Below are 44,475 nucleotides of genomic sequence, written 5' to 3' on the forward strand. Positions count from 1 at the left end.
AAAGACGCCAGGCGGTACCGGAGACATAGGTCGATGCTGCAAATTATTGCAAGATCAATGATGGTTGCGGTCCGCCGGGATCCTGGGCGGACCGGCGTGGTGAAATTGGATCAAACGCCCAAGCGGGCGAATTCTCACGGTTCGCGGGTCTGCAAACCACCGCTCGCAGCCCTCGCCTACGGGAAGGGGCTGAGAAGCGCGGTTCCGTGACCTCGTCAGCAGTGAGACAGACGGCAGTATTTCGAACGCTTCAAGATTGATGGACCTGACCGCTCAATGCGGTTCATGAGCCAGGATTCACGACTTCCTGGTCCGGATGACCTGTCCGCTTTTGCGATCTGGTATGCCGATTACCGCCCTTCCAAGCCAGGCAGAAACTTTCATTGGTGCGGCGATCGTCAGGACAAGACCCTATCGTCGGACTCCCATATTTGTGTCGCTGAACCGAGGGGGCAGGGCCGCATCTGGAATACCCGTTCAACAGGCTGAGCCGTTCATTTAGCGCTATCCAACTGATTGCGATCGATGTCCTCCATGATGCCCCATTGATGCCACGCCTTTGTCACGCATCTCCGCAATACTCAGGATTGTTCTTTTTTTCGCCTCTCCCAAAAATTGCACTTGCATTGAGATATTCGCAATGCAATCATTGATACTTATTACATCGTATCAACTACTATAAGTTGTATGAATGTGAGCCTTGCTGAACATGGAGGTTTTCAGACCTGTGCCGTCGACCACGGCGGCAGATGCACGCCGCATCCGAGTTGGCCACACCAAAACCTTCAGTGTTCATCACCCCGACGTTTGTCACATAGGGAGACCTCAAGATGTCGACTTCAATCCAGTCCGGCGACCAATGGTGGATCAACGACCAGACCCCGGATAACCCGTTTGGCAAAAGCGAAGACTATGAAGCCTATCTCGATTATCTGGGAGCGCTGAACCGGAGCCTGACGGCCGAGATTGCTGCGCAGCCGCTGGTGATCAATGTCCAGGAGCTCAATGATCATCCCGACTACAAGGCAGCAGCAATTGGCGCATCGCAGATGTGGTCCGCCGTCACGCCTCTCCAGTTCGAGATCGTCGACGACGAACCCTATGATGCCGAAACGCAGTGGATGGAAGTCGTCAGCCCGGAGCTCGGTGAACAAAGCGACGGCAGCGCCTTTTCAAGCGACCGATATGTCAGCATCGGTCAACGCTTTCATGACACGGAACCCAACAAGACCGATATCGGTGGTTATGTATTTGACAGTTTCATTCATGAATTCGGCCATGAGTTCGGCCTGAATCATCCAGGCCTTTACAATTACAGCGGTCCCGGTGGTGTCCAGATCAACTATCTGAACAATGCGACCTGGACCTATGATCGCCAGCAATACAGCGTCATGTCCTATTTCGATGGGATCGATGTTGGCGAAACCACGCGCTGGTCGGCATCAACACCGCTCATGGCCGATATTGAAGCCGTGATCCGCCGGTATTTTTCCACCGTCGACGAGGACGGAAACCGGACCTATCAGCAGATTGACCTCAACACGGGAGACAATGTCTACGGCTTCAACAGCACTGAATATGGCTACCAGCTGACGTCCGAGGGAATGCAACACGATATCGGCTTCGTGATCCACGATACCGGTGGGGACGACACGATCGATTTTTCCGGGTCGACGGCTGGCACGATCCTGGATTTGCGCGCCGGTCAGTTTTCCAGCGTCAACGGCCATAACAACAATGTCTCGATCTTTGCCGGGCACAACGACGATCAGACCGAGTACTACATTGAAAACGGCATCGGCAGCCGGTTTGACGACATTCTGATCGGCAATGACGGGAACAACATCCTGGACGGCCGCGGTGGTGGCGACCGGATGGCGGGTTACGGCGGCGACGATGTCTACTTCGTCGACTCGCTCGACGACATCGTTCACGAGGAAGCGGACGGCGGCAACGACACCGTGATCGTGCTGTCCCGGGATATTGATGTCGGCGAAATCGCGAATGTCGAGAACATCATCTATGTCGACGGCACTGTCACCCAGCCGGCTGATGAGCCCGTCGAACCCGAGCCTGAAATTGGCGGGTCTCTGACCAGCATTATCTTCGGCGACGAGGGAAACAATACGCTAGATGGCGGCGCGGGTGGAGACACGATTTTTGGACTTGGGGGTGATGACCTCATCATCGGTGGCCGGGATTCTCTGGCAAGCCGGGATATTAACAACACGATCGCGGTTGAAGACCTGGACGACCAGACCGAGAGCGATGATGGCAATGATGCGCTCTACGGCGGCGCCGGAAATGACACCATTATCGGTGGCGCTGGCGATGATTTGCTCGATGGTGGCGATGGCGACGATGTGCTGAGAGGTCAGGACGGCGCCGATATCTTCAGAGGTGGCGCCGGTGTCGATACGGTCGACTACAGCACGGAAAGCCCGTTTCAGCTGCTGGTCAATCTGGAAACGAATGTCGCCAGTGGCGGCACGGCTTCCGGTGACACATTCTACAGCATCGAAAACCTGATCGGCTCCGATGACCGTATCGACCGTTTCGTCGGCACGTCTGCGGCAAACCATTTCTGGGGCCGGGGCGGCGGTGATTATTTCAATGGCGGCGACGGCGATGACATTCTGGACGGCGGCAACGATGGCGACATTCTGTATGGCGACGGCGGCAACGACACGATCATCGGAGGAGCCGGACAGGACTATCTGAATGGCGGCGAGGGAATAGACACGGTTGTGTATGCGGGAAGCTCCAGCGGTGTCACGGTCGATCTCGCCAATGGAACGGCCAGCGGCGGCGACGCCGATGGTCCGGTTCAGATTGTCGGACGCGGCACGGCTATCCGGCATGACATCATCGTTGACGTTGAAAACGCGGTTGGGTCGTTTTTCGACGATCATCTCATAGGTAATGCCCAGGCGAACGAACTCTCCGGCGGTTCTGGCGACGACACATTGACGGGGGGCGAGGGCGCCGACCTGTTGAACGGTGGTGCCGGCAGTGACACGGCGGATTATTCCGACGCGACCAGCGGTGTCAGGCTTAATCTGGCGCGCGGCAGATCTGAAGGCGATACCTATGTCTCGATCGAAAATCTTGCCGGTTCAGGGTTTGACGACCGACTGCGCGGAGATCGTGCCGCCAATACGCTGACCGGCCAGGGAGGGGACGACACGTTGCGCGGCGGTGGTGGTGACGACACTCTTTTCGGCGACTTTTCCGATCAGGCCGATGCCATACCGCGCCCTGGCATGGGGACGGGATATGCGACACTCGGCGCGGATGCGACGAACAATTCGATCGCAACCGCATTCGACATCTCGAACAACTTCTCTCTGACGGAAGACCCGGACATCTTCGATTCCACAACTGTCCTGCATACGACTGTCAACGCCACCGGCAATGGCAAGGGCGGATACTACAGCATTGACCTGGCTGCAGGGACGATCCTGACCATCGATATCGACGGAATTGCCGATCCCAACGTCCATGACAGTTGGGTCAGACTGCTGGACAGCAATGGCGACATCGTTACCCAGAACGACGACGGTGGCGGGGATCCGGGCTCGACAAGCAATCGCGATTCCAGCACGGTCTTCGTCGTCCAGGAAACCGGAACTTACTATATTCTGGAAGGCAGCTGGACAAGCACCGCCCCGGATGGTGGCTGGACCGAGGCAGTGCCGGAAGGCTCGACCTACAAGCTGAATGTGTCGGTCGAATTTCCGCCCGAACCGGTTCAGCCGGGCGTTGCGGGTGACGACAGGCTCTTCGGCGGTCGCGGCAACGACATGCTGGATGGCGGGCTTGGAGCAGATATCCTGACCGGCGGTGCCGGAGAGGACTCCTTCCGCTTCTCGACGGAACTCGGAAACGACAATGTCGATCGGATCCGGGACTTCGATGTCGACGACGACATGATCCTTCTGGACAACAGCATCTTTACGGAAATTGGAAACGTCGGCCTCCTTGCGGTTGGATCGTTTCAGGCAAATGCAGCCGGTGCCAGTTATGATGCAGACGACCGCATCATCTATGACACCGACGACGGCACTTTGTCTTATGACGCTGATGGATCGGGAGAAATTGCCGCGATTGAATTCGCGCAATTAAGATCAGGTCTGGACCTTTCTGCGCAGGACTTCGTCATAATCTAATGGCACAAATAGGGGGCGCTTCCGGGCGCCCCCTTTCATCCCGCGTTGGTCATCCTGTGCGCCGGAGCCATCACGGGTATTGCAAGTACAAGAGGTGAGAAATGAAGCGTGTGACCGCTCGCGGTACAAGGTTGCTGGTCGCCGCAATACTGGCGATGTTCACGACTGCACAGACGACCGTAGCGCAAACGCCATTTGTAAGCGGCACTGTCAGGTTTCACGGTGAAAAGGCGATACCAAAAGGCCAGATTGAAATTTTTCTTAAAGATCTTGAGATGGATGGAGCGAATGTCGTCAAGACGCAACTCAAGAGCGACGGTGGATCAAGGGAGATAGCGTTCTCCCTGGAATTGCCCGTCAACTTGAAGTCTTCACCGTCTCAACAGATCGTTGCGCGCCTGGAGCGAGCGGACGGTTGGCTGCTCGCGCGGGGCAGCGCAAAGTTCAAGATCGACACACCAGTCGAGATTATACTCAACACTGTTTTATATTGACGGTTCCAAGACCACGGAAGCGTAAGACGTCAGGCATACGGCGTCAGGTCAGAATTGTCGTATTGAGGTCTCCGGCCTTTTTTGAATCGATCAGAAACGTTCTGACCGCCGGATCGATGTGTCTGCTGTTCGCGGGAAACGCACCGCATGCCTGCAGCGCTTCGCGGGGACTGAACCTGTCCTCGACCCGTTTCCAGATCGACCGCGATGCATAAGGCATTATGTGGGGTTGCCAGGCGACGCCCATCGTCGTGCCGCGCAGATATTTGACCTCTTGCCGGTAGGAAGGCGTAAGAATGGTTTCAACTATGCTGCCTTCCCGCATCATTTCATGCTCGACGACATAAATTCGGTTGCCACGCCGGGTGGCCAGTCCCTCGTAGCGGGATTTTTGTGAGAGATTGCCTTCCGGCGACTTGATCCGCTCCAGTGACCTGGTCGTGACAAAGCCGTCCTTCTCACGGAGCCAGACGAGGCCCTTAAGTATCATTCCCTCCCATGTCGGTGTCCAGAAATGGGTATGATAGAAGCCGAGATAGGGCCGCAGCGCGGTTGCCTGATCCCTGAACGCAGCGGTCATCTGGTCCGCCGGGCCGGAGCTTCGTCTCGGCTGACCGATCAGACAGCGAAGGTTGAATTCTTCATGACCTGAAAAGAGATCGGCTTCCGTCAGATTGAAATGCCGGGCGATGCGGCGCAGGTTGTGGGCCGACGGCAGACCTGTACCGCTCAAATACCGGTTGAACTGCTGTCGGTTGATACCGATTTCACGGCAAATTCGGGCGATCGAGCCATATTCGGCACATATGCTGCGCAAATTTCTCGAAAAATCGTCCGACATTTCATTCAATCCTTTCGCATTCAGACGCGAATATGATGCTAGTTGCGTACAAAAGCATACTTTCGCGAAGTTTTCATTTTCAAACTTGTGACGGAAGCTCCCGGTCGAATTGGATGCTGACTGGATGATCCGCGGGAGGATTGAGACATGAATTCAAGAGACCAGCACGCGAAGTGGCTTCTGGGCGAATTGGAGAAGGGCCGGATGTCGCGGCGAGAGTTTCTCGGACGCAGCGCGGCTCTCGGTGCCGCGTTGAGCCTCGGGACAAGTTTGTCGGGAGGGGCGATGGCTGCAACTCCGAAAAAAGGCGGTCACATGCGACTGGCCATGGGGCACGGCGCTACGTCCGACTCGCTTGATCCGGCGACACTTACGAACGGCCTTCAATGGGTCGTCGCATATGGTGTCGCCAACACGCTGACCGAGCTGGACGCACAGGGAAAACTCATCGGTTCTCTGGCCACGGAATGGAGCCCATCGCCTGATGCAACCGTCTGGACTTTCAAACTGAGAGACGGGGTCGAGTTTCACAACGGCAAGACCATGACCGCCGAAGACGTGGTGGCTTCGTTGAACTATCACCGTGGCGAGGATTCAAAGTCGATCGGGAAGCCGGTGATGGCTTCGGTCACCGACATCAGAGCGGACGGCAATACGATTATCGTGACGCTGTCTTCCGGCAACGCTGATTTCCCCTATAATTTCAACGAAGCGATCTTCGGAATTTACCCGGCTAAGGATGGCGGCATCGACTGGAAGGCCGGAGGCTCCGGAGGGTATGTCCTGAAATCAGAGCAACCCGGTCGAACCTACAAGTTCGAACGCAATCCGAACTACTGGAAGGAAGGGGCGGCGCATGCGGATTCGATCGAAGTTCATTCCATCACTGATCCGGTCGCCCGTCAGAACGCCCTGATCACCGGTGAAGTGGACAGTATCGACCGGGTGGAATTCAAGACGCTGGCATTGATGGCCCGCAAACCGGGCATCATTGTCGAGGAAGGTACCGGTCCGTTGCATTACACTTTCCCGATGCTGACCGGGCGCGCACCTTTCGACAATCTGGAACTGCGCAAGGCTCTCAAATACGCAATCAACCGGCAGGAAATAGTTGAAAAAATCCTGTTCGGCCATGGCGTTGTCGGCAATGACCACCCGATTGGTCCATCTTACCGTTTCCACGCTTCGGATATCGAACAGATCAGCTACGATCCCGATCGTGCAAAACATCACATGGAAAAGTCAGGGCTGGGCAACATCACAATCGATCTGAGCGCTTCGGACGCGGCCTATAGCGGAGCCCTCGACGCGGCCGTACTGTTCCAGTCCTCGGCCAAATCGGCAGGCATCAACATCAATGTCGTGCGTGAGCCGAATGATGGATACTGGTCGGATGTATGGATGAAGAAACCCTGGTGCGCCAGCTATTGGGGCGGTTACTCCACCGAGGATACGATGCTCACAACCGGGTTTGCTCCCGGTGCTGCCTGGAACGACACCCAATGGGACCATGCGCGTTTCAACGAGCTGCTGGTGCAGGCGAGAGCAGAACTGAATGATGATCTGCGCGCCGACATGTACCGCGAAATGCAGATCATCCTGCGGGACGAAGGTGGCAACGTCGTGCCGATGTTTGCCAACGAAGTTCATGCCCGGACAGAGAAGATCGCCCATGGTGATCTCTCCTGGTCGCGCGGTTTCGATGGCCGCCGCATTATGGAGCGCTGGTGGATGACGTGACGGCTGCTGTTCGGCGCGCCCTTGACTGTCGTGACAGGGAAGGTGAGCCGATCAAGCCGGTCGGTGGAGACAAGACAACTCTCCGCAGTCCGCCACGAGCGAGCTGTTGCGCCGGAGTTGCGATTTCATAAGACGTCGTCCCAAAGGCAAAAACTGCCACGAGGTTCGAGAAGTCCGACTTGTGGCAGAAGCGTCTCCTTCCCGAAGCAAGAATGAATGACGGATTCATGCATGAGCGGTTCCCAATCCCTGTTTTTCAACGGCACCGTCCTGACGATGGACGATGACCGGCCGGTGGCATCGGCGGTCGTCATCGACGGTGAGCGCATCCTGGCCGTTGGAGACGAAGAGGACATGCGTGCACTGCTTCAACCGGATGCCGGAGAGGTGAACCTGCAGGGCCGGACCATGATCCCGGCCTTTATCGATCCTCACGGGCATTTTCCTGATCCGGGCTTTATCGAGCTGTTCAGGGTAGATCTGGCCCCGCCACCGCGGGGGGACTGTATCGACATGAACACCGCGCTTGAAAGGCTCGCCGACCGGGTGGCGGTCACGCCAAAGGGCGAGTGGGTCATGGGTGTGCTTTTCGACAACACGGCCATCGCCGAAAACAGGATGCCAACGCGGGCAGAACTGGATCGGGTTTCAACCGAACACCCGATATGGGTCATTCATGCATCAGGGCACAACGGTGTGGCCAATACCCGTGTTCTGGACATGCTGGGCATCACCAGCGAGACGCCCGATCCGGCGGGAGGCAGGTTTGGACGGGATCCGAAATCCGGTGAATTGACGGGATTGATCGAAGGTCTATCCGCCATGGGAAACATGGGGGATACGGATTTTCTGATCGACCGCGAACGGTTCTGGCTTGGGTTTAGAGCGTGCCGCGACGAATATCTCTCGCAAGGTGTTACCTATGCGCAAAATGCCTGGGCGACGCGCGAAATGCTGGAGCATTTCAACAGTCTTCCGGACGGAGAAGATCCCGGCATCGATGTAATGCTCTTGCCGATAGGTGAGCTCGAACCCGGTCTTTCGGCAGGACCGGAAGCATTGGAGTGGCAAGGCAACCGGTATTTCTCGCTCGGGCCGCGCAAACTTTTCACCGACGGTGCCTTTCAGCTGCAGACCGCATATCTCAGCGAGCCTTACTTCAAACCGGCCGATCCGGATGCGCCGCACGGAATGACCTATACGGATCGCAAGGAACTGTTTGTCCAGGTGCGCAAGCTGCACAGGATGGGGTTCCAGATCCACTGCCACTGCAACGGCGACGCCGGAACCGACAATCTTCTGGACGCGATCGAGGCGGCTTTGGAAGAGTTTCCCAGGAGTGACCATCGTCATACGGTCATCCACGGTCAGGTTTTGCGGGACGATCAACTGGAGCGTATGGCGCGGCTGGGGGTGACGGTCAGTTTCTTCACCGCTCACATTCACTACTGGGGCGACAGGCACTACGACACGTTTCTAGGGCCGGAACGCGCGGAAGGTATTTCACCAACCGCTTCCGCTGAACGCCATGGTGTCCACTTCACGATCCACAACGATGCATCTGTTACACCAACCCGGCCAATTCACCTCATGCAGTGCGCTGTCAACCGCCGAACGGCTTCAGGTCGCCTTCTGGGGGAGAAGGAAAGGATCCCGATTCATTCGGCGCTCAAGGCACATACGATTGAAGCCGCCTGGCAGGTTTTTCAGGAGCATGAACGCGGTTCCATCACTCCCGGCAAGATTGCGGATTTCGCTGTTTTGAGCACCAATCCGACCAGTCACTCAGAGGCGTTCGAAAACTGCGTTGTTCTCCAAACAATCCGGCGAGGAGAATGTGTTTTTGCGAAGTCCTGTTGACCGAACTGTTTCGTGAGCAGATTGACCTGATTGATCGAACTTTCCACATTTCAATGCCCGAAACGTTTCGTCAGCTGGTCTTTCAAATGGGACTTGAAGTCCGTGGTCAGGGTGGTTTCGGTACGTTCTGCCAGGGTAATCGCGCTGACAACCTGGTCTTGGTTGGACAGCGTGATGTTGGCAATCGCCAATCCGTCTGAGCCGTCGGGTTTGACGGCGTATTTCGGTAGGACTGTCAGAAAATCTGTTTCCCGAAGTAGTTCCAGAACCGCTTCGGCAGAGCCGCTCTGAAATGCGATAGCGGGATTTGTAATCCCCATCAGCTTCAAGGCATCTTCCATGTCGGACCTCAGGAGACTGCGGTCCGAATGCCCGACCCAGATCACTTGTTTGTAGTCGTCGGCCGAAGGCGTTGGGGTATCGATAAGTGGATGTCCCTTCCTGCCGACAATCACATTGGTATCGCTGAACAGGGGTTCCAGGATCAGGTCGGTATTGCCCTGCTCGACGAATTTAGCGGGTCCGATCACAACATCCACCTGATTGAGATAGATGCGCTCCATGAGACCGGCGTGATAGTCCGGGATCAGGTCGATCCTGATGTTGGGACGTGCCGACAGAAAACGCGCGACGACCTCCGAGATCAGGTTTTTGCACATGAACGGCGGTGCTCCGAGCTTCAGGACACCAAAGTAACCGCGTGCACCAAGATCAAGCATTTCCGTTGCCCGCAGGCGGGCGGTGCGGATCGAGCGACCTTGATGCGCCAGCTCGAACCCGATCGATGTGGGTGTCAGCGGCCGGGTGTTTCTTTCAAACAGGGGCATGCCGATCCGTGCCTCAAGATTGCTGATCATGCGGCTCAAGGCAGGTTGTGACGTCCCGATGCTGGTTGCGGCCTGTTGAAGGGTACCGGCTTCGACGATGACGGCAAGCTGTTCCAGGTGACGTGGATCGATTAACATATCAAAATCGCATAATAGGTTATCCAGAGATTATTGGACTGTTATATTATTTGGCGCGATTATTTCGTCAAGGACGGAAGAGAACCGTCTGGTCACCTTGGGAGGATACGGTGAACATCAAAGCTATGACCCTTGGCGCTGCCATTACGGTGGCGCTTTCGACTATTCCGCTTGAGGCGCAGGCGAAAACACGGCTGCTGGTCAACTGCTTCTGGCCGGCCAAACACTTCGTTTGCAGTGAAGTTCTGCCTAACTGGATTTCGGAAATCGAGCGCGTGACCGAGGGGCGTGTGACCGGCAACATACCGCCCAAATCCGTCGCCCCGCCACCCGAGCAACTGGTGTCCGTCGAAAGAGGGCTGGTCGATGTGGCCGTGCAGTTCAACGGTCTCATACAGAACCGTGTCAAAGGTCCCTTGGTCGCCATGCAGCCCTTTACCGGGATCAATGATGCAGAGAAGATGAGCCGCGCCCTTTGGGCCACCAACCGCGAGTTCTTTGCCGACGAATTCGACACGGTTCACCTGCTGTCGCAATTCGTTATCTCGCCCGGCGAGCTGTACAGCCAGACCGATACACCTATCAATTCGATTGACGAGCTGGCAAAGCGCAAGATCTGGGCGCTGCCCGGACCTCTTGCCGCGATTACCAAGAAACTGGACGCAGGTGTGGTGTCGACCCCAGCGGTCAAGTCCAATGAGATCATTTCGCGTGGAATCGTCGATGGAAACCTCGGTCTGGACCCGCAGGCGCTTCGGGCTTTCCAGCTGATGCCGTATATCAAGTCGAACACCAGGTTCAGCAAGGCGGTGTATTCGACGTCCTTTTCCGTATTCGTCAACCAGGACAAATGGGCCGAGATCTCGCCGGAAGATCAGGCGGCGATCATGTCCGTTTCCGGTGATGTGCTGGGTGCTGCATTCGGGGCGCGTTGGAACGCTGCAGCGGCTGCCGCCGAAGCTGCCTATGGAGACGCAGGGATCGAGATTATCACCGCCGATCCGGATTTCGAGACGTCGCTGATCGAAGCTTCGTCCTTTGTCACCGAAGGCTGGTTGAAAGCTGCTGGCGAGGCAGGCATCGACGGTGCCGGCGCGTTGGAGTTTTACAAGGCACAGCTGGCCGAGTAGCGGCGACGATCGGAGGAACAGTGCGCCATGGCCTCAAGTGTCCTGAAACGCATCGTCCAGATTCTGGAGATCCTGTGCAGCATCGTCCTGATGGCAATGATGCTTCTGACCTTCATTGATGTGGTCGGTCGCTACATCCTTGGCGCGCCGGTCTTCGGAGCGTCCGAAATGATCAGTACGATGCTGGCGCTGACGATCTTTCTGGGGCTCGGCCTTGCCAATGCACGCGACCGCCATATCGTGGTCGAGCTGTTTGACCAGCAGGTCCGCACACTGGCTCCGCGCGCCTATGACGTCATCGTGCAGGGCTTTTCGATCTTCGCAATGTGTCTGATCGTTTACGTCCTCGCCCAGCAGGCGCTCGAAGCGGCGCACACCGGGTCGACGACCATCGTGCTGGAATGGCCCCTGGTCTGGATTACCGGCACGACGGCTGTTCTCGCCGCGCTGAGCGTTGTCAGCCAGGTACTGGGTTTGATCGTCGGCAGGGCGGACAAAGAAGAACCCCATATGGAGGACGTGTGATGGCGTCCGCGCTGATAGGGTTCGCCGCGCTTTTGGCACTGTGTTTCATGGGGTTTCGCGTAGGGTTCGCGACACTGGTCGTGGGCTTTGTCGGCTTTGCGATGCAGCGAGGTTGGGGAGCTTCCCTGGCCATGGTCGGCCAGCAGGTATTCCACGACAGCATGAATTACAATCTTAGCGTCATTCCGCTGTTCATCCTTATGGGAGTGCTGATTGTCCATGCCCGCATCAGCCAGGATCTTTATGATGCGGCCTATTCGGCGTTAGGCAAATTCCGTGGTGGACTGGCACTGGCGACCGTGCTCGCCGCAGGCGGTTTTTCAGCCGTCTGCGGTTCAACCCTGGCAACCGCGGCAACCATGGCGAAAGTCGCCATGCCGCCGATGCGCAACTACAAATACTCCAATCGCCTGGCAACCGGAACCATCGCGGCTGGCGGGACATTGGGGATCATGATCCCGCCCTCGGTTCCGCTTGTGATCTACGGCATCATCGCCGAGCAGGACATCGGGTTGCTGTTCATCGCCGGTGTTCTGCCCGGCCTGCTGCTGGTGACGCTTTTTCTGATGGTCGTCGGGGTTGTTGTACGTATCGACCCGAAAGCTGCCCCCTCGGCTCCGCCACTCGATCCGGAGCGCCGGAAGGAGGCCATTCGCGGCACCATGCCGGTGCTCGGCCTTTTCGTGTTGGTGCTGGGCGGCATCTATACCGGCGCCTTCACGGCAACCGAGGCGGCCGGCATCGGGTCGTTCGGCGCGGCGGTGATCGCCATTGCGCGCGGCCACATGCGCAGCTTGAGCGAATGGCGCCTGTGCCTTGTGGATGCGACGACGACCACGGCAACGATCTTCATGGTGTTGCTCGGAGCCATTGTTTTCTCGCAATTCATCAATCTGAGCGGCATGCCCTACGATCTGCTCGATTACGTCGATGAATGGCAATTGTCGCCCACGGGACTGGTGCTGTTCGTCTGTGCCATTGCCATCGTCATGGGCATGGTGTTCGAGGCCATCGGCATTCTGGTGCTGCTGGTGCCGGTCTTTCTGCCTGCGCTATCCATCAGCGGTGTCGACATGGTCTGGTTCGGCATTCTGGTTGTGCTCGTTTCAGAAATCGGTCTGATCACCCCGCCCATCGGCATGAATGTCTTCGTGGTGAAATCGGTTCTGCCGGAAGTTCCGCTTGGCAAGATCTTCCGCGGTGTCGCGCCCTATATCGTCGCGCTTGTCACAGGGCTGATTCTCGTCCTGGCCGAATATCGACCGGTTGGCCGGCAAGGGCGTGCGGTTCGACCGGGCCTATGTTCAGTCTCCGGTGTGCGGTCCCTCCAGGGCCTCATGCTACACCGGTCGGACCGTGTTCAGTCACGGCGCAACCTGGAACCGGGTGCCTTTGCCGATCGGTGAGCTGACCCTGGGCGATTATCTGGGCCCGCTGGGTATCCGCACGGCGGTCGTCGGCAAGACTCACATGGTTCCTGATCGGGAGGGCATGGCACGCCTTGGCCTGAACGACAGCACCGAGATCGGCATCAGGGTTGGTCAGGCGGGTTTTGATGCTTACGAACGCGACGACGGGCTGCACCCGAACGGCCTTCTGGTGAAGAAGGGCGGCAAGCTCGCCTATAACGACTGGCTGCGCTCAAAGGGTTATGACGGCGACAACCCGTGGAACGATTGGGCGAATGCGGCCGAAGGTCCGGACGGTGAACTGTTGTCAGGCTGGCACCTGAAAAACTCGAACTTGCCCGCGCGCGTAAGGGAGGAGCATTCCGAAACCGCCTATATGACCAAGCGCGCACAGGAATTCATTGAAGAGATGGGAGACGTGCCGTGGCTTTGCCATCTCAGCTATATCAAGCCGCATTGGCCCTATATGGCTCCAGCCCCCTATCACGACATGTATGGTCCCGAGACCTTCACACCGATAGTCCGCAGCGATGAAGAGCGCCAGGATCCGAACCCGGTGTTCAAGGCTTTCATGGGGATGGAGGTCAGCGAGACCTTCTCAAGACAGGGCGTGCGCGAAACGGTTCTGCCTGCCTATATGGGCCTGATCAAGCAGATCGACGACCATCTTGGCCACCTGTTCGCATGGCTTGAAGAGACCGGCAGGGACAGGGAAACGATGATCGTCTTTACTTCTGATCATGGTGATTACATGGGCGATCACTGGATGGGGGAAAAAGAACTGTTTCACGAAGTTTCCGTGCGCGTGCCCCTGATCATCTACGACCCGCGGGGTGAAGCGGATACGACAAGGGGCAGTTCCTGCGATGCGCTGGTCGAGGCGATCGACCTTGTTCCGACATTCCTGGATGCCACCGGAGCACCATCCGCCGGGCACAGGCTGGAAGGTCGCTCGCTGCAGCCCATCCTTTTTGGGGAAACGCCGGAGAACTGGCGCGATGCCGTGTTTTCCGAGATCGACTATGCCTTTTATGCGGCCCGGGCGACACTCGATGTCGGCGTTTCCGATGCGCGCGGTTACATGCTGCGCACGGAGCGATGGAAATATGTCCACTTCAAGGGCTTTCCGCCGCAGCTTTTTGATCTCGAAAACGATCCGGACGAGTTTGAAGACCTTGGTCGCCACGCTGACTACAAGGAGATCCGGCAGGAGATGCATACAAAGCTTCTGGAGCGGCTCACCGACCGCAAGAACCGGGTGACGATGACCGATGAAGGCGTTCATGCCCTCCGGCGGGATGAAGACGAGACCGGCATTCTGATTGGCAAATGGGAAAGCTGACAGGAAGTCAGTGATTGCGACCATGCGATTTTCGACAAACCTGATCGGGTTTGAGTGGCTCTCTGCGCTCTCTCCAGCCTCTTTGAAAGCGGACGCCTTTGCCGGATTAACCGGAGCGGCGATTGTATTGCCGCAGGCCGTCGCCTTTGCCGCCATCGCCGGTCTGCCACCGGAATACGGTCTCTATACGGCCATGGTTCCAGCGGTGGTTGCCGGATTGTTCGGCTCCTGCATGGTGATGGTGTCCGGGCCGACCACGGCCATCTCGGCGGTTGTCTTCAGTGCCTTGGCCGGTATTGCCGAACCAGGTTCGCCCGAGTTTGTTCAGCGCGCCATCCTGCTGGCCCTGCTGGTCGGTGTCATCCAGCTGGGATTTGCTCTGGTGCGTGCAGGGCGTCTTGCCGGGTTCGTTTCTCATTCCGTCATGGTGGGGTTCACAGCTGCTGCGGCCCTTTTGATCGGGGTCAGCCAGCTCGGCCCGGCCATGGGCCTGCCACCGGTTCAGGTTCACGGTATCGTGGATCGCGCGCTTGCGGTGGCCGGGCGGGTACATCTGCTTGAACCTGCCGCTGCCATCGCTGCTGGTGTCACACTCTGTTCGGTCATTCTGCTGCGCATCTACCTGCCGCGCTGGCCAGGTTTTCTGATTGCCATCGTCCTTGGAACCCTTTCAACACTGGCGATGGGTGACATGGCGGAAAACCTCTCTTACGTCGGCACGCTGCCCTCCGCCTATCCGGCCTTCGGTCTGCCCAAGCTTGGTGGTGCAGATTTGACCGGGATGATGGAAGCAGCATTTGCCATTGCGCTGATCGGCTTGCTTGAAGCTATCGCTATCGGGCGCAGCCTGTCCCACCGTACGAAGCAGGATTTTTCCGCCAACCGGGAGGTTCTCGGACAGGGTCTTTCCAACGTGGCTGGTGGGTTGTTTCACTGTTACCCGTCTTCTGGTTCATTCACCCGTAGCGGCGTAAATCTGGAAGCGGGTGCCTCGACACCGTTCTCGTCCATTTTCGCAACGGTTTTCCTGGTGGCCATGGTCGCGCTGTTCCGACCTTTCGTCGCCATGGTTCCGGTCGCGGCCATTGCCGGACTGATCCTCTATGTTGCCTTCTACCTGCCGGATTACGGCGTAATCTGGCACATCATCCGCTCCAGCCGCACAGAAACGAGCATCGCCGCGATCACCTTTCTGGTCGGCCTCACCGTTAACCTGGAATTTGCCATCTATATCGGCACGTTCAGTTCACTGGCCGTTTTTCTAGGGCGAAGTGCCAACCCGGAACTTGCCGTTGGTGCACCCGATCCGAATGCCGAACATCGCAAGATCCGCAACGCCAGACTGTTCCACCTGCCCGAATGCCCGGCAACGCTGATTGTCCGCCTCGATGGACCATTGTTCTTTGGCTCGGTCGACGCTCTGAATGCAAAATTCCGTCGGCTCGCCCGCGAGCATCCCGATCAGGTGAACCTTATCCTGATCCTGCAGGGAGTTGGCGAGGTCGATCTTCCGGGCGTCGAATTGATCGAAACCGAAGTCGAACGCCGTCGCAGCAAAGGGGGCGATGTCTTCGTTGTCGTGCACTATCCACCGCTCGTCAAAAAACTTCGCCGCTTCGGTCTGATAAAGATCTGCGGCGAGAACCGTGTTTTTGACAATAAAGGCGCCGCAATCGCAGCGGCGGTTGCGCATGTGCCCGATAACCGCTGTGCAGAATGCCGGGCGCGGGTGTTTGCCGAGTGCGCAATGCGGGTGAAACCAGGCGGAGTGTAATAAGACCGCTTTTGATGTTCGGCGCATCCCCTTAAGGTGCTCTCAGCACAAGAGATAGGAACAGTAAGATGCTGTCAGGAGTATGTGTTGGCACCAATGATATCGAAGCCGGCGCTGCCTTTTACGATGAGGTTCTAGCAAGCATCGGTATGCGTTGCGTCTTTGCCAAGCCACATGAGAGGGGCTATGCGGGTGCGGATGGCAGAATATCGCTTTTTGTCGTTGTTCCGTTCAACGAGCAGCCTGCGACGTATGGAAACGGCACGCAGGTCATGTTCTATGCACCGGACAAGGCCGGCGTCGATGCGTTCCACGCCGCTGCCCTGCGGTGCGGAGGGACAGATGAAGGAGCACCGGGCCCACGCCACTATCATCCGGATTACTATGGTGCCTATGTGCGCGACCTGGATGGAAACAAGCTGAACGTTTCCGTTAGCCTGGAAGAGAATAGGGACCGCTGATCGCCTGACAATTTCCGGAAAGCTGGCGTTGTCTCAATCTTTATACTACAAACATAGTAAGTAATCTGGCGGAGCATTTGCTGCCCGAAAAACGCAACTGAAGCCGGACAATGAAAACGAGCACTCTTTCCAAATCCGAGATCGAAGTCATGGCGGCGCTTTGGCGGCTGGGTTCGGGAACCGTCGCCACCGTGCAAAAGGATCTTCAGGATAGCGATCCGGAACAACGGAAGATTGCCTACACAACCGTCGCAACGCATTTGACCCGGATGGTTGAAAAAGGCGCCGTTCGTGCCCGGAAAGAGGGTCGGTCCTACCTGTATGAGCCAACCGAAAAACGAGCCGATTACCAGCTGTTGAGACTGGGCGATATGGTGAGGCAGTTTTTCGACGGTCGGCCGTCTTCGCTGGCATCAAGGTTTATCGAAAGCAATTCGTTTTCGAGTGAAGAGCTGGAAGAACTGCGGCACCTGATCGACAAGAAGAAGCCGAAATGATCGCGCTTGCCTATTTCATTGAGGCAAACCTTGCGCTGCTGGTGTCGGTCTTGGTCATGGCGATGCTGCGCTTGCTCGCCACGACGGTCGCACCGGTTTCCGCCCGAACCGATGTTCTGGTTCTGCGCGGGATCCTCACCCTCTCCTGCACCATACCGCTGCTGGCTCTTGTCTATGAAAATGTCTCCGGTACCGATGCCGTTCTGCTTGGTGTTACTGCCGAATTCGACACGTTCTGGGGGACGTTGCTGTATTGGCTGAAGGACGCGCAGAGGCCTGATGTGTTTTTCTCGGCCTTGATGTTCGGGTCCGCGACGACCGGCATGTTTGCGCTCGGGCTGGATCTAATGGGTCTCAGGCGGTTGAAATCCGGTTCGCGGGTCATACGCCGGATCGGCCGGACGGTTCTTCGTGAAGGCAGGCCCGGAGTTCATCCCTGTTCGTTTCTGGAAATGCGCACCGTCTCCATTCTGGTTCCTGAAGGCATTAGCATTAGCGATCGCAGAACGATCCTCTTTCATGAAGTGACGCATATTCGCCACCGCGACGTAAGGTGGAATTGGATTTTTTCATTGTCGGCCTGTCTCTATGCATGGAACCCGGCGTTTTGGATATTGCGGAATTTCCATCAGCATCAATGCGAAGTTGCCTGTGACCAACGCGTGATTTCACATCGGCCGGTGTCCCTTCAGGACTATGTGAAAACCCTGTTGGATGTCGCGGGGGTGTCTTCCGGCACCTCAGAACCGGTCTCGGCCGGATCCGGGTTTCTAGGCGGGAAGTACTTGCAAAAGACAGCGCTAAAGCGGCGTATCCTTTGCCTGTTGAGCTCGTACGAGAAAGGCTCTGACCGGTCGCTGCTTCCTGTGTTTCTCACGCTTGCACTGCTGACAAACGTGTTCCTGGCAACTCTCAAGGTCGATATTCAGCCTTGGTCCGTCGCGGCTTTGGCCAGCGCAACAAATTCCAATCTTGAACGAATAGCGCTCAACAAACCTGCACGCTCCTTCGGATTGGTACTTGCCTACTAACTACTACGTATGTAGTAATTAGTAGATCAAGGGGCGGACGCGTATGCGCACAAACAGCACGGCATGGCTTTTTCTAACACCGGCTGCGGCACTTCTCGTGGTGATCGGCTTTGCGCCGCTCATGACCATGGTGAATTACTCGGTTCAGGACAGTTTCGCGGGAGACCGGTTTTTCTGGGTTGGTTCTGAGTGGTATGAAGAGGCGTTTCGATCACCGGCGTTTTGGGGTGCGTTGGGGCGCACGGTGTTGTTTGCCATTATCAGCCTTTCCATTCAATTCGGGCTTGGCATCTACATTGCTCGCAAGCTTTTTCATGTCCAAAAGCACGGCGCCGCTTTTCTTGGAATTCTGGCCCTGCCGCTGCTGACGCCGTGGATCGTGGTCGGCTTCGTCTGGCGCCATGCCATGGACGCCGAAGCCGGTATTCTCGGTGCACTGGGAAGTGTCGTTGCAATAGTGCCGGACTTGAATTCGGTGACCTGGGTCTGGGCAACCATCATCATCATGGATGTCTGGCACTGGACGTCGTTTACGGTGATCCTGTGCTATGCGGGCTATGTCTCGATACCTGGGCCGTTCTTTCAAGCCGCTCAGATAGATGGTGCCAGCACATGGGCGGTCTTTCGTTTCATCGAACTTCCCAAACTCAAGAGGGTGCTGACCGTCGCTTTGCTTCTGCGCATTGCTGACAGTCTGATGATCAACACCGAACCGCAAATGATCAGCCGGGGTGGCCCGCACGTATCGTCGACCTTCTTTTCACAGGAACTGATCAAGACCGCGATGCAGGAATTCAATCTCGGCGAAGCCGGCGCTCTTTCTGTCATTTACCTGCTGCTAGTGGTCCCGATTTCCTGGGGCCTTTATCGGCTTATGCGAGGGTCCAATGGTGTATGAAACCCGGAAACGGTGGTCCAAATCCGTTGTACTCTATACTGTCTTCATGTTGGTTCCACTCCTCTGGCTGGCCGTTCTCAGCCTGCAGCCCAACTCTGTCAGTGTCAGAACCGCAAACGTTTTTCCGTCTCCCGTCAGCCTGGAAAACTACCGGTACATTTTCGCGCATGAGAACTGGGTTCAAGGTTATGCCAACGCGGTGATCTATGTCGCGATCAACCTGGTACTGACCCTTGCGGTGTCCTTGCCGGCGGCCTTTGCCTTCTCGCGCTATCGGTTTGCCGGGCGCGATCAGGCCTTTTTCTTTGCCTTTGTCCTGCGGTTGATCCCGCCTGCGATCATGATCGTGCCATTGGTACAGATGTTCTCGGCTGTTGATCTGGTCGACACGCATCTTGCCGTGGCTCTGACGCATTGCCTCTTCACCGTGCCGATTTCCATCTGGATCCTGGAGGGCTTCATGTCATCCATCCCGATTGAAGTGGATGAGATCGCGGCCGTGGACGGCTACGCCCGCAGCAGTTTTTTCCTGCGAATTCTGTTGCCGCAAATTCGCACCGGCATTGGCGTTGCTGCCTTTTTCAGTTTCATGTTTTCCTGGGTCGAGTTGACCATCGCCAACGCGCTCACGACAGTGGATGCCAAACCCATTGGAGTCGTCATGCGCCTTGTGGCCGAACCGCATGGCGGCGTTCACATCGGAATATCCGCCGCAGCCAGCATTCTGATGCTGATACCCGGTATCCTGCTGGTCTGGCTGTTGCGCCGTCATCTTGCGCGCGGGTTTTCAATGGGACGGGTCGGATGATGAAGCACGTTGTGAAAGCCATGGTCCTGGCGGTCACGATGTTCGGGGCTTCGGCTGCGTGCGCACAGGAAAACATAACCCTGTCGATCAGGGGCGTGATCGAGCGGCAAGCGCATTTGTATGAGGCATCGGGCGGCACCGGCGCCGTCCTGGCACATCAATCCGGGTATGATGCTGCAAGCTGGAGGGATTTTGCCAACCGGCTTCAGAAAGCCGGTGTAACTGCGCTCGCGCTTGAATCCGTGTCCGGGGAAGACGTCGGATCTGGCATCGATTTTCTGCGGCAGCTCGGGAAACGACGGATCGTGCTGATCGGAGCAAGTATCGGCGGTGCCGCCGTACAAAGTGCTGCCTGGGATAAAGGCGAGGCTCAAGCCGACCTGGTGATCCTTCTTGGAACCGCTGAGGGCAACATGGCGGATGCTGTCGATGTCGATAAACTGTTCGTCGTCAGCGAAGGCGATTTTTTCCGGGCCCGGACGCACTCAAGTTTCCAAAAGGCATCCGAACCGAAGGAACTGATGGTCTATCCTGGTTCCGCGCATGGTCAGGACCTGTTCAACGACGTTTTCGGTGAAAAGCTGGCTAAGTTGTTGCTGAGCAAGATAGCCGCAGTTGACAGCGCGAAACCCGTTCCTGATCGGGAGAAAGCTCCCAAACCCTAGCAGTTGCTTCATCAGACGCCGTCAAAAAACACTGGGCATCTCATAGTCCAACTCCAGGTCTCGGCACCCTCGAGAATGGCGACGCAGACAAATCGGCAACCGCGGCGCATGCACCAGACCCCGGCGTACTCAGCGCTGAGGCAAGGGAAACCGAAAGGGAAGGAAGACGGACCAGCGTTGGCAATTGGCTGATATCAATTGCGCGGTGGGCCAACGACGACATTGTGTCTTCATTTCGGACTTTCAATGGTGCCCAATCGGACCCCTCAGCTGTTGGCATTCAATGTCAGCGGAGTGTTCCACAACGGGTGCGTAACCGGCTCTTTGTCCACTGATTGCGGGAACTCCCAGCACCTTTGGCGGATGTCGAAGCTTCCTATGTCGACTTTTCTTGTGTCTGACAATCTTCCAATTTCCGAAAGAATTCAGTTCGTTACGTGATCGTATTTGTACTCTGTCGCGCCGCACAATCAAAATTGATTGCAGCAAACAATTAATTGCAGTACGCATATAAATGACAGGCTGGGACTTCCGCTGTCACACTGGACATCGCGCATCACTCTCCAGGGAGGAGAAAATGACAAAGACGATTTTGAGGACTTTGCTTGCGACCGCTGCCGTATTGCCGCTCGCAGGAGGAGCCTGGGCGCAAGAAGCTGCTCGGACAGATCTTGTAATTGCCGATCTTGGACAACCCGAAACAAACCCGTGGGTGATCAACCGCCATCGCTTCGAACGCTGCGTAGCCGAAGCCCTTGGTGTTGAATTGAAGGAATTCGATGATCAGAACTCGGAGGAGCAGCACGTCGCACAAGCAGAGTCTATTATTGCAGGCGGGCCCGACGGTTTGATTTTTAATCCGTTGACATCGCCGGCAGGCATTCAGGTCGCCCGTCTTCTGGAAGCCAACGATATTCCTGGTGTGGCGGTCGGACGGCTCGTTGTTTCAAACTACGATTCTGACTATGAGGGCGAAGACTTCATCGCGCAGGTCACTCAGAACAACGACACCTGGGGTCAGGCGATCGGCAAGGCCACCGCGGATCTCGGCCACAAGAAAGTCGCGATGATCTGGAACCAGAAAGGTGTGACCTCCGCCGAGGAGATCTGGGCCGGTGTCCAATCCGAGCTCGACAAGGCAGGCGTTGAAGTAATTGCTGAAGCCTGGGACCGCCTCAACCGGGAGAACGGTCAAAAGTACGCGGAGCAGTATATCGCCCGTTTTGCACCGGGTGAGATTGACGCAATCATCGTGCTCGGCGCTGTTGCAGGGCTCGGCAGCCAGTTTGCGACGGACCAGGCCGAGAGAGACGACATCGCGATCATCACCACAGATATCGATGAGCAGGTTGCCCAGTTCATCGAGGAAGGCAAGCTCGACTTTTCGATTGGCGGGCACTGGATGGTTGGCGGCTTCGGCCTGATCCAACTTTACGACTATCTGCATGGTCACCCGATCGAGAACACGCAGCCCCGCGTCGGCCTCATTCCTGTCACGGCCGAGAATGTGGACACCTATGCAAGCAGTCTTCTGAACGGCTGCATCCTGTCCCCCGATACCATCCGGAGCTTGAGCAAGGTTCACAACCCTGACGCCGATCTGCCCGGCTTCATCGATGCCTGGCAGGCAAACTGGCAGAACCACGTGCAATAGCCTCCCATGCACGCGGTTATCCCCCGGCCCGATGGGCCGGGGGCCTAAATTTTGCAAAGACTTTTTCGAGGTCCTCAAATGAGACTTTTCGGATACGCTCCGGAACGCGGTGCCGCCGCCGGAGATACGATGCCGTTCTATCATGATGGCAAATGGCACCTGTTTTTTTCCCAGCCGCCCGTTGGTGCCTGGGAATATGTCGAACGGGCGCGGGTTTCGACTGCATATCTGAGATCCGACGATCTTGTGACCTGGGAGGTGATGCCTGACGCTTTCGGCCCCGGTGCCCACGGCGACTGCGACGGTGACGGCATTTGGACCGGCTCCGTTGTTGAGCATAAAGGTGTCTTTCACTTTTTCTATACAGGTTACAATCGTCAATCTTCCTCACCGCAAACCATCTGCAAGGTGACTTCAACCGATCTGGGAATCTGGGAAAAATCTGGCAAAAACCCGCTGATTTCACCTGATCCACGTTGGTATGAAACAGTCGACTGGCGCGATCCGTTCGTCTATCGGGACGATGAGGCCGGATGTTTCAAGATGCTGATCTCAGCGCGCCTGAAAGAGGGGCCGCAGTTTCGCCGAGGCTGTATTGCCGTGGCGACCTCCGATGATCTGGAAACCTGGGAAGTCGGCCCGCCGTTGGCCTCCTCCATGTTGACCCACTGCCCCGAATGCCCCGAGCTCTTCAAGCTGGGCGACTGGTGGTACCTGGTCGAGAGCCGCTATTCGGAGCGGATGCAGACGGTCTATCGCGTCGCAAAGTCGCCCGATGGTCCCTGGGAAAGCCGCAAACTCGACAGTCTGGACGGGCGCCGTTTTTATGCCGCCAAGTCTGCAAGCGACGGCGAGCGCCGCATGAGTTTCGCGTGGATCCCGTTTCGCAAGCATCACGGCCCCAAGCGCAGCTGGGTCTGGGGCGGGGAGTTGGGAAGTCCACGAGAGCTCGTTTCGCTTCCCGATGGAACTCTAACCTGCCGATTGCCGCAGGATGTCGACGAGAGTTATGCAACCACGGTTCCACATGAGCTGCGCCCAATGTTGGGTGATTGGACCAAGGATCCCAGCCCGCGATGCAACGCGATAGGATCTTACGGTTACGCACTGCTCGACGGTCCGGACCGTGACGATGTCCTTCTCGATGTGGTCATCGAACCTGCCCCCAACACAGAAGCCGTTGGAATTCTTATTGAGCCACGTGGCGGAGACCATCTTGATAGCGGCTACAGCCTTGCCATCGAACCCATGAAAGAACGTGTTGTCTTCGATCGCTGGCCCGCCGCGATGGATCCGCTTTGGGACAGTCTTGTGCTCAAGGAGAGACACGGTATCGAAGTAAGCCAGGAGATCGACAGCCCCCTGGTGGAGCGCCCGCTTGCCTTCACTCCGGAAGGTGGACGCTACCGGGTACAGATCCTGCGTAACGGATCTGCAATCGAGTGTTTTGTCGCCGGGCAAGTCGTTGCTTCGTTCAGGGTTTATGACATTTCGAACACCGACGCGTGGGGCCTGTTCGTGCAAGAAGGCTCCGCGACATTCCACGGCCTGAAGTTCCGGAAGTAAAGGCGAAACCATGCCCCTGATTACCCTCCGACAGTTGCTGGACTACGCGGCCGAGCATGGTTTTGGCGTGCCCGCGTTCAACATTTCCAACATGGAACAAGGCCTTGCGATCATGAACGCCGCACAGGCTTGCGATGCGCCGGTGATTTTGCAAGCTAGCCTGAATGTCCGCCGCAAATATGCCGGCGACCGGATGATCGTTTCGATCGTCGAAGCTCTGGCAGACATGTATTCTGACAATCCGATTTGCCTGCATCAGGACCATGGCCATGACGAACAGGCCTGCGTCAGCGCCATCAGTGCGGGCTTTACCTCGGCCATGATGGACGGTTCACTGATGATGGACGGAAAGACGCCGGCGAGTTTTGCGCACAACGTCGACATTACCGCCCGTGTTGCGCAGATCGCCCATTGGACCGGTGCTTCGATCGAAGGTGAACTGGGAGTGCTCGGATCATTGGAAACTGGCGAGGCAGGTGAAGAGGATGGCTCCGGAGCGACGGGAAAACTGGACCAAGATCAACTCTTGACGGATCCGGTCCAGGCCGCTGAATTTGTCGCGGCAACCCAAGTCGATGCCCTGGCCATCGCTTGCGGTACCTCTCACGGTGCCTACAAATTCACGCGCAAGCCCGACGGCGAAATCCTGGCGATCAGCCAGATCGAGGCGATTCACAACCGCATCCCGGACACCCATCTCGTCATGCACGGATCGAGTTCGGTGCCTCAGCACTTGCAGGATCTGATCAATGCGTTTGGTGGAGACATGCCACAAACCTGGGGCGTGCCGGTTGAGGAAATCGAACGCGGCATCCGCCACGGTGTTCGCAAGGTGAACATCGATACTGATTGCAGAATGGCAATGTCCGGTGCCATGCGGCGGTTTGCCCAGGAGAACTCGAAAAACTTTGATCCCCGCGCCTTCATCCTGGCAGGAATGGCCGAGTTGGAAGTGCTTGTTCGGGATCGGTTCGAGCGGTTCGGCGCTGCCGGCCACGGACGCAAAATCCAGCCAATTTCGTTGACCGACATGGCGCGGCGCTATGCCGACGGTGCGCTTGACCCGCGAAGGGCGGCCGCATGAGCCAGGCACTCTTTATAGGACGCTCTGTGCTGGACGTTACAGCCCTGGTACAGGATTTTCCTGCCCCGGACGGCAAGGTCAAGGCATTGGCAAATGACGTGATGCCAGGCGGGTCGGCGCTGAATGCAGCGGTCACGTTCTCGCATATGGGTGGCAAGGCAGCGCTCGCCACATCGCTGGGAGCCCCAAATCTCATGAGAGACTTTCTGACATCGGATCTGATCCGACGAAACGTCACAGTGCACGATGTCTGCGACGACCCGGAATATAGCATTCCCTTCTCTACAGTTATTTCCACACGCAGCCTGGGCGCCAGGATGATCGTCAATGGAGCTGGTGACGAATGCGAAAAAATTCATCAGCGAAACGATCTGATCTCTGCAGATGCTCAACTGATCCAGATCGACCAGTATGAACGACATTTTGTAGCGAAACACTTTGATGCATTGCAGGCCTTTGAAGGACCGATCGTTCTGGATGGTGGCAGCTGGAAGGAATGGTCGCCCGATTTTCTGCGCCTGGCGGACATTCCAATTGTCAGCGAGGTTTTCTGCCCGGACGGTCAACGCACCTTTGCCGCAATGTGCGCCGAATTGAAAATTCCCCGCTGGGCGATCACAAGGGGCCATGGAGGCGTTGTCTGGCACGATCAGGGCAACGAAGGCCAGATACCCGCTCTGTCTGTTGAGGTTGTCGACACATTGGGGGCTGGAGATATTTTCCATGGCGCTTTCTGCCACGCTTACCTCGAGTGCGGATCCTTTGTTGATGCGTTGAGCAAAGCCAACCGGATCGCCGGCGCATCCTGCACCCATGCCGGCACACGGAGTTGGATGGATGCCTGAACACCTCACCGATTACTCCGATCTTCTCGACGCTGTGAAAGCACGACTTCATTCAGCTCATTCACCGCTTATCGTGGCAATCGCAGGGCCACCTGCGACAGGAAAGTCAACTTTGGCAGAAAGTCTGGTCAAGGATCTAAGAGCATCAGGACAGATTGCCGCCTTTTGCCCAATGGACGGATTTCACAAATCAAACGCACAACTCGACACTGAACAGTCGCGAGACTTGAAAGGCCGCATTGACACATTCGATGCCGCGGCTTTCGAACGGGCCGTTACGCGGCTCACCATGCGTGATACTTTCTGGTGGCCGCTGTACTCGCGGCAACGGCATGATCCAGTTCCAGAAGGAACGAGGATCGAAGGCAATGAAGACGTCTATGTCGTTGAGGGCAACTACATCCTGACGAATGCTGACCCCTGGCGTTCGGCCGCAGCACATTTTGACCTAAGCATATTTATGGATGCTCCGGATCACATCCTTATGGAACGCCTGAAGCAACGCCACAAACGTGGCGGGAAAGGTGACGTTGAAACGAGCGACAAGATCGCACGAATTGATATGCCAAATGCTGAGTTTGTCCGAAATGGAGCGGTTGAGGCTGACATCCTGTTTCAGGAGACAGTCAATGTTTGAAAAAAGACAATTCATTGCAGCACGCAAGAAATACTCGCTATGTTCGGACCAAACAGGCAAATGAGGTCCAGGCATGAACGAAGTACAAAAAGGATTGTCGATCGGCGGCATACAGGGCCACAACAGGCGTGCCATTCTGGCGGCGCTCCAGGATATGGGAGCGTGTTCGCGCAAGGAACTCAGTGTAGCCACGGGTTTGGATCAGGCAACTATTACGCGCGCAATTGGACCGCTGGTGGACGATGGTGTCGTCGAAGAGGTTGGGCTTGTGCGCGGGGGGCGCGGCCGGCGGTCGATCAGTCTGAGCTTCTCCGGCTCCGGGCGCTACGTGCTTTGTCTGAGATTGCAGAGACGCAGCTTTTCGATTGGTGCGTTTAATCTGCGCGGGGAGATTGTTGAGTTTGCCGAAGAAGCGATTTCGAGAGAAAGCCTGGCGAAAGAGACTTTTGCCGAGATCACCAAATTGATGGACCGCTTCATCGCGAAACTGGATCGGATCGATGGCATCGGGGTAGCCGTCCCCGGGCCGTTCCTGGAACGCGACGAGCGGGTCATCCTGATGACTGAAAGCCCGCAATGGCAAGGGTTCGACCTTATTCCCGAACTCCGCTCGCGTTATCCAAACGTACCTGTTCATTCCACGCACGATGCGAAGGCTGCCGCCCTGACCGAATGGCGTCATCATGCCCGCGCTGCCGGCGCCAGGGTCTTGCTGTATTTGTCAGCCGGGCAAGGAATTGGATCAGCTCTTGTCGTGGACGGACAGGTATACCGCGGCGCACAAGGTCTGGCGGGCGAACTCGGCCACACGTCAATCAGCGTCGACGGCCCAGTCTGCAAGTGTGGAAACCACGGGTGCCTGGAATTATTCACTTCCCGGATATCCCTGCTGCGAGCAATCCGCGAGCAGGCAAGAGAATTTGCCGGGTCCCGGCTAACGCCTGATACGAGTTTCTCCGAGGTGCTTGAAGCTTACGGCAATGGGGATGCGCTGGCTGTCCAGGAAGTCAACAGGGTTGCGCGCTATTTGGCGCAGGGGATCGTAAATTGCATTAATTTCGCCAACCCCGATCTTGTGGTCATCGGCGACGAATACGCCGGGTTCGGTCAAGCGTTCCTCGACGAGATCAAGGCTCATGTGAAATCGGCTGTTCTTCCCAGCATCTACGAGGCAGTTGAGATCGAGCTGAGCCGGCAAACCGAAGATACCGTGCTCAGGGGGTCATTTCTGGATGTGTTGGCCCAGACCCATCTTGGATCTCCCAGAAATATGCCTAGAGATCTCGCCGAACGAGTGCCTGGCTAGTCACAAGGAACCTGAACCATGAATGACGGATCCACCCAACCGCTTCTGACGGTTGAAAATGTCTCCAAATCCTTCGGCGGTGTACAGGCTCTTCGCGATGGGTCCTTTGACCTGAAACGCGGAGAGGTGCTGGCAATCGTCGGTGGCAACGGTGCTGGCAAGTCGACGCTGATCAAGGTCGTCGCAGGTGCTCATGTGCCGGATGGAGGGCGGATCGTCATCAAGGGCAAGGAAGTGCCACGATCCGAACACAGCGTCTCACACATGCAGGATTGCGGGATTGAAGTTGTCTATCAGGACCTCGCTCTCGTTCCGAACATGAGCGCACCCTACAATCTTTATCTTGGGCGGATTCCCCGTAAATGGGGGATATTCGTGGATGAACGAAAAATGCGCGAGAAAACGCGCGAGGTTCTCAAGCAGCTCAATGTCACGACTGTTCAAGACCTGTCTCAGCCGATTTCATCCATGTCCGGAGGACAACAACAGAGCATCGCAATCGGGCGTGCGATTGCATGGGGTAGCGACATTGTAATCCTGGACGAGCCAACCGCCGCCCTGGGTCCGAATGAAACCGCTGAGGTCGAGCGCTTGGTTGAGGACGTGCGCGACCGGCACGGCACATCCTTCATCCTGATCAGCCACAACCTCGATCAGGTGCGCCGCCTGGCAGACCGGATCTTGGTCACTCATCACGGCGTAACGTCCCGTGAATTCAAACGCGATGAGATTACTTCCGACCGGCTGGTCAAAGCCATAACGCTCGGCGAGTGAGGAAAGCTGCCATGTCTGACGTAACCTTACAACAATCGTTCCTGACGCCTAAACGGGTGGAAGTACTGCGCGACTATGTTCCCTTCATCGCAATTGCGCTGGTAATCCTTTTGTTCTGGGCTCTTTCCGGCGATCGTTTCATGTCAATGCGCAACTGGACGTTCATCGCCCAGCAAACACCCGTATTGATGCTGCTCGCCTTTGCGCAGCTCATGATCGTGACAACCGGATCGATTGATATCTCGATAGGATCAAGCCTCGCCTTCTCAGCGTTTCTCGGTGCCTTGGGAATGTTGTGGCTGGGCGATGGCGGATTGGTCCTGGGCATATTCGCCGGCGGCTTGATCGGCATGATCAATGGAACAATTATCTCGCTCCTGAAAATTCCGTCCTTCGTAACAACACTTGCAATGCTGATCATCGTCCGGGCTGCCGTCATCATCATGTCCGACGGAACAGCGATCTACATTACCGACAGCAGCGTTTCCGGAGGCACAAACATTTCCTCTGTGTCTGCTCCCTGGCTTCTGTCGATGGGTAAATTTCCGGCCATTTTCATTGTTGCAGCCATTGTCGCCGTCGCGATGTGGGTGTTCTACGAAAAAACCGCGTTCGGGCAGCAGTTAAGGGCTGTTGGGGGCAATGAAAAAGTACTGCGCCTCGTCGGTATCAACGTCACGGCATTCAAGATCAAGGTCTTTGCGGCCGCGGGACTGATGGTTGGGCTGGCGGCCTGTGTCAACCTTGCTCGCGCCGGAGCGGCCACGCCGCAGGCGGGCTTGATGATTGAACTGGACGCAATTGCAGCTGTTGCACTCGGTGGCACACCTCTGACCGGCGGCTACGGAAGCGTCGTCAAGACAATCATTGGGGCACTGACCCTGACAATCGTCCGAAACGGACTGACGATTGCCGGCGTACCGCCCTCCTGGAGCCAGGTTGCACTGGGCGTCCTGCTGATCGCTGCCATAGCCATCTCTCTCAACCGTAGCAGGATCGATGTTGTGAAATGAAGTGCAATTGGTGAATGCAATGATGCTGCTCTTGTGAGGTCTTGCATCCATTGACCCCTTGGCCAACACCATCGGTCCGCACGCCATGAGGTTCTTACTCTTTGCGGGCGGCGGCCTCTTCAAGTGCGGCGATGTCGATCTTCACCATGGTCATCATGGCTTCCATCGCGCGTTTGGCCCGGGCAGGGTCGGGATCCGCCATCAGCTCCATTAACCGGTGTGGGATGATCTGCCAGGAAAATCCCCAGCGGTCCTTGCACCAGCCGCAGGCATTTTCACTGCCGCCATTTTCGACAATCGCTTTCCAGTAGAGGTCGGTTTCGGCTTGATCTTCCGTCATCACCATGAAACTGACGGCCTCGTTGGGTCGGGTGTTCGGTCCACCATTCAACCCGAGAAACGGGCGGCCGAGCACGGTGAATTCGACAACCAGCTCGTTGCCTTCCTTGCCGTCCGGATAGTCGGAGGGAGCGGCATTCACCTGGTCGATATGGCTGTCGGGAAAGGTGGCCGCATAGAACTCCGCAGCCTTTTTCGCTTCGCCATGGTCAAACCACAGGCAGGGAACAAGATCGGTCATTTTCGGGTCTCCTTCGAACCTGTGTAGTTTAGCATCCACGGCGTGCCGTATCTGTCGGTGAACAGGGCAAAACGTTCTGCCCAGAAGGTTTCGCATGGTTCCATTTCAACCGTCCGGGCTTCACGGGCAAGGGACGCATGCACCCGCTCGAAGTCCTCTAGGGTGTCTGGTTCTATCGAAATGCGGAACCCTTGCGGCATCCGGTAGGTTTCCTCGCTGTTGTCAGAGGCCATGACCAGGTTATCCTCCAGAACCATGCTCATGTTCAGGATCATGTCACCGCCACCGGGCATGCAGAACTCCTGGGCGGGCGCGTCGGCGTTGCGCAAGACACCCTGGATCCTGCCACCCAGAACAGCGGCATAGTGGGTCATGGCCTCCAGGCAATCGCCCTTGAAGAAGAGATAGATCATCGGTTTCATGTGAGGTGTCCTTGTTCGCGGAAAGGTCAGCTTGTCCAGGGTCGGTTTCAGGCCGGTGTCAGACCAGGGTTCCGGCAATCTGCCCGAGCTGCTCGATGGATTTGCCCCAGCCATCCATGAACCCCATCTCCGTGTGCCTGCTGCAATCCGATGGCGATTTGTGCAGGGCCGTCGCTGCATAAAGCGTGCCTTCGGGGTGGTCCTTCAGCGTGATGACTGCAGTAAAGAACGCGCTGCCGTTCGGGCGCCAGCCACCGCGCAGCGCGTCGGTGAAAATGATGCGCTCATTTTCGATCACCTGTAGAAAGCATCCTTCATCCCAATCCATCAGCGTGCCGTCTTCAAGACGCATCGATGTGTGAAATCCGCCGCCTGAATAAAACTCGTGCTTTTTGGAAATCGTGATGACCGGCGCCGGGGCGAACCATTTCACGAACTTCTCCGGATCCTTCCAGGCCTGCCAAATCGCTGACCGCGGGGCTTTCAGGATTCGGGAAATCGACAGGTCAAGGTTTTTCGAACTCATGGGGGCTCCTTGGCGAATAAGGTTTGAAGGCAGAAGAATTAAAAGTTAGCTTATGAGCTAACTATAAGAGTGAAAAATAGTTAGGTCAATGGCTAAGTTTATGAAGTGTACATGACACCGTTGCGCTGCGGCACGCAGCACTGAAGAGGGAGCATCGATTGGACGTTTGCTGTCGCCGTTTGAGGCTTAAATCACTCGGAGGCCATTACATTTTCATAATAGGTGTCGAGGACATCAAGGGTCGCCGACCAACTGGTCAGATAGCCCTGGGTTTCAGCGTCTGTCCGCGCTGTTTCACTGACAAACAGGGCGTCCAGGGTTACCCTGGTACCAAGGCTGTCATCTTCAAAGAGTACCGTCACGATTGCCCGTGGCGGCAGGCCCGCACCACAGGCATCAGGCGCATCCGGATCGCCTTCAATCACGATTTTTTTCTGAGGAACCAGCTCGCTGATAATTCCGCGGCTCGGATGCTCGCTGCCGTCAGGCGCACACAGGCCGACATAATAGACACCGCCGACGCGGGCGTCGATCTCGGCTGACGTTTCCTCAGGGCCAAACGGTCCCCACCAGGCTGCGACATGACGCGCATCCGTCCAGACTTTCCAGACCAGTTCCCTCGGAGTCCTGCACCGACGGACAATGGTGATCCGATCGTCTGAAACATAGTCTGGCATGAGGTTTGTCTCTTGAGTGTGGATTGAACGCGAGGTTCTGGCAGATAGGGCGAACACGCTTGCAGCTTTGTCAGCAATCTGTCCAAGGCATCAAAATTAATTAGCCGGCATAGAAAGTTGGCGGTTCACTGGCGATACGTTAGTCGCCCTTGTTTTCGGCGGCGAGCGCTTCAACGTAATTTGCCATACGTTCCATACGCCCTTCCCAAAGCACGGTCTGCGTGTTGATCCACTTTTCGGCCGCCGACAGCTGCTTTGGCTTGATCTCGCATGTTCGCACGCGGCCGACTTTTTCCGACTGGATCAAACCCGAATTTTCCAGAACCGAAATGTGCTTCATGAACGAAGGCAGGGCCATGTCGAACGGTTCGGCAAGTTCTTTCACCGAGGCCGGCCCACTGGTCAGTTTCTGTATCACGGCACGGCGGGTCGGATCCGCCAGGGCTTGAAACACAGAGTCGAGAGTTGTCTGATTGTTTTCCATGGAGCTAACTATACAACAGCCGCAAACTCAAGAAAACGGCTAAGTGTTCGACCGTTTGATCTCATACGGCAGGTATCTAACCGGGCCTGCAATTCAGGGGTGCAGTTTACAACTCGTCCTGACAAGCCGCTTTGCTTGTGTCACGATCGTCAGACGCCGCGATGTTGGGCTGGAGGAACAAGCGCGTGTGTCCTGCCGGCTGGCTTGCGGAGGTGACCAGAGCATCGACGCGCAAGGGAGACAGAACATGGATCACGTCTATCCGGTTACGGAAGTTTACGGCTCGTCGCCAGACTCGATTGACCAGGCCGTCCGCAATGCCATCAGCGCTGCCAACAACAGCATCCGCAATCTCGAATGGTTCGAGGTTACTGAAATTCGCGGTCATGTGAATGACGACGGTTCGGTCGGTCATTTTCAGGTTGGTGTCAAGCTCGGCTTCCGGCTGGACCGGAAAGCGTCGGACTGATCATTGCTCCCGATTGAGCTGGTATGTATCCGTGCATGGCTGGCGGCCCCGATGGGCCGCCTCCACTCGCCACGCGGCCGGAACGGTCGTACCGACGATGTTTGAAACCGGAATATGTGAATGATCGAAAACGACAAGACCGGGCGGGCGCTTGGCCCACAGGAGGCTCTGTTTGCAGAGCTGACACGGCGCGGCAACGGCGGCATCCAACTCGTCACCATTGCCAGGTTTGAAGAGGCACCGAAAGCCGGCGATGTTATCCGGGCACTCAAAAGGATCCATCAGCGCCATCCGATGATGCGAGCCCGGATCGAAGATCGGGACACGCTTTGGTGGGTCTGTGACGTTCCGTTCGAAGAGATTGAAATCCGTCTTGAGCCCATCGACGAGAACTTTGACCTTGAAATCTTTTATGCGCGGGAAGCCGCCCGCGTGATCGACGTGGCAGCCGTCTCGTGGCGCGCTACCCTTGTTACAGACGATCAGGACCGAGTTGTCTGGATTGCACTCGTCAGCAATCATGCCGGTATTGACGGACGCTCTGCGCTCGTCGTCCTCAACGATCTCGACACGATTTTGACGGCGCCGGAGGACTGGAGCGGTGAGCCCCTGCCACTGACTGCCCCGGCCGAGGTCGGGTTGGCGGAGGCTGGGTATTCAGGTGATCGTGCGTTGCTGCCGGTCTGGCCTGCGGAGACCATGTGGCAGGTCGAAACGCCGGCCGCGAGCGATCAACGGAAACCGCACGGCTTTCTCCGCGTGGTGCCGCGCGAAACTATTGACGCCGTGCATGAACGGCTGCGGGCGGAAGATATTCACCTGGCCTCCGCTTTTGTTGCGGCCGCCGTGGAAGCTGCCAGGGAATTGCCGGGCCGAACGGACTGGACCGGTATTGTCGCGCCGACGGATGTGCGTGCTGATTGCGCACCGCCGATTGCCGGCAACGCAGTGGGGGAATATGTCGCCGGGATCAATCTTCTTGTCGGAAATGACCTGCAGGAGACCGGCCTGGTCGAAATCGCCCGTGAGCTCCAGAACCAGTTCACCCGCAACCGGCCGCCATCTCTCCAGATGGATGCCGGCGTTCCTTTGCCGGAGACCGTCCGGCAGGTCGATCAGATGGCAGCTGCCTGCGATGTTTTTGCCGGAGGCATTTGCGTTACCGATGTCGGGGATCTCAACCGGCTTTCGGGAAGGAGGGTCGGATTTTCCGAAGTCCTGATGATGCCGTCCCAGAACCACGGCATCCACCCGGTTCTGGTCGCTGTCGTCTCCACAAATGCCGGCACGTGTCTTTCCTTCGGGTTTGACGAACCTCTGCAGACCCACGCCAATGCCGCGGCTTTTGCGGATCGATACATTGCGGCGTTGGAGGCCCTTGCGGGCGGTGTTTAAAAGCAGGATCAGGTTCAGGATTGACAACTTTGCGCACGTTGAAATTCACCAACCTTTGGCTGGATCTCATAAGATCAGTTGCATCCGGACATTATGCGCTCAATGACCTCCGGATCGGTTATTCCTTCTGACCCTATCAAGATGACGGACGAAGTTTGGTTCAACCCGATCTTTTCGCGTAAATCAGTCTGAACAGCTGCACAAATCAGCCCGCAAAGACCGGCGACGGCGCTTTCTCCCGCTTCTATCTTTTTGTCAGTTGCAGTCCCGTTTGCAAGCATGCGCACCGCTGGTGCCACGACGCTATCGGGGATTGTCATGAACCCGTTAGCCATAGCGTCGAGTACAGTCCATGCGACCGGTGACGGCTCGCCACATGACAAACCTGCCATTATTGTTTCAGATTGTACCTTAACCCCAGTCGGTTGGTGTTTTCTTGCGCTTTCGAAAAGGCAAGGAGCCAGTTCCGGTTCCACAACAAATACGTTTGGCGACCGGTCTTTCCATTCCTGCAGAAAGACGGTCGCAACTGATGCGGCCAGACCACCAACACCACCTTGGAGAAAAACGTGTGACGGTGGTGTCGGAAGTGCTTTTACGATTTCACGCGCCAATAAGCCGTAGCCTGCCATGACATCCAATGGGGGTTGCCTGTAGCCGAGCCAGGAAGTGTCCGAAACAACAAACCAACCGTGTTTCTCGGCATCGGCGCGCGTTCTTGCAACGCTGGCATCATAATTTCCTTCGACTCGGATGACTTCTGCCCCAAGTTCACGAAGCGCTTCGGCACGAAATTCGCTAACCTTTGAATGAATGTAAATGCGACACCGGGCGTTCAATCGCGCTGCACCCCAGGCCACTGAACGACCATGGTTGCCATCGGTGGCTGAAATCACCGTCAGTGGCTTGAGCAGGTTTTCATATTTGCCATTCCACATTTCGTTGGCAGTTACACGATGACCGAGCTGCTCGCTGAGCGCGCGACTTAGAACAAGCAGGACCGCATAGGCTCCACCGAGCGCCTTGAAACTGCCGAGCCCAAATCTTGATCCTTCATCCTTGTAATGGATACTTCCAAGATCTAGCTCCGAAGCCAGATTATCCAGTCGCTCAAGACGGGTTTTTTGGTAACCCTGCCAACTTGTTATTTCCTGCTCCGCGAGATCGATATCGTCACGGGACAGAATGTTGATCGCCTGCTTCCCGTGATCGGGGCTGGTCGCGAGAAATCTCGCTTTGGCGTTTCGAAACTCTGAGAACATTTGCCACTCCGTAAATTGAGTTGCAATTTTAGTTCTCAATATGTGAGTTATGTGCTTAATTTATATGCTTTAAGTGAAACAAAATTGCAAAAACGGGGACTGAAGCGAGTGAAATCCTCAACCGACCTGGATTCTTTCGATATCGCGATACTGCGCATTCTCCAGCGTGATAGCACCACCCCACAGCGTGAGATCGGAGCGTTGGTGAACCTCTCAGCTCCCTCCGTGCAACGGAGGATCAAGCGGATGGAAAAAGATGGTGTGATTTCAGCTCAAACGGCCATTCTGGATCCCGGTCGTGTCGGCTTGCCGCTGACAATACTTGTCGAAGTGGAACTTAAAGTCGAAACAGGTGGCGAGATCGATGTTGTAAAACAGTCTTTTCTGGAAGCTCCGGAAATACAGCAGGCTTACTACGTGACGGGAGAAGTTGACTTCGTACTGATTGTCGTGGTGAGCGACATGGCAGAATATGAAAAGCTCACCCAGCGTTTGTTTTTCGGTAACGAGAATATCAAGAAATTCAGAACGTTCGTGACGATGGATCGAACCAAGGCAACGTTGGACGTGAATATCTGATAGTCGAAATCGAGTAGACGAAACTGCCATCCGCCTCACGCATAACCGCAATGCACTGGCGAAACTGGATTTTCATCATCGGGGACCCGACATATGCGCGGAAAGGAGAGGGCCGATGAATATCGATTTCGACATCCGCACCCACGACATGCCCGCATCCATGCGCACGCTGCTTGACGATTATCCCCGCGACAGCTGGGAGGCGCATCCGGGTTTCAAGGAAAAGACACGTCACTGGCTTGGAGCGCATCTGATGTTCCGGCGGCTGGGTGAGCTTGTGCGCGTCGAGACCGAGCGCTATCTGGACAAATCCCGGGCACCGGACGACTTTGCCGCGCGGCTGTCCTATTACGGCAACGCTCTGGTCAACAATCTGCACGGCCATCACGGTTGGGAAGATCACAGTTACTTCCCGGAACTGTCCGCCGCCGATCCGCGTTTTGACGCCGGACTGGAAATTCTGGAGAAGGACCATCAGGAACTGGATCGGGTGCTGGACAGTTTTGCCGGGTCGGCCAACCGGGCGATCAAGTTGATTCAGCTGGACGAGACGCAGGCCGGTGAGGAAGCGGCAAAACTGCATGGGCTCTCTGAAACCATCGAGGCATTCCTCGAGCGGCATCTTTCCGATGAGGAAGAACTGGCCGTGCCGATCATCCTTCATCATCGTTTACGCGGCTAACGCGGAGTTATGCCACGCACACAGTCAGTGTGCGTGGCGGATCTTTTCAAAAAACAAAGCCTGGACCGAATAGGCGTTGGTTCAAAATACCTGCCGGTCCTCGCTTTATCCTGGCCAGAGTTCCGTTTCAGGATGGAACTGCGACCAGGCGAACCAGAATGCCTGATGACTGCCGAGGTCGGATCCGTCTGCATCTATGGCTCTGATCCCACCGGCATCAAGTTCCAGGCGCACATTTTCGTATGTGATTTCGTTGCCCTGCTTCAGGGCTGCGAATGCCTTGCTGCGCTGAAACGCGACAGGTTTTCCGGACGCTGTGACAACGCCGATGATGTCCTCATGTACCGGCAGACGCGGATCGACATCTCCGACCGGAAAAATCGGACCATTGGCATCCCGGCCATTGCGAAAGTCAAAATCGCGACCTAGTGCCAGAGCCTCGACCAATACCGTTGTTTCCGGATGCGCCTTCTTCCAGGTGCCCCAGTCGGTTGTCACCACGCTGGCCTGCTTCAGTTGCAGGTTTTTCTCCGCAAGAGGCCCCGTCACCGCCTTGCCGATAAACGTGTCGAACACTGAATATGTATTGACGTCATACATCACCTTGTTGGATCGGATGAGCAGTCCCGACGTGCGCAGAACCGGCCGCTCGAGGCCTTCAGGCAATTGATCGGTGAAATAGGCCTGCGCCGCGCCGCACAAGGTGCAATAGGGAATTCCGAGGTGACGTCCTCCCAACGTGTCATTGACCATTTCCCGGACTTCCATGATGCGCCGCGGATAGGCCCTGTATTCCCCGTTCACCTCGATACCGAAAACAATGTCCTCGTCCTTGAGCCACGTTGCATCCTCCGCGTTGCTGACTTGCGGATTGTCGGCTGCCGGGATGCAGTTGCATGCCTCGTCGGTGGTCCCAAAGGCCCGGTCATCGATCAGCACCCCACCCCAGGAAACGTGGCGCCAGTCGATATCACCTTCGACGAAGATCTTGTCCCAGCCCGGAACGAGGCTGGTAAAGATCGCCCGTTTCACTTTCAGGTAGTCAGGGGGCGCTGGAATATCCCATGCAATGAGATGATCCGTCACGGCTCCCCAGTGGTTTTCATTTGGCATTTTTTTGTCCAGGAGGCGGGAAGCAGCATCGGTGAGCGCTGCATTCAGCTGCTGTCCGGATGCAAATCGCATCAGGTCGGCGATAATCCAGACAAGCCGGGGGTCCTTGGAGCCGGCGATCTTGTCAAGAGCAAGGTTTTGGTCCTTTCCCCAGGCCGATTGTGTTGCGCTGTCGACAAAAGCCACCTTGATTGCAGACCATACGTCGCTGGATAACGGACCTTGCGGAACTTCCGGCGGTTCGCCGAACTGCGCGACCACGTATTCGGGCAGGGGCGCCGTATCCTGACCGCGCGAAAAGTCTGACCAGAACAAAGAAAGTGCGACCATCGGCACGACTAGGAAGATGCGGGGTGGAAATCCGAATGCCGATGCCATGGAAGGGCCTTTCGCGAGCCTGTTTCATCGTGAAAAACACACGCTGCCGATGAAACAGTCTGTGAAATCCGCAACAGGCGGTTCAGGCAGACCCGATTTCAGAAACAGTCGATGCGCACGGAAGAAGATGTGGCCTCAACCCACTGTGCGGCCAATCACGATACTTCAGCAGTTAGTGAGCGGCTTCGCGGATCGCGCTCGAACGGGTGGCATTGCGCAGCGGCATTATTGGGATAACTCTGAAGCTTCTGTCGATGCCCAACCGTTGTGACAGTCAAAGTCGGTCACATCCGAATTCATCGGGAAAGAGTGGATGGACTTCCGTGGACCTCTCTGGCCGATTGTCCACCTTGTGTTTCAAGCGTAGGGTGCGCGCATGGGGCGCATTTTGGAAACCGAACTCTATTCGCCGGTAAAGGCCTTCCTCATTGGGCAGGGGTACGAGGTGAAGGCCGAAGTCGGGTCTGCCGATATCGTTGCCTGTCGCGACAATGCGGACCCGGTGATTGTCGAACTGAAAACCGGGTTCTCGTTGACCCTTTTCCATCAGGCGGTCGCGCGCCAATCCGTCACCGACGCTGTCTATGTGGCGGTCGCCCGGGGTCCCGGTCGGCGGTTTCAGCAAGCGCTGAAGAACAATCTCAAGCTTGCACGGCGACTGGGCCTTGGCGTGATTACCGTCAGGCTTTCCGATGGACTGGTTGAGGTGCATCAGGATCCCGCACCTTATACACCGCGGAAGTCCAAACAGCGCAAAGACCGGCTGCTCAGGGAATTTTCCCGCCGTGTCGGTGATCCCAACACCGGTGGATCGACACGCGTAACCCTGGTGACGGCGTATCGCCAGGATGCGATCCGCTGTGCGCAACATCTGAATGCCAATGGCCCCAGCCGCGGTGCAGAGGTGGCAAAGGCGACCGGTGTCGACCGCGCGACCCGAATGATGGCGGACGATCACTACGGCTGGTTCGAGCGTGTCGAGCGCGGTGTTTATGATTTAAGTCCGAAAGGACGTGAGGCTCTGCCGGACTGAAGATACGGACCTACACATGTTCAAGATCGGAAACTGTGCGCTCATCGACGGCAGTACCGGTATTGAGGGTGGAGGTGGGCTCGAACAGCATTACTTCGCAAACACCGTCAAGGGCGACCGGGCAGTGCTCGACACCGTGCGGTACCACGATGAATTCCCCTTCATTGATGACCTCGTCACGATCGCGAAACTTGATCATGAGCCGGCCCTTGTGAACGAAAAACAGTTCATCTTCGCTCTCGTGATAATGCCAGGTAAAAGCACCGTCGAATTTGGCCAGCTTGACGTGCATGTTGTTCACCTGACCAACGATCCTCGGGTTCCATGTGTCCGTGAACGCGGCAAAGGATTGGACGAGGCTCTTGGGGCCATAGGGGGAAATATGGTCGTTCACGCCCGCAACGTCCCGCTGGATAGCGCGCAGTTGCATTTCCAGTTCGGGACTGTCCGCGGGATAATCGCCATCAAGTGCGGCTGTACCGATAGTGAAGCCTGCCGCACCGGATTTTCGCACAATCTCTATCCGGTCGCGGCTACCGATGGACCCGGCGATGATGACCGGTTTGTCGACCGCGACGCAGACCGCCGCCATGAGCCCTGTCCCATTTTCGGTTGAACGATAGGCCAGCAAATCCAGGCCATGCACTCCGTCTCGGGCAGCAAGCTGCTCCGCGCTTTCGACGATTTCGTCAATGGTGCCCGACAACACACTTGGGTGCCCTTCGATTTTGCCGGGGAACGGAAAATACTGGATGCCCGTGTCTTTGAGAACCGGCAGAACCGCATCTACATTCGTCCCGCCCAGAAGAATATCGACACCGATCTCCACGGCTGCCTTCGCCGAGGCAATTTCACTCTCCTTGTCGAGCGAAACAACTTCAAGGTAGCTGGTTGCTCCTCCATCCTTGATCGCCTTGTTCAGGTCTTTCAACCGCTCAAATGGCAGCCCGACATCCTTGAAGCCGATGTGATGCACACCCGCAGCCAGCGCGGTCGCCAGGTGTTGTTCGGCATCTTCCACGGTCTTGTCGTTTCGTGTCAGCATAAAAATAAAGCGCAGTCCCATTACGCTGCCTCCTTCGATTTCGATGTAACCCGACTTTTGACGCAGCCCCATGCCGTCCGAAGGCAGGGCCGATTGGTAATTCCCTGTCCGGCAATGTCAAATGCGGTTCCGCGATCCGCATTCGTCCTTGCAAACGGAAAACCAAGCGCGAGGGGTACGCCTATTTCCAACCCCGTGTATTTCACCTGAAGTAAGACCCCGATCGTGATTTTGCGTGACGACTATGTCGAAACGGTCTGCCACCTTCAACGAAAACCATCCGATTTTTCTACTTAAGCAATTGCACCTGGTCGGGTGCGATGTCCTGTTCACCCGAGACAGGCCCATCCCTATCACGTCTATGTGAAATTCAGGGCGTCAAAGCAAACTTGAAATTTACCCTACCTAGTAGTAGGTAGGTATGTGAATTTTAATCCAGCTCGAAGAACATGGTCATGAAAATCTATGACATCGGACACTTTCCCAACCCTGCGTGGGTCCACGTCGCCCTTGCTTCAGATCGAAAGGACGAAATATGGAACTGAATGCAGATTTCAGCGAACGTGTCTTGGTTCACTCCGGTCGGGCCGAGTGGAAGGCGTCGCCCATGCCTGGCGTGGACCGCCGAATGCTGGACCGCATCGGCGGCGAGGTCGCTCGGGCGACGACCATCGTACGCTATGCACCGAACAGCTCCTTTTCAGCTCACACCCACACAGGCGGAGAGGAATTCATTGTTCTTGACGGGGTGTTCCAGGACGAACACGGAGATTTTCCTGCCGGCACTTATGTGCGCAATCCACCGACAACCTCCCATACGCCGAGGTCCGAACCCGGCTGCACAATATTCGTCAAACTCTGGCAATTCGACATGGAGGACCGCAACCAGTTCCGCAAGAACATGGTAGAGGAACTGGAGGCGCCATCAAACGGTGTAGCAACGACGCAGCTGCACAAGGATGATCGCGAGACGGTGACGTACAGCCATCTCGATGACGGCGCGACCCTGACCAATTCCGACACCGGTGGGATCGAACTGCTGGTGATCGATGGAGCTCTGACCGAGGGCCGGGACACACTCGAAAAAGGTGCGTGGCTGCGTCTGCCGGAAGGGCAAGGGCTGTCGGTTATCGCGGGGGACGAGGGCGCGAAGGTCTGGATAAAGACGGGTCACCTTCCTTTTGCCAAGGCGCCGGTTACATGACGGAAAAGAGCAAACCCTGGGCGCTTGTCGCCGGAGCGGGGGCTGGTCTTGGTCAGTCCCTCGTCTCGCGTTTCGAAACCGGTGGACTGATGTCTGTCGGCCTGGGCCGGACGCGGCCGGATGATCCGTGCGGACGCTTTGTTGAACTGGATCTGGCGGATGCCGAGGCGGTTCCGGCGACACTTGCCGGCCTGATTGCCGATCACGGTCCGCCGGAAATCGTCGTGCACAACACGGCGGAGCTGGTGATCGCCCCGTTTGCCGAAACCACCCTGGATGACTACCGCCGCACTTGGGCTTCCATGGTGCAATCGGCCGTGTTGCTGGCGCAAGCCACGCTGCAACCGATGACCCGGGCGGGCGGTGGAACTTTTGTCGTCTCAGGTGCCACGGCGTCCTTGCGCGGCGGTGCCCGGTTTTCCGCGTTTGCCAGCGCCAAATTTGCCCTGCGCGGCCTGACGCAATCGCTGGCGCGCGAGTTTCAACCGGCTGGCATTCACGTCTGCCACGTCATTCTGGACGGCATCATCGACACGGCCCGTTCCCGCACATTGCACAGCCTCGATACGGAAAAGATGATGAAGCCCGACGAGATCGCAGAGGTCTATTGGCAGCTTGCCCATCAGCCACGTTCCACCTGGACGCACGAGCTTGACCTGCGCCCGGCATCGGAAGGGTTCTAGATTGAGCACGCTGATCATTGGAGGCGGCCTGTCCGGTCTTGCTCTTGCCGAGAGGCTTCAGGCGAAGGGTGCAGACTACATGCTGGTCGAGGCACGGGACCGGTTCGGCGGACGCATCCTCACCGAACATTACGGCGAAGAGTATTTCGATCTAGGGCCAGCCTGGTTCTGGCCCGGTCAGCCGCGGATCGCAGCCATGATCAAACGGCTTGGCCTGGAAAAATTCGACCAGTTTTCCGAAGGCCAGTTGATCTATGAAGATGAGGCTGGCCGGGTTCAGCGCGGCGTCGGATACGCATCGATGGCAGGCTCCTGGCGGCTGGAGGGAGGCCTTGATGCATTGACCGGGGTGCTGGCAGGACGCGTGCCGGACACCAGAAAGCGCTTGAATGCAAAGGTCGTCAGCCTGACACGTGGCAAAGTCGGGATCACGGCGGAACTGGCGACAGGAGAACGTCTCTTTGCCAGGCAGGTTGTGCTGGCGCTTCCGCCCCGTCTGGCCGCTGAACTGCGATTTACCCCCTCTCTTCCCGAGGCTACCGTCCGGGCGATGCGAGGCATCCCGACCTGGATGGCGGGTCAGGCGAAGGCCATTGCTATCTACAACACACCCTTCTGGCGCGAGGAGGGATTGTCCGGAGATGCGATGAGCCGCGTGGGGCCCATGGTCGAGATCCATGACGCATCTCCGACGGACGGCAGCTCCTTTGCGCTTTTCGGCTTCATCGGCGTAGCGCCGGAACATCGCCAGGACATGGGAACCCTGCGCTATCAGCTGATGCGGCAACTGGTCCGTCTGTTCGGAGAGAAGGCAGCAGAACCCGTTAGCCTTCTGATCAAAGACTGGGCGTTCGATCAGCACACCTCGACACTGGCGGACAAAGCGCCCCTTTACGCACATCCGGTCTACGGCCTGCCCCGTGCGATGGCGGAACTTTGGGGCGGCACTCTGCTTTTTGGCGGGACCGAGGTTGCTGCCCGTTTCGGGGGCTTTATTGAAGGTGCTTTGGAATCCGCTGAAAGCGTAATAAATACGCTGGAACACATGGTAGCAGGCAGAGAAAATGTCGACTGACACAAAGAGCGCCGTTTTGGATTCGGCCGAGCGCATCGCCCGCGCTTGCGGGTTCGATGGTTTCAGCTATGCAGATCTGGCCGAGGAAGTCGGTATCCGCAAGGCAAGCATCCATCACCACTTTCCGACCAAGGCAGCGCTCGCGGTCACGCTCATGCAGCGCTATCACAAAACGCTCGATGAAGCCTGCACGCATATCGTTGTGACCGAGGTTTCCGGCAGTGCGCAACTGCGTGCGGTCGTCGATCAGTACCGTTCGGCTCTGGACGGGGGCAAAAGCCTCTGTTTGTGCGTGGCGTTTTCGACAAGCCGGGAAAGTTTGCCGGCGGATGTGATCACGCAGATCAGCCGATTTCGGACCATGATGATAACCTGGCTGAAGGAAATTTTCGAAGCCGGAAAGGCCGATGGGACGATCACCCTTGTCGGCGATCCGCCGATGGAGGCTGCGGCGGGACTCGCTCTCATGGAAGGGGCACAACTTGCTGCGCGCGCCGAAGAAACGCCGGCCCTTTTCGAAAATGCGATGCAGCTGTTGCTTCAGCGCTGCTCGTAGAACCGGTCGCAATTCACGCAGCTGCCGTGAACCTGTGACGAATTTCACATGACCGCGGACTGATTTCCATCAACGACGCGCACCTGAGATTCCGTTAGCCATCAGGCAAACGGAGGCATGTAATGGCCGCTACCAGCAAATCGGAATTGCTTGAAATCACGCGGAACGAGTTCGACAAGCTGTCGAAGCTGATCGGGCCAATTGATGTTTCGGTCGCGATGAAGAAGGACGGGGAGGACACCTCGATCAAGGACATTGTCGCGCACCGCGCCCATTGGATCGATCTTTTTCTGGGATGGTATGCCGATGGGCAGGACGGGAAGACGGTTTTCTTTCCGGCAGAAGGCTACAGGTGGAACGATCTGAAACGCTACAATGCTGACTTACGGAAAAGTCAGATCAGCATGGACTGGCCCGAAGCAAAAGCGTTCCTGCAAGATCGCTTCCACGCGCTCCACACCTTCAACGAAAACCACACGGATGAAGAGCTGTATGGTGGCCCGATGAAGGGCGCGAACAACACCTGGACACCCGGCAGATGGGCCGAAGCCGCCGGACCAAGCCACTTCCGCTCAGCTTCCAAATTCATTCGTTCAGAGCTGAAGAATGGACTTTAAGCATCTTGGCTGTGAAGGAGTTGTCTTGCACTGGGAGCAAATGAATTGCGTATTGGAGCATGACGTAGTGACAATTTCAGCCAGTTCGTTTTTCGAAATGACACAACCAAAACGTTAGTCTAGCCTGGCAATCATGAGTTCGGATAATTGGTCAGATACAGAAAACGACGCTGTTGTTGCTTCCTATTTTTCCATGCTTGGCGATGA

General features: G+C 56.7%; 42 protein-coding genes and 2 pseudogenes. 33 read left to right on the plus strand and 11 right to left on the minus strand.

Annotated elements, in window-relative coordinates; translation table 11 throughout:
- Window positions 1-830 precede the first annotated feature (830 nt).
- Window positions 831-4,169, plus strand: coding sequence for a M10 family metallopeptidase C-terminal domain-containing protein (locus K5905_RS00465; protein ID WP_297578872.1), 3,339 nt, complete (start codon window positions 831-833; stop codon window positions 4,167-4,169).
- Between the two features lie 101 nt (window positions 4,170-4,270).
- Entirely contained in the window at window positions 4,271-4,663 is a 393-nt protein-coding gene (locus K5905_RS00470; protein ID WP_297578875.1) for a hypothetical protein, read from the plus strand.
- Window positions 4,664-4,706: 43 nt separating this feature from the next.
- Here the strand turns inward: K5905_RS00470 and K5905_RS00475 are convergent, their stop codons facing one another.
- The gene (locus tag K5905_RS00475; protein WP_297578876.1) at window positions 4,707-5,504 is read right to left on the minus strand and encodes a helix-turn-helix transcriptional regulator; all 798 of its coding nucleotides are present in this window, start codon (window positions 5,502-5,504) and stop codon (window positions 4,707-4,709) included.
- 147 nt (window positions 5,505-5,651) lie between these two features.
- On the opposite strand from K5905_RS00475, the gene K5905_RS00480 reads away from it, so the two are divergent.
- Both K5905_RS00480 and K5905_RS00485 read left to right on the plus strand, forming a co-directional pair.
- Window positions 5,652-7,244: an ABC transporter substrate-binding protein gene (locus tag K5905_RS00480; protein WP_297578879.1), complete on the plus strand. Its 1,593-nt coding sequence runs from the start codon at window positions 5,652-5,654 to the stop codon at window positions 7,242-7,244.
- A 231-nt stretch (window positions 7,245-7,475) separates the two neighbouring features.
- On the plus strand, window positions 7,476-9,104 hold the full coding sequence (locus K5905_RS00485; RefSeq protein WP_297578881.1) for an amidohydrolase: 1,629 nt from the start codon (window positions 7,476-7,478) through the stop codon (window positions 9,102-9,104).
- 50 nt (window positions 9,105-9,154) lie between these two features.
- Here K5905_RS00485 and K5905_RS00490 read toward each other — a convergent pair whose 3' ends face one another.
- Window positions 9,155-10,069, minus strand: a complete 915-nt coding sequence (locus tag K5905_RS00490; RefSeq protein ID WP_297578883.1) for a LysR family transcriptional regulator — start codon at window positions 10,067-10,069, stop codon at window positions 9,155-9,157.
- 110 nt (window positions 10,070-10,179) lie between these two features.
- Between K5905_RS00490 and K5905_RS00495 the strand changes: the two genes are divergently transcribed.
- The 19 genes and pseudogenes from K5905_RS00495 to K5905_RS00590 all read left to right on the plus strand — a co-directional run bounded on the left by K5905_RS00495 (window position 10,180) and on the right by K5905_RS00590 (window position 29,488).
- Entirely contained in the window at window positions 10,180-11,199 is a 1,020-nt protein-coding gene (locus tag K5905_RS00495) for a hypothetical protein (RefSeq protein WP_297578885.1), read from the plus strand.
- A gap of 27 nt (window positions 11,200-11,226) precedes the next feature.
- Window positions 11,227-11,724 (plus strand): TRAP transporter small permease, encoded by a 498-nt coding sequence (locus K5905_RS00500; RefSeq protein ID WP_297578888.1) that lies wholly within the window; start codon window positions 11,227-11,229, stop codon window positions 11,722-11,724.
- Entirely contained in the window at window positions 11,724-13,130 is a 1,407-nt protein-coding gene (locus K5905_RS00505; RefSeq protein WP_297578891.1) for a TRAP transporter large permease, read from the plus strand. Before K5905_RS00500 ends, K5905_RS00505 begins: the two co-directional genes overlap by 1 nt.
- Window positions 13,036-14,475: pseudogene (locus K5905_RS00510) on the plus strand (sulfatase-like hydrolase/transferase); the annotation flags it as partial. The gene K5905_RS00505 and the pseudogene K5905_RS00510, both read left to right, overlap by 95 nt.
- A gap of 22 nt (window positions 14,476-14,497) precedes the next feature.
- On the plus strand, window positions 14,498-16,249 hold the full coding sequence (locus K5905_RS00520; RefSeq protein WP_297578893.1) for a SulP family inorganic anion transporter: 1,752 nt from the start codon (window positions 14,498-14,500) through the stop codon (window positions 16,247-16,249).
- Window positions 16,250-16,317: 68 nt separating this feature from the next.
- Window positions 16,318-16,710 (plus strand): VOC family protein, encoded by a 393-nt coding sequence (locus tag K5905_RS00525; protein ID WP_297578895.1) that lies wholly within the window; start codon window positions 16,318-16,320, stop codon window positions 16,708-16,710.
- A 110-nt stretch (window positions 16,711-16,820) separates the two neighbouring features.
- On the plus strand, window positions 16,821-17,207 hold the full coding sequence (locus tag K5905_RS00530; protein ID WP_297578898.1) for a BlaI/MecI/CopY family transcriptional regulator: 387 nt from the start codon (window positions 16,821-16,823) through the stop codon (window positions 17,205-17,207).
- The gene (locus K5905_RS00535; RefSeq protein ID WP_297578900.1) at window positions 17,204-18,238 is read left to right on the plus strand and encodes a M56 family metallopeptidase; all 1,035 of its coding nucleotides are present in this window, start codon (window positions 17,204-17,206) and stop codon (window positions 18,236-18,238) included. The genes K5905_RS00530 and K5905_RS00535 overlap by 4 nt, the downstream gene beginning before the upstream one ends.
- Before the next feature lie 43 nt (window positions 18,239-18,281).
- Window positions 18,282-19,136: a carbohydrate ABC transporter permease gene (locus tag K5905_RS00540; RefSeq protein WP_297578902.1), complete on the plus strand. Its 855-nt coding sequence runs from the start codon at window positions 18,282-18,284 to the stop codon at window positions 19,134-19,136.
- Window positions 19,126-19,944 (plus strand): carbohydrate ABC transporter permease, encoded by an 819-nt coding sequence (locus K5905_RS00545; RefSeq protein ID WP_297578905.1) that lies wholly within the window; start codon window positions 19,126-19,128, stop codon window positions 19,942-19,944. The genes K5905_RS00540 and K5905_RS00545 overlap by 11 nt, the downstream gene beginning before the upstream one ends.
- On the plus strand, window positions 19,941-20,609 hold the full coding sequence (locus K5905_RS00550; protein WP_297578907.1) for a hypothetical protein: 669 nt from the start codon (window positions 19,941-19,943) through the stop codon (window positions 20,607-20,609). Before K5905_RS00545 ends, K5905_RS00550 begins: the two co-directional genes overlap by 4 nt.
- Before the next feature lie 577 nt (window positions 20,610-21,186).
- Window positions 21,187-22,263: a sugar ABC transporter substrate-binding protein gene (locus K5905_RS00555; protein WP_297578909.1), complete on the plus strand. Its 1,077-nt coding sequence runs from the start codon at window positions 21,187-21,189 to the stop codon at window positions 22,261-22,263.
- 78 nt (window positions 22,264-22,341) lie between these two features.
- The gene (locus tag K5905_RS00560; RefSeq protein WP_297578910.1) at window positions 22,342-23,829 is read left to right on the plus strand and encodes a family 43 glycosylhydrolase; all 1,488 of its coding nucleotides are present in this window, start codon (window positions 22,342-22,344) and stop codon (window positions 23,827-23,829) included.
- 10 nt (window positions 23,830-23,839) lie between these two features.
- Entirely contained in the window at window positions 23,840-24,913 is a 1,074-nt protein-coding gene (gene fba / locus K5905_RS00565; protein ID WP_297578912.1) for a class II fructose-bisphosphate aldolase, read from the plus strand.
- On the plus strand, window positions 24,910-25,758 hold the full coding sequence (locus tag K5905_RS00570; protein ID WP_297578915.1) for a PfkB family carbohydrate kinase: 849 nt from the start codon (window positions 24,910-24,912) through the stop codon (window positions 25,756-25,758). Before fba ends, K5905_RS00570 begins: the two co-directional genes overlap by 4 nt.
- A complete protein-coding gene (locus K5905_RS00575; protein WP_297578916.1) occupies window positions 25,751-26,395 on the plus strand; it encodes an AAA family ATPase in 645 nt (214 codons plus the stop codon). The genes K5905_RS00570 and K5905_RS00575 overlap by 8 nt, the downstream gene beginning before the upstream one ends.
- Window positions 26,396-26,468: 73 nt before the next feature.
- Entirely contained in the window at window positions 26,469-27,701 is a 1,233-nt protein-coding gene (locus tag K5905_RS00580) for an ROK family transcriptional regulator (RefSeq protein WP_297578918.1), read from the plus strand.
- An 18-nt stretch (window positions 27,702-27,719) separates the two neighbouring features.
- A complete protein-coding gene (locus K5905_RS00585; protein WP_297578921.1) occupies window positions 27,720-28,475 on the plus strand; it encodes an ATP-binding cassette domain-containing protein in 756 nt (251 codons plus the stop codon).
- 11 nt (window positions 28,476-28,486) lie between these two features.
- Window positions 28,487-29,488, plus strand: coding sequence for an ABC transporter permease (locus K5905_RS00590; protein WP_297578924.1), 1,002 nt, complete (start codon window positions 28,487-28,489; stop codon window positions 29,486-29,488).
- A gap of 94 nt (window positions 29,489-29,582) precedes the next feature.
- Here K5905_RS00590 and K5905_RS00595 read toward each other — a convergent pair whose 3' ends face one another.
- The 5 genes from K5905_RS00595 to K5905_RS00615 all read right to left on the minus strand — a co-directional run bounded on the left by K5905_RS00595 (window position 29,583) and on the right by K5905_RS00615 (window position 32,177).
- On the minus strand, window positions 29,583-30,068 hold the full coding sequence (locus K5905_RS00595) for a VOC family protein (protein WP_297578927.1): 486 nt from the start codon (window positions 30,066-30,068) through the stop codon (window positions 29,583-29,585).
- Window positions 30,065-30,490 (minus strand): VOC family protein, encoded by a 426-nt coding sequence (locus K5905_RS00600; RefSeq protein WP_297578929.1) that lies wholly within the window; start codon window positions 30,488-30,490, stop codon window positions 30,065-30,067. The genes K5905_RS00595 and K5905_RS00600 overlap by 4 nt, the downstream gene beginning before the upstream one ends.
- 58 nt (window positions 30,491-30,548) lie before the next feature.
- On the minus strand, window positions 30,549-31,016 hold the full coding sequence (locus K5905_RS00605; protein ID WP_297578932.1) for an SRPBCC family protein: 468 nt from the start codon (window positions 31,014-31,016) through the stop codon (window positions 30,549-30,551).
- Window positions 31,017-31,207: 191 nt separating this feature from the next.
- Window positions 31,208-31,693, minus strand: coding sequence for an SRPBCC domain-containing protein (locus K5905_RS00610; RefSeq protein WP_297578935.1), 486 nt, complete (start codon window positions 31,691-31,693; stop codon window positions 31,208-31,210).
- Between the two features lie 139 nt (window positions 31,694-31,832).
- Window positions 31,833-32,177: a helix-turn-helix transcriptional regulator gene (locus K5905_RS00615; RefSeq protein WP_297578938.1), complete on the minus strand. Its 345-nt coding sequence runs from the start codon at window positions 32,175-32,177 to the stop codon at window positions 31,833-31,835.
- 247 nt (window positions 32,178-32,424) lie between these two features.
- Between K5905_RS00615 and K5905_RS00620 the strand changes: the two genes are divergently transcribed.
- On the plus strand, window positions 32,425-32,646 hold the full coding sequence (locus tag K5905_RS00620; RefSeq protein ID WP_297578940.1) for a dodecin: 222 nt from the start codon (window positions 32,425-32,427) through the stop codon (window positions 32,644-32,646).
- 120 nt (window positions 32,647-32,766) lie between these two features.
- Window positions 32,767-34,041, plus strand: a complete 1,275-nt coding sequence (locus K5905_RS00625; protein WP_297578943.1) for a hypothetical protein — start codon at window positions 32,767-32,769, stop codon at window positions 34,039-34,041.
- A gap of 74 nt (window positions 34,042-34,115) precedes the next feature.
- Here the strand turns inward: K5905_RS00625 and K5905_RS00630 are convergent, their stop codons facing one another.
- Complete coding sequence (locus K5905_RS00630) at window positions 34,116-35,303, minus strand: diaminopropionate ammonia-lyase (RefSeq protein WP_297578946.1); 1,188 nt, start codon at window positions 35,301-35,303, stop codon at window positions 34,116-34,118.
- 108 nt (window positions 35,304-35,411) lie between these two features.
- Between K5905_RS00630 and K5905_RS00635 the strand changes: the two genes are divergently transcribed.
- Together K5905_RS00635 and K5905_RS00640 are read left to right on the plus strand one after the other, a co-directional pair.
- The gene (locus K5905_RS00635; protein ID WP_297578949.1) at window positions 35,412-35,882 is read left to right on the plus strand and encodes an Lrp/AsnC family transcriptional regulator; all 471 of its coding nucleotides are present in this window, start codon (window positions 35,412-35,414) and stop codon (window positions 35,880-35,882) included.
- 115 nt (window positions 35,883-35,997) lie between these two features.
- Window positions 35,998-36,564 (plus strand): hemerythrin domain-containing protein, encoded by a 567-nt coding sequence (locus tag K5905_RS00640; RefSeq protein ID WP_297578952.1) that lies wholly within the window; start codon window positions 35,998-36,000, stop codon window positions 36,562-36,564.
- A gap of 105 nt (window positions 36,565-36,669) precedes the next feature.
- On the opposite strand, the gene K5905_RS00645 is transcribed toward K5905_RS00640, so the two are convergent.
- Window positions 36,670-38,055 carry a DUF3179 domain-containing (seleno)protein gene (locus K5905_RS00645; RefSeq protein WP_297578955.1) on the minus strand — a complete coding sequence of 462 codons (1,386 nt, stop codon included), beginning with the start codon at window positions 38,053-38,055 and terminating at the stop codon, window positions 36,670-36,672.
- Window positions 38,056-38,431: 376 nt separating this feature from the next.
- Between K5905_RS00645 and K5905_RS00650 the strand changes: the two genes are divergently transcribed.
- The gene (locus K5905_RS00650; RefSeq protein ID WP_297578957.1) at window positions 38,432-39,088 is read left to right on the plus strand and encodes a DUF2161 domain-containing phosphodiesterase; all 657 of its coding nucleotides are present in this window, start codon (window positions 38,432-38,434) and stop codon (window positions 39,086-39,088) included.
- A gap of 10 nt (window positions 39,089-39,098) precedes the next feature.
- Here K5905_RS00650 and K5905_RS31540 read toward each other — a convergent pair whose 3' ends face one another.
- A complete protein-coding gene (locus K5905_RS31540) occupies window positions 39,099-40,154 on the minus strand; it encodes a cupin domain-containing protein (protein WP_367186865.1) in 1,056 nt (351 codons plus the stop codon).
- Window positions 40,154-40,385 (minus strand): annotated as a pseudogene (locus K5905_RS00665) (4-hydroxythreonine-4-phosphate dehydrogenase PdxA); the annotation flags it as partial. The gene K5905_RS31540 and the pseudogene K5905_RS00665, both read right to left, overlap by 1 nt.
- A 283-nt stretch (window positions 40,386-40,668) precedes the next feature.
- Here K5905_RS00665 and K5905_RS00670 point away from each other — a divergent pair.
- From K5905_RS00670 to K5905_RS00690, 5 genes are all read left to right on the plus strand, one after another.
- Entirely contained in the window at window positions 40,669-41,337 is a 669-nt protein-coding gene (locus tag K5905_RS00670; protein ID WP_297578960.1) for a cupin domain-containing protein, read from the plus strand.
- Entirely contained in the window at window positions 41,334-42,020 is a 687-nt protein-coding gene (locus K5905_RS00675; protein WP_297578963.1) for an SDR family NAD(P)-dependent oxidoreductase, read from the plus strand. The genes K5905_RS00670 and K5905_RS00675 overlap by 4 nt, the downstream gene beginning before the upstream one ends.
- Window position 42,021: 1 nt before the next feature.
- Window positions 42,022-43,095 carry an NAD(P)/FAD-dependent oxidoreductase gene (locus K5905_RS00680; protein WP_297578965.1) on the plus strand — a complete coding sequence of 358 codons (1,074 nt, stop codon included), beginning with the start codon at window positions 42,022-42,024 and terminating at the stop codon, window positions 43,093-43,095.
- A complete protein-coding gene (locus tag K5905_RS00685) occupies window positions 43,085-43,651 on the plus strand; it encodes a TetR/AcrR family transcriptional regulator (protein WP_297578967.1) in 567 nt (188 codons plus the stop codon). The genes K5905_RS00680 and K5905_RS00685 overlap by 11 nt, the downstream gene beginning before the upstream one ends.
- A 122-nt stretch (window positions 43,652-43,773) precedes the next feature.
- Window positions 43,774-44,268, plus strand: a complete 495-nt coding sequence (locus K5905_RS00690) for a ClbS/DfsB family four-helix bundle protein (RefSeq protein WP_297578970.1) — start codon at window positions 43,774-43,776, stop codon at window positions 44,266-44,268.
- Window positions 44,269-44,475 lie beyond the last annotated feature (207 nt).

This window comes from Roseibium sp., from assembly GCF_025698965.1.
Classification (GTDB): Bacteria; Pseudomonadota; Alphaproteobacteria; order Rhizobiales; family Stappiaceae; genus Roseibium.

Excerpts from the sequence above, each read along its gene's own strand:
- K5905_RS00475 (WP_297578876.1), bottom strand. The coding sequence starts at position 5,504 with ATGTCGGACGATTTTTCGAGAAATTTGCGCAGCATATGTGCCGAATAT.
- K5905_RS00520 (WP_297578893.1), top strand. The coding sequence starts at position 14,498 with ATGCGATTTTCGACAAACCTGATCGGGTTTGAGTGGCTCTCTGCGCTC.
- K5905_RS00675 (WP_297578963.1), top strand. The coding sequence starts at position 41,334 with ATGACGGAAAAGAGCAAACCCTGGGCGCTTGTCGCCGGAGCGGGGGCT.
- K5905_RS00625 (WP_297578943.1), top strand. The coding sequence starts at position 32,767 with ATGATCGAAAACGACAAGACCGGGCGGGCGCTTGGCCCACAGGAGGCT.
- K5905_RS00620 (WP_297578940.1), top strand. The coding sequence starts at position 32,425 with ATGGATCACGTCTATCCGGTTACGGAAGTTTACGGCTCGTCGCCAGAC.
- K5905_RS00595 (WP_297578927.1), bottom strand. The coding sequence starts at position 30,068 with ATGACCGATCTTGTTCCCTGCCTGTGGTTTGACCATGGCGAAGCGAAA.
- K5905_RS00560 (WP_297578910.1), top strand. The coding sequence starts at position 22,342 with ATGAGACTTTTCGGATACGCTCCGGAACGCGGTGCCGCCGCCGGAGAT.
- K5905_RS00640 (WP_297578952.1), top strand. The coding sequence starts at position 35,998 with ATGAATATCGATTTCGACATCCGCACCCACGACATGCCCGCATCCATG.
- K5905_RS00685 (WP_297578967.1), top strand. The coding sequence starts at position 43,085 with ATGTCGACTGACACAAAGAGCGCCGTTTTGGATTCGGCCGAGCGCATC.
- K5905_RS00540 (WP_297578902.1), top strand. The coding sequence starts at position 18,282 with ATGCGCACAAACAGCACGGCATGGCTTTTTCTAACACCGGCTGCGGCA.
- fba (WP_297578912.1), top strand. The coding sequence starts at position 23,840 with ATGCCCCTGATTACCCTCCGACAGTTGCTGGACTACGCGGCCGAGCAT.
- K5905_RS00610 (WP_297578935.1), bottom strand. The coding sequence starts at position 31,693 with ATGCCAGACTATGTTTCAGACGATCGGATCACCATTGTCCGTCGGTGC.
- K5905_RS00505 (WP_297578891.1), top strand. The coding sequence starts at position 11,724 with ATGGCGTCCGCGCTGATAGGGTTCGCCGCGCTTTTGGCACTGTGTTTC.
- K5905_RS00500 (WP_297578888.1), top strand. The coding sequence starts at position 11,227 with ATGGCCTCAAGTGTCCTGAAACGCATCGTCCAGATTCTGGAGATCCTG.
- K5905_RS00650 (WP_297578957.1), top strand. The coding sequence starts at position 38,432 with ATGGGGCGCATTTTGGAAACCGAACTCTATTCGCCGGTAAAGGCCTTC.
- K5905_RS00490 (WP_297578883.1), bottom strand. The coding sequence starts at position 10,069 with ATGTTAATCGATCCACGTCACCTGGAACAGCTTGCCGTCATCGTCGAA.
- K5905_RS00575 (WP_297578916.1), top strand. The coding sequence starts at position 25,751 with ATGCCTGAACACCTCACCGATTACTCCGATCTTCTCGACGCTGTGAAA.
- K5905_RS00600 (WP_297578929.1), bottom strand. The coding sequence starts at position 30,490 with ATGAAACCGATGATCTATCTCTTCTTCAAGGGCGATTGCCTGGAGGCC.
- K5905_RS00645 (WP_297578955.1), bottom strand. The coding sequence starts at position 38,055 with ATGGCATCGGCATTCGGATTTCCACCCCGCATCTTCCTAGTCGTGCCG.
- K5905_RS00615 (WP_297578938.1), bottom strand. The coding sequence starts at position 32,177 with ATGGAAAACAATCAGACAACTCTCGACTCTGTGTTTCAAGCCCTGGCG.
- K5905_RS00545 (WP_297578905.1), top strand. The coding sequence starts at position 19,126 with ATGGTGTATGAAACCCGGAAACGGTGGTCCAAATCCGTTGTACTCTAT.
- K5905_RS00590 (WP_297578924.1), top strand. The coding sequence starts at position 28,487 with ATGTCTGACGTAACCTTACAACAATCGTTCCTGACGCCTAAACGGGTG.
- K5905_RS00585 (WP_297578921.1), top strand. The coding sequence starts at position 27,720 with ATGAATGACGGATCCACCCAACCGCTTCTGACGGTTGAAAATGTCTCC.
- K5905_RS00480 (WP_297578879.1), top strand. The coding sequence starts at position 5,652 with ATGAATTCAAGAGACCAGCACGCGAAGTGGCTTCTGGGCGAATTGGAG.
- K5905_RS00470 (WP_297578875.1), top strand. The coding sequence starts at position 4,271 with ATGAAGCGTGTGACCGCTCGCGGTACAAGGTTGCTGGTCGCCGCAATA.
- K5905_RS00535 (WP_297578900.1), top strand. The coding sequence starts at position 17,204 with ATGATCGCGCTTGCCTATTTCATTGAGGCAAACCTTGCGCTGCTGGTG.
- K5905_RS00605 (WP_297578932.1), bottom strand. The coding sequence starts at position 31,016 with ATGAGTTCGAAAAACCTTGACCTGTCGATTTCCCGAATCCTGAAAGCC.
- K5905_RS00630 (WP_297578946.1), bottom strand. The coding sequence starts at position 35,303 with ATGTTCTCAGAGTTTCGAAACGCCAAAGCGAGATTTCTCGCGACCAGC.
- K5905_RS00670 (WP_297578960.1), top strand. The coding sequence starts at position 40,669 with ATGGAACTGAATGCAGATTTCAGCGAACGTGTCTTGGTTCACTCCGGT.
- K5905_RS00555 (WP_297578909.1), top strand. The coding sequence starts at position 21,187 with ATGACAAAGACGATTTTGAGGACTTTGCTTGCGACCGCTGCCGTATTG.
- K5905_RS00570 (WP_297578915.1), top strand. The coding sequence starts at position 24,910 with ATGAGCCAGGCACTCTTTATAGGACGCTCTGTGCTGGACGTTACAGCC.
- K5905_RS00465 (WP_297578872.1), top strand. The coding sequence starts at position 831 with ATGTCGACTTCAATCCAGTCCGGCGACCAATGGTGGATCAACGACCAG.
- K5905_RS00690 (WP_297578970.1), top strand. The coding sequence starts at position 43,774 with ATGGCCGCTACCAGCAAATCGGAATTGCTTGAAATCACGCGGAACGAG.
- K5905_RS31540 (WP_367186865.1), bottom strand. The coding sequence starts at position 40,154 with ATGGGACTGCGCTTTATTTTTATGCTGACACGAAACGACAAGACCGTG.
- K5905_RS00525 (WP_297578895.1), top strand. The coding sequence starts at position 16,318 with ATGCTGTCAGGAGTATGTGTTGGCACCAATGATATCGAAGCCGGCGCT.
- K5905_RS00550 (WP_297578907.1), top strand. The coding sequence starts at position 19,941 with ATGATGAAGCACGTTGTGAAAGCCATGGTCCTGGCGGTCACGATGTTC.
- K5905_RS00530 (WP_297578898.1), top strand. The coding sequence starts at position 16,821 with ATGAAAACGAGCACTCTTTCCAAATCCGAGATCGAAGTCATGGCGGCG.
- K5905_RS00580 (WP_297578918.1), top strand. The coding sequence starts at position 26,469 with ATGAACGAAGTACAAAAAGGATTGTCGATCGGCGGCATACAGGGCCAC.
- K5905_RS00485 (WP_297578881.1), top strand. The coding sequence starts at position 7,476 with ATGAGCGGTTCCCAATCCCTGTTTTTCAACGGCACCGTCCTGACGATG.